Raw genomic sequence first — 56,980 nt, 5'->3', positions numbered from 1 at the left:
GAAGATGTTCAAGCGCCGTGGCTTCAACGTTTTCCTCGATCTGAAGTTCCACGACATCCCGCATCAGGTGCAGGGCGCGGCCCGCTCGGCGGCTGCGAGCGGCGCCGACATGCTCACCATGCACACCGTGGGCGGCGTGGCCATGATGGAGGCCGGCCAGCGGGGCGCGGTGGAGGGCGCGGGCGAGTACGGGGGAGAAGTGCCCGCCACCCTGGGCATCACGGTGCTCACTTCCATGAGCCCCGAGGCCCTGGCGGCCACGGGCGTGGCGCGCCCCTTGCCCGAGCAGGTGGTGGCGCTCGCGGCCCAAACGGCCGAGGCCGGGATCTCGGGCGTGGTGGCCTCGCCCCAGGAGGCGGCCGCCCTGCGCGAGCTTCTGGGACCCGACGCCTACATCGTCACCCCCGGCGTGCGCCCGGCCGGCGCAGCGCTCGGCGACCAGAGCCGCGTAGCCACGCCTGCCCAGGCATTTGAGGCCGGAGCGTCCCACATCGTCGTGGGTCGGCCGATCACCGAGGCTGCCGATCCGGTGGCCGCCTTCGACGCCATCGCGGCCGAACTGGAGTCGGCTTCAAGGTAAAACGCCCCGCGTAGATGAAGGATTTGAAGGAATTTCCCTCAATTGCTGATTCGGCGTAAATTACGTGTTGTTTTGTCATCAATGCATGGTACTATTTCGGCAGCCCTAACCGGAAGGAGAACAGAACCATGGCTATCCCCGAACTCAGCCCCGAAGCCCGCGCCGAGGCTCTGGAGAAGGCGAAGGCAGCGCGCATCAAGCGGGCGCAGATTCGAGAAGAACTGAAGACCGGCAAGCTCACCGTCGCCCAGGTGCTCGATATGCGCGACGATCATGTGGTGGGCCGTATGAAGATCTCGACGCTCATCGAGACGCTGCCCGGCTATGGCAAGGCCAAGGCCGAGCGCATCATGAAGGAGCTGCAGATCGCCGAGAGCCGTCGCATCAAGGGCATCGGCGAGCGCCAGCGTGAGGCTCTGCTGGCTCGTTTGACCAAGTAACCACGACCGAAAAGGATTTCATGCGCACCGGAAACCTCTTTGTCATCAGCGGTCCCTCGGGGACCGGCAAGGGAACGATCATCGCCCGTCTCGTCAAGGAGGTGCCGGATGCATGGGTTTCCGTCTCGGCAACGACGAGGCGCCCTCGACCCGGTGAGGTCGAGGGCGTTTCCTATTACTTCCTTTCCAAAGACGACTTCCTGGCCCTGGCCGATGAGGGGGGCTTTTTGGAGTGGGCCCAGTATTCCGATAACTGCTACGGCACTCCGCTTGCCTCGGTGCAGCGCGAGATGGCGGCCGGCAAGCAGGTGATCCTCGAGATCGAGGTGCAGGGCGCCCTGCAGGTAAAGGAGAAGATGCCCGAGGCGCATCTGGTGTTCATCGAGCCGCCGTCGCTGGAGGAGCTGGAGCGGCGCCTGCGCGGCCGCGGTACTGAGACCGATGATGTGGTGAGAAAGCGCATGGACACGGCTTTGGTGGAGCTTTCCCGCAAAATGGAGTATGATATACGGCTTGTGAACGACGATTTGGACGAGGCCGTCGCCCAGCTGGTCGCTTACGTGAACGAAACTGCCGAGCAGAAGTAAGAGGACATTCATTCTATGAGCATCATTGAACCGAAGATCGACGTCCTGCTGGACGAAACCGATAACGACCGTTTTCTGCTGTGCGCCCTGGCCTCCAAGCGCGCCCACGACATCAACGACATGATGCGCGGCCAGCGTGATCGCGCCATTCAGCTGCAGACGGCAGTGGAGATCGCCCGCGCCGCCGACACGAAGCCCCTGTCCATGGCCTTCAACGAGATCGCCCGCGGCGAGGTTTCCTACGACCCCGAGTCTATCGATGTTAAAAACCATTAGATCGTTTCGAATTTGCTAACGCAAATTCGAACTGCTCGATGCTGCGAGGCCGACAGGCACCTGGCTTTGCCCCTTGTTTCGGGCGCGGCGTGACCGAAGGTCACTTGGCCCGAAGGCGGGGCAATTCCAGGCACCTGTCGGCCTCTCGCTGTCTTCCTTAGGCGAACAGGTGAGTTATGATTGAATTTCAGAGAATCATTCTCGTGCATTACCATGAGATCGGGCTCAAGGGGCGCAATCGCTCGGTGTTCGAGAAGCGCCTTCAGAAGAACCTGGAATCGCTTCTTTCCGAGTTTCCGGTGGTGACCATCCACCGCATCTCGGGGCGTATTCTGGTGTTTCTGCGTGAGGGAACCACCCTGGAAGTGGCCAACGAGTGCACCGATGCCATTTTGGGCGTGCCCGGCGTGGCGCGCGTTTCCTGCGGCTTCAAGTGCGAGCAGGAGATGGATGCCATGGGCCGGGCAGCCTGCATCGCGTTGGCCGAGGCGGAGCCGTTCGGGAGCTTCAAGGTGTCGGCGCGGCGCAACCACACCGCGTTCCCCATCGATTCCATGCAGCTGAACCGCGATATCGGGGCGATGCTGTGCGAGGCGTTTCCCGCCAAGCGCGTGCAGATGAAGGATCCCGACGTTACCGTGGGCGTGGAGGTGGTGGAGGGCTCCACCTACGTGTACGCTCGCAGCGAGCGCGGCGTGGGGGGCTTGCCGGTGGGCAGCTCGGGCACCGTGGTGGGCCTGCTGTCATCGGGCATCGACTCGCCAGTGGCGCTGTGGCGCATGGCCCGGCGCGGGGCGGTGTGCGTGGGCGTGCATTTCTCGGGGCGGCCGCAGACGTCGGATGCCTCGGAGTTTCTGGTGGACGACATCGCGCGGGTGCTCCAGCGCACCGGCTGCATCGCGCGGGTGTATGTGGTGCCCTTTGGCGACTACCAGCGCGAGATATCCATCGCTTGCCCGCCGGGCCTGCGCGTCATCCTGTATCGGCGCCTCATGTTCCGCGTGGCCGAAGAGCTGGCGCGACGCGAGCGGGCCGGCGCTCTGGTGACCGGCGAGAGCCTGGGACAGGTGGCCTCTCAGACGCTGGACAACATCCGCGCGACGGATGCCGCGGTGGAGATGCCGGTGTTCCGCCCGCTCATCGGCTCGGACAAGCTGGAGATTATCGACGCGGCCCAGCAGCTCGGCACCTTCGAGATTTCCTCGCAGGATGCGCCGGACTGCTGCACGCTGTTCATGCCGCGCAATCCCGAGACCCACGCGAAGCTTGCCGATGTGGAGGCTGCCGAGGAGGCGTTTCCCTGGCAGGAGTGGGTGACGGCGCTGGCCGACGCGGCCGAGGCGCACGACTATGCATGTCCTGCCTACCGGCCGCCGCGGGTGCGGGCATCCTAGACGCGAGATTCCGATACGGGGAGGACCCCGGCCGCCGCAAGGCGCCGGGGTCCTCTTGCGTTGGGGGGCGAGGTTGCGGGGTTGCGTGCGGTTCGCTTCGGGGGACGGTGTCACGATAGCCTCACCAGGGTTTTGTCGCGCATCGACGGCTCCAGCGCGACATCGGCGCGGCAGCAGGGCGGATGCGGCGGCGACGAGCGGGCGGCTGAAAGGCGAACTGTATGCGGTGGCGCGGCGAACGGAGGGCGGTGGTTCCCGAGACGGAACTGCGACAGCAGTCGGCTAAGCTTGCCGTATCCCGTTCTAAGGAGCTGCCATGGCCTTTCAAGATCAAGCGGAGCGCCTGTCGTCCAAGCTGCATTTGTCCGCCGTGCCGCGCCCGGTGTTCCTGGCCCTGGCGGTGCTGCTCGCAGTTCTGATAGCTGCGGGGGCGGTCCTGGCGGGGCTGCCGGGCGCGCCGGCGGCCTTCGAGGTGCAGGCGTCTGCGGAGCCGGCGAGCGATGCCGACGGGGCGACGGAGGGGACGGCCGCCGTGCAGGAGGCAGCCGATGCGCCGACGGCCGACGTCGTGCTGCCTGAGAGTGCCGCCGCAGCACCGCAGCTGTGCGTGCATGTGGACGGGGCGGTGCGGGTGCCGGGCGTGTACTACTTGGATGCGGGCAGCCGCATTGTCGATGCCGTGGCTGCGGCGGGCGGTCTGACCGAGGCGGCGCAGACGGCGGCGGTGAACTTGGCGCGCGTGCTGCAAGACGGCGAGCAGGTGGTCATACCCGATGGGACGGCCGGCGAAGCGGTTTCCGTCGCTGCGACCGATGGGACGCCGGGGGCATCGGCATCGGGTGGTCTCGTCGATATCAATCGGGCAAGCGAGTCCGAGCTGACGGCGCTGCCGGGCGTGGGGGAGGCCACGGCCGCTAAGATCGTCGCCGATCGCGAGGCGAACGGCCCCTTCAAGACCGTGGAGGACCTGAAGCGGGTCTCGGGCATCGGCGAGAAGAAGTTCGAGGCCCTGAGGGATCTGATATGCGTGTGAGCGAGCACTGTGCACCGCCGCGGCCGCACCTGCCCCCTTTGCTGCTGGCGGGGCTGGCCTTGTGGGGAGGCGTGGCCCTGGTGTTCCCGTTGCTGCGCCACGGGGGCGCCGTGGCCTGCGTCGCCGCCGGCATCGGCGGAGTCGCGGCGATGGGGGCGCTGGCCGTCTTCTGCTTTCGAAGGCGTGCGATGCCGGTGCGCGCGGTACTGGCCCTGGGGCTGGCGGCCTCCTTGGCGGCGAGCGCCGCGGCCGGCGTCTCCCTCGTTGGCGGCGGCGTGTTGGCCGGTCGGGAAGCCGTCTGGACGTGCACCTTGACAACTGATGCGCGCGCCTCGTCGTTTGGCGCCTGGGCCGAGGCGCGCGCGGAGAGCTCCCTCGGCGCCGTACCGGTGCGTTTGAACCTTCCCGCGGAGGGGACGTCGTTGATGCAGGGCGAGCGCCTGACGGTGAGGGGCGCGCTTGCGCCGCCGCCGGAGGAGGCCGCCGACTACTACTGGAATGCCGGTCTGGCGGGTTCGCTGAGCTTGGGGGAGCTGTCCGACGAGGCAGAACGCGCGGATGCGGCTCCGCTTCTCGGCCTGCGGCGGCGCGCCGTGGAGCTGCTCGGCGCTCACGGGGGCGCGGAGGCGCCTTTGCTGCAGGCGCTGGTGTGCGGCTGGCGGGGGCCCTTGGACGAGACGGGTGCTTACGAGCAGTTCAAACGGGTGGGCCTGGCGCATCTGGTGGCGGTGTCGGGAGCGCATCTGTCCATCGTCACGCTCTTCGTTACCGCAGGGCTTCGCCTGATAGGTTTGGGTCGGCGGCCCCAGGTGGTGGTTATCGGCTTGTTCCTCATGGGCTACGTGGGCTTCACGGGCATGCCGGTGTCGGCTGTGCGGGCGGCGCTGATGGCCGCCACGGGTCTGTTGTCGCTGGTGGTCGATCGGCGTTCATCGGCCTTAAGCGCCCTGGGGTTGTGTCTCGTGCTGTTCGGCGGTGTTGACGCATCGGGGCTGTTGGCGCCGTCGTTCGTTCTGTCGGCCGGCTCGACGCTGGGCATCGTGCTGTTGGCGCCCTTGTTTCAGGGACGTGCACTCCGCGGCGGTTGCAGCCGGCGTCTGCGGGGTGCCGTGGCGGGCCCCCTGGCGTTGACGGGAGCCTCGGCGGCAGCTACCCAGCCTTATGCGGCGGCGCTGTTCTCCCAAGTGCCGTTGCTGGCGCCTCTGGCGAACATCGCGGCCGCGCCGCTGTTCGCATTGGCCTGCGTCGTGGGATTCGCGGCGGCGGCCTTCTCCTGCATCGTTCCTTGTGCGGCGCCGGCGGCAGTGGGGGCGGCCGCTCTGGCCACGGTCCCGCTTTCTGGAGCGGTGCAGCTGCTGGCATCGTGGCCCGGCACCTGTTTGGCCGTGGATGCCGCCGCGGCTCCGATGGTCTGCCTGTCGGTGCTGCTCGTGGGCGCCTTGTGGGCGTGGTGGCCCGCGCAGGCGCGGCAGTGGGCTGCCGCTGCCGGTGTTGCCGCCGTTGTCGTGCTGGCGGTGGTGCTGGTGCGTCCCGCTCCGGGCGACGAGATCGTCATGCTGGATGTGGGCCAGGGCGATGCCTTCCTGGTGCGCAGCCAGGGGGCGGCCGTTCTGGTGGACACGGGAAACCGCGATGCACTCCTGAAGGAGGCGTGCGCGCGCCAGGAGGTGCGCACGCTGGACCGTGTGGCCATCACCCATCCCGACGACGACCACTGCGGATCGCTTTCGGCCTTGGCCGATGTGGCGGCGGTCGGCGGCGTGCTGGTGGCCGACGACCTGCTGTCGTGTTCATGCTCCTCGTGCATCGACCTGCTGGGCGATGCGCGGCAGGCCGGCTATCCCGATGGCGTGCAGGGCTTGCGCGTGGGCGATGCGGTGCGCTGCGGACGGTTCACGCTTACCGTGGTGTGGCCGGCCTCGTTCGCCGACGAGGGCGGCAACGCCGACAGCCTCACTTTCCTCTGTGCCTACGACGGCGATGGCGACGGCGATGTGGAATGGACGGCGCTCTTGTGCGGGGATGCCGAGGCCGAGCAGCTGGACGCCATGGAGGGGCTCTTGCCCGCTGCAGGGGTGGATGTGCTGAAGGTGGGCCATCACGGCTCGCGAAAGAGCCTCGACGGGCACCTGGTCGACCGCCTTGATCCGGAAATCGCCCTGGTGAGCGTCGGCAAGGGCAACCGCTACGGGCATCCGGCACCAGAGGTGTGCGCCCTGTTGGAGGAAGGAGGCGCTCGGGTGCTGCGCACCGACCAGGCGGGGGACGTGACCGTTGCATTCTCGATGGAGAAGCTCGAGGTGCGCACGCAGCGCGACGCGGCGGCAGCCTAATCGGGTACAATGGGCCTATGAGCAACGGAAACGAACAGAGCAGTCTGCTGGGCGCCTATCTCGCTGTGGGCGAGGACAGCCTCAAACGTGCGGCCGTCATCGAGCGGTTGCGCACCCGCCTGTCGAAGATGGGCGATCTGTCCTTCAACTCCGACGACTTCGACGGCGAGGTGTGCGAAGGGGCGGCTGTTGTGTCCGCCTGCAACACCATTCCCTTCGCCAGCCCCGTGCGGCTGGTGCACGTGCGCAACGCCGACAAGTTGAAGAAAGCCGATTCCGAGGAGCTGGTCGCTTATCTAGGCGCGCCCAACGAGTCCACCGTGCTGTTCCTGGAAGCCGACAAGCTGGCGAAGAACACGCGCCTGTACAAGGCGGTGGCGGCGGTGGGGCCGAAGGCGGTTATCGATTGCGCGCCTCCGGCGGCCCGCGACTTGCCGCGCCAAGTGCGCGCCATGGCCACCGGCCACGGCATCGTGCTCAGCGAGGGCGCGGCGGCGGCTCTGGTGGAGCTGGTGGGCGAGAGCACGGTGCACCTCGATAACGAGCTGAAGAAGATCGCCCTGGCCCACGGCGGCGGCGAGCCGGTGGGCGAGCGGGAGGTGCGCCAGCTGGTGGCCCGCACCGCCGAGGTGAAGCCGTGGTTTCTCACCGATGCCCTGGCCGAGCGCAACCTGGCCAAGTGCCTGGGACTGCTGGCTAAGATGGACTCGGCCTCGCCCCATGCGCTCATCGCCATGTGCACCGGGCGCATCCGCGATCTCATGGGCGTGCAGTGCCTGCGCGCCCGCGGCAATGCGGGTGCCATCGCGCGCACCTTGAAGGTGCCCGATTGGAAGGTGAAAAACATGACGGCCTGGGCGCGCAACTACACGCCGGCCGAGTTGCGCCGGGCGCTCGTTTCCTCCCGCGATGCCGAGCGCGCTATGAAAAGCGGCGCCGACGCGGACGAGGTGTTCTACCGCTGGCTCGTCGACACTCTGAAGCGGCCCTCCTAGGCGGGCGGGGTCGTCGTGGCCAGGGCGGTGTTCTTGCGGTCGTAGGGCATGCGGAAGTAGTACTCGTAGCCGCAGATACCCTGCAGGATGCGGCCCTCGCGCACCAGGTAGGTGAGATGCGCCAGCGTTTCCCCCATCGAGAAGTACTTCTGATCCAAAGGCCAGCTCTTCCAGTCGGGATAGCGCCAGGTGGCGTGTTGGGATATCTGCACGATGTCGTCGTGGCCGGAAGCCACCAGCTCGTAGATTTCCTCGAGGCGCTTCTGATGGTGGCTGATCAGGAAATCGACCCGCTCGTGCAGGCCGGTGAAGGGCTTGCCATGGGCCGGCAGCACCAGGTCGACGTCGTAGGCGCCCACTTTCTCAAGGCTGTCGAGGAAGGCCGCCAGGGCGTTGTAGGCGGGGAACCACGACGACACCGAGGGCGTGATACGCTCCAGCACGTGGTCGCCCACGATCATGAAGCGGTGGTGCGGCTCGTACAGGCAGATGTGCCACGGGTCGTGGCCCGGGGTCTCGATCACCTCGAAGTTGAAGTCGCCCAGGTGCAGCCGGTCGCCGTCGGCCAGATACGTCATGACGGGATAGGTGGAAAGAGGCAGCAACTCGGCCGACACGTGCAGGCGCGGGCCGTTGTCGGTAAAGGTCATGTCCTTCTGCTGGTCCAGCGTGGCGGCTTGCAAGAGCAGCGGGCCGTACACGTTGTCCTCCATCTCCATCAGGTTCTTCACCTCTTGGAAGGAGTGCAAGTTCGCGAGCACGGGCATGCCCGGGCGCCAGATGCGGTCGAGGTTGCCGGTGTGGTCGGGGTGCGAATGGGTGAGCAGCACCTGCACCTTGTCCCACGACCGTCCCAGATCGCGTAGGGCGTCGTCGATGGCGCGCTCGCAGTCGGGGTGGTTGAAGCCCACGTCCACGATGGTGGTGGTGCCGTCGTCATCCAAGATGAAGTAGGAGTTCAGGGCCTTCAGGGGGTTGTGGGGCAGCGGCAGCCGCACTAGGTACAGGTTGGGGTACAGGCGCACCGGCTTGCCGAAGGGCGCATCTGCTGCCGTCTCGGCGGCCAGCATCGCCCCCTCGTCGGGCGTGATGCGCGGCAGCTCGCGCCGATCCTCCGTCTGTGCTCCCATGGTCGTCTCCTGTCCTTTGCTCGCAGCGCGCCCGGCGGCGCGGTAGGTGCCGAAGATCATTCTAGGGGAAATCCGCCGCAGTGCGGGCGCCGGAGGGCGCCCGTAAGCAGAATGACGGATTGGGCCGCCTTCGGGGCTCTTGCGGCGGCCGGCTCTAGTCGTCCACCTTCAGGATGGCCATGAAGGCCTCCTGGGGCACCTCCACATTCCCGATGGCCTTCATGCGCTTCTTGCCGGCCTTCTGCTTCTCCAGAAGCTTGCGCTTGCGCGTAATGTCGCCGCCGTAGCACTTGGCCAGCACGTCCTTGCGCTTGGCCTTCACCGTCTGGCGCGCGAGCACGCGCCCGCCGATAGCCGCCTGGATGGGCACCTCGAACATCTGGCGCGGGATGATCTCCTTCAGCTTGTCGCAGAGCACGCGCCCGCGGTCGTAGGCCTTGTCCTTGTGCACGATGAACGACAGCGCGTCGATGGGCTTGCCCGACAAGAGGATGTCCAGCTTCACGAGCTGCGAGGGCTTGTAGCCGTCCATCTCGTAGTCGAGGCTCGCGTAGCCCTTCGTGTTCGACTTCAGCTTGTCGAAGAAGTCCAGGATGAGCTCGGAAAGCGGAATCTCCCAGAGCATCTCGACCGTGGTCTGGGACAGGTAGTTCATGGTGACGAAGTTGCCGCGCCGCGCCACGGCCAGATCCATCACAGCGCCCACGTAGTCGGGCGGGATGAGGATCTTCGCCTTCAGGTAGGGCTCTTCCACATGGTCGATGGAGCCAGGGTCGGGCATCTCCTGGGGCGAGTGCAAAGACACCATCTCGCCGCCCTTCAGGTACACGTGGTACTCCACCGAGGGTGCCGTGGCCAGAAGGTCGAGCCCGAACTCGCGCTCGAGGCGCTCCTTGATGACCTCCATATGCAGAAGGCCCAAAAAGCCCACGCGGAAGCCGAAGCCGAGGGCGTGGGAGGTCTCAGGCTCCCACACGAGCGCCGGATCGTTCAGCGAGAGCTTCTCCAGCGCCTCCTTCAAAGGCTCGTACTGGTCGCCGTCGATGGGGAACAGGCCCGTGAACACCATGGGCTTTGCCTCGCGGTAGCCGGGAAGGGGATCGTTCACGCCGCCGTCGGCCAAGGTGATGGTGTCGCCCACCTTCACCTGGCTCACGTCCTTGAGGCCCGTGACCAGGTAGCCCACCTCGCCCACGTAGAGCGCCTCCTCGGCCACCTCCTGCGGGTGGCGTGCGCCCACCTCTTCCACGAGGGTCTCGGTGCCCGTGGCCATCATGCGAATCTTGTCGCCCTTCTTGATGCGGCCGTCCACCACGCGGATGAGGGCCACCACACCGCGGTAGGCATCGAAGTAGCTGTCGAAGATAAGCGCACGCAGGGGCGCCTCTCCGTCGCCAACGGGTGCGGGAATGTTGTAGACCACGGCTTCCAACAGGTCGTGAACGCCCTCGCCGGTCTTGCCGGAGGCGAGCACCGCGTCGTCGGCGGGGATGGCCAGGCCGTCCTCGATCTCGGCCTTCACGCGCTCGGGCTCGGCGGCCGGCAGGTCGATCTTGTTGATGAGCGGGATGATCTCAAGATCGGCGTTCATAGCGAGCATTGCGTTGGCCACGGTCTGGGCCTCCACGCCCTGGGTGGCGTCCACCACGAGCACTGCGCCGTCGCAGGCCGCGAGGCTGCGGCTCACCTCGTAGGTGAAGTCCACGTGCCCGGGGGTGTCGATGAGGTTCAGCTGGTAGGTCTCGCCGTCGTCGGCGGTGTAGGCCACGCGCACGGCCTGGCTCTTGATGGTGATGCCGCGCTCGCGCTCGATGTCCATGGAGTCGAGCAGCTGGGCCTGCATGTCGCGCTTGGCCACCGTGCCGGTCAGCTCCAAGATGCGGTCGGACAAGGTGGACTTGCCGTGGTCGATGTGGGCGATGATCGAGAAGTTGCGGATATGGGAGATATCGTGGGTCATGATGTCTTTCTTATCGCGTCTGTCGGGTGCCCCCGGGCTGCCAATGTGTGCGTCTCGCGAAGATTCGCCCCTCTCGGGCCGATTTCCTCGCCACGCCGCAGTGAATCTTTGGTATTCTACCGCATTGTGTATCCAGCGATACGGACGCGCGGTGATTCCACCGCCAAATCTGCAGACGTGGCTGCGTTGATAAGATTGCTATTGCTGGCGGCCAACCGAGCCGGGTGCTCGGGGCCGAGAAAGCGGAGAAATCCCGCCCGCTTTCCATCTCGCACGTTTGGGCCCGGCGGACATGCCGCGCGCGTTCGTGTCGTTGGATACCAAGGGATTGGAAACGACCGAACCAGAAAGGGCTATCATCCATGGCTAACATCAAGTCCCAGAAGAAGCGCATCCTCACCAACGAGAAGAGCCGCATGCGCAACCGCGCCGTGAAGAGCGAGCTGAAGACCGCCACCCGCCGCGTGAAGGACGCCGTGGCCGCCGGCGACGGCAAGGCCGCCTACGCCTTCGCCTGCGAGGCCTGCCGCCTGATGGACAAGGCCGCCTCCAAGGGCGTCATCCACAAGAACCAGGCCGCCAACCGTAAGAGCGGCATCATGCGCCTGGCCAACACCGTGGTGACCGCCGAGGACATCGCCGCCTACGAGAAGGCTGCCCCCAAGGCCCAGAAGACCGGCTCCAAGAAGGCCGAGGCGAAGGCCGCCCGCAAGGCCGCTATGGCCGAGGCTTCCGCTGAGAAGGCCAAGCGCCGCGAGAAGCAGCTGAAGGAGGAGAAGAAGGCCGCCGAGCGCAAGGCCAAGGAGGCCGAGGAGGCTGCCAAGGCCGAGGCTGAGGCCGCCGCGGCCGAGGCTGCCGAGGAGGCCGCCGCTGACGAGGCTCCGGCCGAGGGGGCTGCCGAGTAGGCTTCTCAATTCACTCGAGACATGAAGCGGGCCGTCATTGCGACGGCCCGCTCTGCTTTTGCCGTGCTCTCGCTGCGGGCGGGCTGAAGCCCGCCCCTACAGGGAAACGAGAAGCGCGGATAGCTCACGCCAAGAGGCGAGGACGGCGCGCAAGCCCCGGCGGCGTCGGCGCGCGGAGAGAGTGAGGGCGACATGCCGGGGGGGCAAGGGCGGTGCGCCCGCGAACAAGGACGGTGAGGCTCCGCGCAAGCCCCGCCGGCGTCGGCGCGCGAAACCTCGTAGGGGGCGGCTTCAGCCGCCCCGTTTTGCGCGGACCTAGCTTTCCTGCAGATCCCCTCGTACGAAGTTGGTCATTGCCTTGGGCTCCAGGGTCGGCGGCTCGGTGCCGGCGGCACGGCCCGCCTCGATGCACTTCAGCATCCACGCCATGTTGCGCCCCAGGGTGCGCATGGTCTGCAGCCCCTCGGCGTCGCCCGCCGCCTCGCCGGGGGTGCGGCCGAAGGCGATGGCCCAGTAGTTGCTCGGCACGACGGGCATTCCGTTGATCTGGAAGTACTTGTTGATCTGATCGGCCGTCTCGATGGCCCCGGCGCGCCGCGCCACGCCCACGCCGGCTGCCGGCTTGAAGCGCAGCAGGCTGCCGCCGGCGTAGAACATGCGGTCGAGCAGCGAGATGAGCGAGCCGGCCGCCCCGGCGTAGTACACCGGCGAGCCCACGATGAGGCCGTCGGCCGCAGCGGCCTTCTGGATAAGCTCGTTGCACACGTCGTTCGCGAATACGCAGCGGTTATCGCCGTTCTTTCCGCAGATGCCGCAGGCGATGCACCCGCGGATCTCCTTATTGCCCGCCCAGACGATCTCGGTCTCAATGCCCTCGACCTGAAGAGCCTCCGCGGCCTCTTCCAGGGCGCGGCGGGTGTTACCCTGCATGCGCGGGCTTCCGTTGATAAGCAGTACCTTCACGATTGTCTCCTCTTCTCTTGGATTTTGCTCGGGCTGATTGTAGCATCGGCTACACTGTTCGATCGAGCAAACGAGTTGCCGGAAAACGGTGAGGAAGGCGCGATGGCGAAGCACGAAGACGAGACATACGACTGGATTGACGACCCGTTCAACGAGAAGAAGGCCGCCGAGGAGCAGGAGCGCGCCGGCATGACCGGCACGTCGAAAACGCTGGTGGGTGTGGGTTGCCTGCTGTTCGTCGTGGGCTTCATCGCGCTCATCGGCCTGCTGATCTTCGGGATCCTGTAGCCCATGGAGCGGGGATTCCCTGGGCGCGGGGCGGCTTTCGCCGCTGTTTCCCGTGTGGCGGCCGCGGCCGCCTCGATTGGTTGTTTGGCGTCGCGTGCCACGGGAGCCTGCTAAATGGAGGGGCTCTTCGGGAAATACCGGGTGCTGCTGGCGCCCATGGCCGGCGTGAGCGACATCGCGTTTCGTTCCTTGTGCCGCGAGGCCGGCGCCGACATGGCCTTTACGGAAATGGTGTCGGCTAAGGGGCTGTCCTTCGCCAACGAGAAGACGCGCCACTTACTGGTCCTGGCCGATGGCGAGCGCCAGGTGGCCGTGCAGCTGTTCGGCCACGAGCCCGCGGTGATGGCCTCCCAAGCCGCCTGGATCGAGCAGGAGATGGGGGAGAGCCTGGCCTATCTGGACATCAACATGGGCTGCCCGGCCCGCAAGATCGTGTCGAAGGGCGACGGGTCGGCGCTCATGAAGGAGCCGAAACTCGCCGCTTCCATCGTGAGTGCCGTGAAGGGGGCAGTGGCGCATCCCGTGACGGTGAAGTTCCGCCGCGGCTGGGCCGAGGGCGACGAGACGGCACCTGTCTTCGCCCGGTTGATGGAAGAGGCGGGAGCCGATGCCGTGACGGTGCACGGGCGCTATGCCGAGCAGCTGTACCGCGGAAGTGCCGATTGGGGCGTCATCGGGCGCGTGCGCGAGGCGGTGGCGGTGCCCGTGGTGGGCAATGGCGACATCCGCTGCGGGGCCGACGCCGTGGCCATGGCCGCGCAGACGGGTTGCGACGCGGTGATGATCGCCCGGGGCGCCGAGGGCAACCCGTGGCTGTTCTCCCAGGTGCAGGCCGCGCTGGCGGGCGAGCCCGAGCCGGCGCCGCCCACGGTGGGCGAGCGCATTGCCATGGCGCGCCGCCACGCCGAGCTGCTCACCCACCGCGAGGGCCGCAACATCGTGCGCATGCGCAAGCACGCCATGTGGTACATGGCCGGCCTGCCCGGAGCCGCCGCTGCACGCGGCCGCATCAACTACTGCACGACGCTGGAGGATTTCAACCAGGTATTCGATGACTTGCTCGCGATCGCGTGGGAGCATTCGTGATGTGTCCATCGCGCACTATCGAGCGTTTTGATTCGGCTCTGTCCGTCTGGCGCTAGGAGGCATTGCAATTCGCTCAGACAGTCCTCGCTCTGCAGAACAGTCCATTGGACTGCTCTGTTCGCTGCGGAACTCGCTCGGTTGCAACGCCCCCTATCGTCAGACTGCTCGCTCGGAAGGAAAGGTACCTCATGACCTACGATCCCTATAAGGCGCTCTACCTGCATGTTCCGTTCTGCGTGGGGCGGTGCGGGTATTGCGATTTCGCCACTTCGGCGGTGGAACGGGACTCGCCGGTCATCGACGAGTACGTGGAGTCGCTCGTGATGGATGTCCGCCGGGCCTCCAAGGAGGAGAAGCTGGGGGCGCTGGAGACGGTCTACATCGGCGGTGGCACGCCCAGTTTCATTGGCATGGGGCGGCTTTCCATGCTGCTGTACGCGCTTTCGACGTCTGTGCACCTCACGCCTGAGGTGGAGTGCACCATGGAGGCGAACCCCGAGAGCCTGACCGCGTCCATGGTGCGCGACATCTGGGCCCTCGGCGTGAACCGGCTGTCCTTGGGCGTGCAATCCTTCGACGACGAGGTGCTGCGCATTCTCGGCCGCGCCCACGACGCCGAGGCCGCCCGCACGGCGGTGCGTGCGGCTCAGGAGCGGTTCGAGAACGTGTCGGTGGACCTGATGTGCGGCATTCCCGGGCAAAGTGAGAAGTCTTTCGCGGAGAGCGTGCGCGAGGCCGTGGGCCTCGGTGTTTCCCACGTGTCGGTGTACCCGCTGACCATCGAGCCTCACACCCCCTTCGATGCCGCCGTGATGAGCGGGGCCATGGCCGAGCCCGATGAAGATGTGGAAGCGGCCTGCATGGAGGCTGCCGCGCGCATTCTTGAATCTGCGGGATTTCATCGCTACGAGGTGGCAAGCTACGCCAAGCCCGGTTTCGAGAGCCGGCACAACACCGCCTATTGGACGGGGAAGCCCTATATGGGAATCGGGCGCTCGGCCGTCACTATGACCCAGAACGAGTGTCGTCGCATGCGCGTGCAGGACGGGCGCGTGGTGGACGATCTGGATGCGAGGCAGATGGCGTCCGAGGACCTCATGCTGGGCATGCGCATGGCCCAGGGGGTTTCCGACGAGCAGGTTGCGCGGGCGGCCGCGGTTATCGACGGTGAGAACGGTGCGAACGGAACCGCCTTCCCGTCGGCGGGAAGCGCGGTGCTCGCCGCGTTCGACGAGCTTGCCTCCCTCGGTCTTGCCGAGCACCGCGACGGGCGCTGGCGCCCCACCGAGACCGGCTGGCTCTGCGGCAACGAGCTCTACGGCCGCTTGTTGGACTTGGCCCCCTAGCCTGATTCGCGCGCGTCGGAGGCCGGGGGTGCCTGCGCGGTTCGCGATGGCGATATGGCTCTGGTCTGTCTCACGCGCGTCCCGTGGCAACTTCGTAGGGGGCGGCTTTAGCCGTCCCGTTTTTGCCATGTGGCCCCGCGTCTCTCCCGGGAGGGCGGCCTGAAGGCCGCCCCTACGTGGGGGACGGGGCGGCCAGGGCGGCCCCTGCGGGGCTTCGGATGTTCCTTGCGAGGGGGCTCTCCTCTTTTTCGCAGACGCCTTCCACCTGCCTTCTTGTGTCGCTTACGTTGAAAGTTAGCACTCCTTCGGCTCGGTTGCTAAAATAGCGCCACAAGGTTGCAGTTTCCGCAGGGAAAGGAGAGGCGATGCTGTCGGAGAGGCGACAGAGGGTGCTGCGCGCGCTCATCGAGGACTACATCGAGTACGCGCTGCCCGTGGGCTCGCGCACGCTGACCGAGCGCCACCATTTGGGCGTGAGCCCGGCCACGGTGCGCAACGACCTCTCCGCCCTGGAAGACGCCGGCTTTATCCAACAGCCGCACACCTCTGCGGGCCGTGTGCCCACCGACGCCGGCTACCGCAGCTTCGTGGACGAGCTGCTGCTGTCGGGGCTGGCCGAGGAGGAGCGGCCGCACCGCGCCATCGTGGACGAGCTGCGTGCCTCCGCCTCCGAGCTTGATGCCCTCATGGAGCGCACCGGCGCCGCCCTTGCGCGGCTGACCAACTGCCTTTCCATCGTTATGGCCCCCTCGGTGTTCGCCGGTCGCATCCGCCAGATCACCCTGGTGTCGCTGTCGCCGTGGCAGGCCATCATCATCGTGGTGGCCGAGGACGGCCAGGTGGTCAACCGCACCGTCGCCTTCACCGAGGAGGTGTCCGCCGACGAGCTGGCCGACGCCCAGAACCTGCTGAACCGCGTACTGGTGGGCCGGTCGGCTCGCGACGTGCGCCGCCAGATGGACGCAAGCACGGTGGAGGCCCTAAGCGACCCGCTCGTGCAGCGTATCATCGACGAGGTGGTGGAATGCCTGGGCGAGTCCGATACGGCGCGCGCCCACAGCCTGGGTATTTCGGCTCTGCTGCGCCAGCCCGAGTTCAGCGACGCCAAGGCGCTGCTGCCGGTGATGGAGGTGCTGGAGGACGATCGCGTGCTGATGCACACCTTCGACGACGCCACCCAGGAGGGCGGTCCGGTGATGGTGCGCATCGGGCACGAGAACCCCGCCTCCGAGCTGGCCGGCGTGTCCATCGTTGCCTGCCCCTACGGGCGCGGCGAGAGCGAGGGCATGGTGGCTGTCATCGGGCCCACGCGCATGGACTACGGCAACGCCATCCGCGCCGTGCGAGCCGCCCAGTGCGTGCTGCACGACCAATAGCGACGTCTTCCGCTCTGAACCTTCCGCTATCGACGAAGAAAGGCAAGAGGCTTCCCCATGGCCGCAAACAAGGATCTGTACGAAATACTCGGCGTCTCCCGCGATGCATCGGAGGCCGAGATCAAGAAGGCGTTCCGCCACAAGGCCCGCGAGCTGCATCCCGACGTGAACAAGGCGCCCGAGGCCGAAGACCAGTTCAAGGAGCTGAACGAGGCCTACGATGTGCTGAGCGACCCCCAGAAGAAGGCCGCTTACGACCGCTTCGGCACCATTCCGGGCGCTGCGGGCGGCGGTGGCCCCTACGGCGGCGTGAACATCGATTTCGAGGATCTGTTCGGCGGCGGCTTCGGCGGCATGGGCGACATCTTCTCCACCTTCTTCGGGGGTGCTGCTGCGGCCGGAGCGGGACGTGCGGTGCGCAAGGACGGCCGCGATATGGGCGTGGGCATCCGCATCACGCTGGCCGAGGCGGCCACGGGCGAGAAGAAGGAGATCGTCTACGACCGCTTGGCGCCGTGCTCCGACTGCGACGGCAGCGGGCTGGGCCCCGACGGCAAGGAGGTCACCTGCCCCGAATGCGACGGCCGCGGCCGGGTGGTCACCGTGCAACACACTTTCCTGGGCGACATGCAGTCGGCCACCACCTGCCCGAACTGCCATGGCACCGGCACCATCATCGAGAACCCGTGCCCCGAGTGCGAGGGGCAGGGCCGTGTGCCCGACCGCCAGCGCGTGTCGGTGGAGATTCCCAAGGGCATCCGCGACGGCCAGCAGCTGCGCATCCACGATTTTGGCGAGGCCGGCATGCAGGGAGCGCCGGCGGGCGACCTCATCGTCACGGTGCGCATCGCCCCCGACGAGTTCTTCGAGCGCGACGGCGACAACCTGCACTGCAAGCTGGTGGTGTCCATGGTGCAGGCGGCCCTGGGCGCCGAGGTGGAGATCGACGGCATCTACGAGGACGAGAAGGTGACCATCAAAGTGCCCGAGGGCTGTCAGAACGACCAGGTGGTGCGCTGCAAGGGCTTCGGCATGCCGCGCCTGAAGAGCGACGCCCGCGGAGACCTGTTCGCCCACATCGACGTGGAGATTCCCAAGAAGCTGTCCAAGCGCGAGCGCGAGCTTCTGGAGGAGCTGGCCGCCGAGATGGGCGAGAACGTGAACGAGGGTCGCAGTCCGCTGCAGAAGCTGCGCGACATCTTCGAGTAATCGTTCCGTTCGCCCTGACGGGACGGGCGGACACGCCGACGCTGCGGTTCCGACTGCACCTGCCCTGGCCTCCTGTTTTCGCCTCGGCGCGTACCGAAGTACGCTTGGACGAAAGGCGGGGCGCGTCCAGGCGCAGTCGGAACCTCGCTGACGTTCCCAATTAAGTGAGAGATGAATTTGCAATGTCTTTACCGCGCTTCTTTTTGGAAAACCAGGTGCTTTCCGCCGAGACGGAGGCGGTGTTTCCGCTGCGGCTTTCGCCCGACGATGCCAAGCACGCCAAGGTGCTGCGGCTGGCGCGCGGCGAGCATGTGGCGGTGATCGACGCGGCGAGCGATTACTTCGAGTGCGAGATCGTCGATTTCTCCGACAGCCTGCCGATGGTATCCGTCGCGCGCCATGAGGAAGCGGACGCGGCGGGCCCGCAGGTAATGCTCCTGCAGGGCTTGGCCAAGGGCGACAAGATGGAGACGGTCATCCGCCATGCCACCGAGGTGGGCGTGGTCGCCTTCGTGCCCGTGTCCTGCAAGCGTTCGGTGGTGAAGCTGGACGGGAAGAAGGCCGCGGCCAAGACCGAGCGCTGGCGCGCCATCGCGAAGAGCGCCGCCATGCAGTCGGGCCAGCCGCGCATCCCCGAGGTGAGCGAGCCGATGTCAGTGCGCGAGGCCGCCGCACTTTTGGTCGGTGCCACGGCGGTGCTCGTGTGCTGGGAGGAGGCGCCGGGAAGCGCGCGGCTGCGCGATGCGGTGCAGGGAGCGCTCGCCGTCACCCGCACGCCCGCGGCCGACGCGCGCATCGCGGTGGTGGTGGGGCCCGAGGGCGGCCTGGCCTCCGAAGAGGTGGACACGCTTCTGGCCTGCAACCCCCAGGCGAGCCTCGTGACGCTGGGGCCTTCCATCCTGCGTACCGAGACTGCCGGTATCGTGGCCCCGGCGCTCGTGCTCTACGAGCTGGGCGGCATGGGGAATACCCCTGCGCACGACGATGCCTCCGCCTCTGCCTTCGAAGACGGGATCATCGAGGCTCCGCTCGCTGCCGCGTCGTTTGCCGGCATGTTCGCCGACGTGGGTGCGGACAATGAGTAAGCCTGCCTTCCGCTTCGCCGTGGTCAACCTCGGCTGTAAGGTGAATCGCGTGGAGGCTGACGGCTTCGAGCGGCTGCTGGTGGGGCGTGGGGGAGCGCCGTCAGGCGAGGCCGATGCCGACCTTGTCATCGTGAACACGTGCACCGTCACCGGTGAGGCTGAGAAGAAAACGCGCAAGGCCGTACGCCACGCGCTTTCCGCTGGCGATGGTGCCGAGGTTATCGTCACGGGCTGCGCAACGGAGATCGACGCTGCGACTTACGAGGCCTTGGACGATCGCGTGACCGTGGTCCCAAAAGCTGGTATGGCGCTGTATCTGGAAGAGGGCACGCTCCTGTCACAGCTACCCAAGTTCGGCACCGGTCCGTCCTCCCGATGCCGTCCTGAGCAGAGCGCTCAAGAAGCAGAGTCGAAGGATCTCGCGGCCTTCCGCCCGTCGGATGGGCGTACTCGCATCGGCATCAAAGTCCAGGACGGCTGCGACAACGCCTGTACCTACTGCATCGTGCACGTGGCGCGCGGGCGTGCGGTGAGCCGCCCGGCTGACGGGGTGGTGGCCGAGGCCGTCGCTCTTGCGCGGGCGGGCGTGCGCGAGATCGTGCTGACGGGCATCAATTTGGGCTCCTACGACCATGGCGGCCACGATTTGGCTGATCTCTGCCGACGCTTGCTCGCTGAGACCGCGGATCTGCATGGTCCGGACGAGGCCCCGTGCCGCTTCCGTATCGGCTCCATCGAGCCCATGGACGTTTCCATGGATTTCATCGGCCTCCTGGCCGAGGCAGAGGGGCGCATCTGCCGGCATCTGCACCTGCCCCTGCAATCGGGCAGCTCCCGTGTCCTGCGCGAGATGGCGCGTCCTTACGATGCCGAGGAGTATCGCCAGCTCGTGGACTACCTGCGCGCCATGGTTCCCGAAATCGCGCTCACCACCGACATCATCGTGGGCTTCCCTGGCGAGACCGAGGACGATTTCGCCGACACCTGCGCACTCGCGCGCCACGCCGCGTTCGGCAAAATTCATGTGTTCCCGTACTCGAAGCGCGAGGGAACTCCGGCCGCCGCCCGCATCGATCAGGTGGCACCCGACGTGAAGGCCTCCCGCGCCGCTCGTTTGCGTGCCCTCTCCGACGAGCTGGGCGCCGCCGACCGCGCCGCCCGTGCGGGCACGACCGAGTTCGCTCTCGTAGAGCGCCCCGGCCATGCCACCACCGAGAGCTACCATGAGGTGCCCGTGCCCGTGGATGCCCCCGTGGGCCGCCTGGTGCCCGCTGTGATGTAGGCCGCAGCGCCCTTCTGCCCGTGACCGACTCTGACTGGGAATTTCGATCTTCGTTCTCGAGGTGATGGCCTGAAAAATGCAGATGTCTATGCGCTTTGCGGTCTTCGGGCAGGTTTTTGGTCGAAAAGGCTAGGATGTATAAGGGCGGTGAGGGTGCTCGGTGCCTCGCGTATCGTTTCTTGTCCCCAAACACGAGGATGTATAAACCATATGCGCGCTGCGTGCGTTACTTTCCATAGACATCTTATTGTTTCAGGCCAAAACTCTTGTATCGGTTGCAAACCCCTGAGACATCCTCCTTTTTTGGCCACTTTGGGCTAAGCCGGCCACTGAAGCACGCTTCCGAGTTGCCGTCGCTCCCTCTAGGGGGCTCTTGTGATGTGCTCGTCATCGTGGCGTTGCGGGCCGCTTCGCGCAGGGAGGGCTCTCCAGGCACTTTCAAACGTTTCTATGGCAGGCGCACAAGATAGGGTACAATAGCGGGCATGACTGATTTGACGCAGACAACCCTCACAGCGCCGTCCTCGGTGGACATGGCGCTGGTGGTGGGCGAGGCCGACGAGATACTCCACCAGATGGAGGAGGCCTTCGATGCTCGCATTACGGTGCGCGGCAACGAGGTGACGCTGGCGGGCGACGCCATCGAGGTACAGCAGTTGACCGCGCTCATCACCGATTTGTTTCGCACGGTGGAGGGGGGAGAGGTGCCCGATGCGGCGTCGGTTCGCCATGCCATCGAGCTTTTGCGGCGTGCCGAGTTCGCGCCCTCGGCCCTGCGCGACGACGTGCTGCTCAGCTACCGCGGCCGGGCAATTCGCCCGAAAACCGCTGGTCAAAAGCACTATGTGGATGCCATCCGCGACCACACGGTCACCTTTGCCATCGGGCCCGCGGGCACGGGCAAGACCTACCTGGCCATGGCCATGGCGGTGGCGGCCTTAAAGCGCAAGGAGGTCGGCCGCATCGTGCTGTCGCGCCCCATCGTGGAGGCCGGCGAGAACCTGGGCTTTCTGCCCGGCACTCTCTTCGAGAAGGTTGACCCCTATATCCGGCCGCTCTACGACGCGCTGTACTCCATGTTCGACATGGAGAAAGCCGCGTCGCTCATCGAGGCCGGCGTCATTGAGATCGCGCCTCTGGCTTTTATGCGCGGCCGCACCTTGAACGACGCCTTCATCATCTTGGACGAGGCCCAGAACACCACCCCCGAGCAGATGAAGATGGCCCTGACGCGTCTTGGCGACGGGTCGAAGATCGTCGTGACCGGCGACGTCTCCCAAATCGACCTCCCGCGGGGCGAGAGCGGGCTGGTGCAGGTGCGCTCCGTGCTGGAGGGCATCGACGACATCGCGTTCTGCGATCTGAACGGAAAGGACGTCGTGCGCCATTCTCTGGTGGCAACCATCGTGGCTGCCTACGAGCGCGCGGCGAGAAAGGCCTGATTGACATGGACATCTTGATCACCTTCACCCACGGAGAAGACGAGCTGGCCGAGCTGCCCCTGGCCTCGCTTGCGCAGTTCGTGCTGAAGAACGAGGGGAAGCCGGCGAACACGGAGGTGTCCATCAGCTTCGTGGACAACGCCACCATCGCCGAGCTGAACGAGCGCTTCCGCGGCATCGAGGGGCCCACCGACGTGCTGTCTTTCGAGTGCGACAACATCGCCGACGACATGACCGCCGCCGACGGCCCGGGTTGCCCCGTGTACGAGCTGGGCGACATCATCATCGCGCCCGACGTGGCCGCCACCCAGGCCGATGAGTACGGCAATTCCTTCGAGCAGGAGATCAGCCTGCTTCTGGTGCACGGCCTTCTGCACCTGTGCGGCTACGACCACATCCGCGATGACGAGGCCGAGGTGATGGAGGCTCGTGAAAAGGAGCTGCTGACGGCTTGGTCCGAGCGGGACATGCCCGCTATCGACGAGAACCGCTAGGGCCTCATGCCCACAGGCCGCGAACAGCGTCCCGCCGCGCTCGATTCCGCCCGCGGCGTTAGTTGCGGGTGCTCCGACCACTTCGTGCGCCGGGCGGCCGACAGCCGCGCCTGCGGTGCGGGCCGCTTTCCTCTGGCCTGCGCCTTCCGCTGCGCCGCTCGCGGCATCGGGTACGCATTTTCCTCCCAGCGCAATCTGAAGATTCAGCTGGTCATTGCCGCGGCGGCCGTGGCCGCTGGGTTCGCCCTGGGCATATCGCGGGCCGAGTGGCTGGCCATTGTGCTGGCCATCGTGGTGGTGGCGGTGGCCGAAGTGGTGAACACCGCTGTGGAGTCGGTGGTGGATTTGGCCAGCCCCCAGTGGCACGAGCTGGCTCGGGCCGCCAAGGATGCCGGTGCGGGCGCCGTGCTCATCGCGAGCGCGGGCTCGGTGGTGGTGGGACTCGTGGTGTTTCTGCCTCGCCTCGCGGCATTGCTCGCAGGTTGAGGCCGTCGCTCCCAACCAAGAACTGCGGCCGCGTGGCCGCCCTGATCGAAAGGATGATCGTGGATCTGGATGCCTACTTCGCCGAGAACCCCATGGGGGGCTCGTTTCCCACCAACCCCGACTTCAAGAGCGGCTTCGTCACGCTGGTGGGCCGTCCCAACGCGGGCAAGTCGACGCTTCTGAACGCCATTATGGGCAAGAAGATCGCCATCACCTCGAACACCGCCCAAACCACCCGCCATCGCTTCCGCGCCGTGCACACCACCGACGAGGCCCAGATGATCATCGTTGACACGCCCGGCCTGCACAAGCCCAAGGACGCCCTGGGCGAGGAGCTGAACACGAGCGCCATCAAGGCCCTGGAGGACGTGGACGTAGTGGCCATGCTCATCGACGCCTCCCAGCCTATCGGGCGGGGCGACGAGTGGGTGGCCGAGCAGGTGCGCGCCGCGAAGGGGTCGGCGAAGATCTGCGTGCTCTCGAAGACCGATCTGGCAAGCGATGCCCAGATCAGCGCCCAGCGCGAGGCGGCCGAGCGGCTCTGCGCCTGGGACGCCATGGTGGGTCTGTCGTCGGCCACGGGCCGCAATGTGGACGCCTTCGTGGAAGAAGTGGAGTTCCTGCTGCCGCAGGGGCCGGCGTGGTTCCCGGCCGATATGGAGACCGACCAGCCTTTGGAAGTGATGGTGGCCGAGTTCATCCGCGAGAAGGTGCTGCGCAACTTCTTCGATGAGATTCCGCATGCCATCGGCGTGGGCGTGGAGGAGATGGAGTTCGAGGAGCCGAACCTGTACCGCATCTACGCCGTCATCTACGTGGAGCGCGACAGCCAGAAGGGCATCATCATCGGCAAGCGCGGCGCGGCCATCAAGCGCATCGGCACCGAGGCCCGCAAGGACCTGGAGCTGCTTTTGGGCGCGAAAGTGTTTCTGGACCTGTCGGTGAAGGTGAAGAAGAACTGGCGCCGCGACGCGAACCAGATCCGTCGCTTCGGCTACGGCGAGGGGGCGTAGCCGCTTTGCCGCTCCGCTTGCGCAAGTGCGCTCCGGGCTCCCTGCGGCGCGCGTGCGGGTGCTCGCGGAGCCTCGCTGGCTTCCTCGCGCGAACCAGTAATGTTTCTGTTGCTTGATATGGACGTCGCGACTGAAAAAATCGGGTACAATTTCTCTCATCTGTGCAATCAATGAGGAGAACCGTAGATGAAATGCCCCCACTGCTCATTCGACAATAACGACGATGCCGCCTTCTGCGAGAAGTGCGGACACGTGTTTCTCTCGAGCGACCGGGTGCCGCAGGTGCCCACGCCGGCCGAGCGGGAGCGCCAGCGCGACGCGGCGCTTACCGGCGTGCCCCCGGTGCTGAAGGTGCCCGACGTGGTGCCCCCGGCACCGCCTGCCCACCCTTCGGTGGCCGATATGGTGGAGCCTCTGCCCGATCTGCCGCGCGAACCTGATTTCTCGGGCTTCGAGCGCCTGGTCGATTCCAGCTACGTGCCCCCTGCGGCCGATGCCCACGCGGGTGATACCGCCGAGATTCCCGTTATCCGCGACGAGTACGTGCCCCGGGCACGCAGCTACACCGTGGGTCCCTCCGAGCGCGAGCTGCGCCGCCGCGAGCGGGCTCAGCGCCGTCTGGCGAAGAAATTCGAGAAACAGCAGGCCAAGGAAGAGAAACGGGCCGCCAAGCGGGCGGCGAAGGAGGCCGCCGCGGCGGCCCGCGCCGAGGCGAAGGCGGCCAAGGGCGCGACGGGGGCTGCGGGGGATGCGGATGCCGCCTTGGAGGAAGCCGCGACCGCAACGGCCGCGGCGGTAACGGTTGCGACGGTTGTGCCCGAGCGGCCCGCCGAGACGAGCGCGCTGTCGCCCTCGTCCACCGGAACCATGCTCACCGAGGACGAGGTGCGCGCTTGGAAGCAGGGGCTCGGCGAGGGGCCGCTGGCGTTGGGTGCCCCCGGTCTGGACGCGGTGATGCTGACCGGCGACGACGTGGTCAGCCTTTTCGAGAAGTCCCAGCAGCGCCTGGCCCACCGCGCCCGCCCTGCCGAGGCCGCGGGCGCTGCCACTGCCGCCTTGGAGCTGCCCGGCGTGGAGCAGGGCATCGTCGTGGCGGGCGAGCGCGGCATCGATGTGGCTGGTACCACCGATGCAGCGACCGGCGAAGATGCCGGCGCCACCTCGGCCCTCGCGCCGCTGGAGGGCGGCGAGATGGCCGTGCGGAACGAGCCTGCGGCGGCGTCGGGCACAAGCGAGCTGCCTTTGGTGCGCGACACTGCCCCGAGTGCCGCGGCCGCCCCGAGCGCTTCCGAGAAGAAGGACGCCGCCGCGTCGAAGGGAACGCCGATTGCGTCCGATCGTGTGACGGACGGCCCGGCGGCGGCTGCGAAGGCGTCTTCCAGTCCCGTGGCTGCCACGGCGGCGGCTCGCGCGAACAGCCGCGCCCGCCGCACCAAGATCATCATCGTCGCGGCCGCTGTGGCCGCGGTGCTGCTGGCCGGTGCCGGCACGGCGGCGGGCACCTATGCCGCCGAGCTGTGGGGCGGTAAGACCATTCCCGACGTGGTGGGTCGCGCCCAGGCCGAGGCCGAGGCGATGCTGGCCGAGAAGGGCTTCGGCTGCGAGGCGGCCGAGGTGGTCTCCGACGAGCCGGCGGGAACAGTGCTGTCGGCCGTCCCTGAGGCCGGCCAGCGTGCCGATGAGGGCACGGTCATCACGCTGGACGTGGCGGTGCCGCGCACGGTGCCCGCCGTGGCCGGCATGACGCAACAGGAGGCCCAGGACGCCCTGGCCGCCGCAGGCTACACGGCGGTGGAGGTGGCCCAGCAGAAGTCGAACGAGGCCGAGGGCACGGTGCTGGCCGTCAGCCCCGAGGCCGGCGCCGTCGCCCGGGCCGGCGATCCCATCACGCTGACCGTGGCCGTGCCCTTCACGGTGCCCGACGTGGCCGGCATGGGGCAATCCGACGCCCGGGCGGCCCTGGAGGCCGAGGGCTACGAGGTGGACGTGAAGCAGGTGTACACCGAAGATGTGGACGAGGGCACGGCCGTGGGCACCGATCCCGAGGCCGGCACCCAGCTGAATTCGGGCGAGGTTGTTACGCTGCGCATCGCCAAGTCCCGCGCGGCCGAGGTGCGCGAGCTGACCGCCTCCATTCTGCCGGACGCCGTTCTGAAGACCGACGACGGCAGCTACAAGGTGGAGGAAGTGGTCAGCACCTCGTGGCGCGGCTACACCGACGACGGCGATGGCGCCGAGGTGGGCTACAAGGTGAAGGCCCGCAAGTTCGAGGTGGTCGATCTGCCCTTCGGCCTGGGCCAGAAGACCTACTACGACCCCGAGCTGACCGAGCTCGAGGGCGGCCTGGTGTGGAATGACGACGACAAGGTCAGCTACGCCGACCCGGCCATCACCTATTAGCTGTCATGGCCCAGCCCACCTACCGCCAGCGGGCGCTGGTGCTGCGCCGCACGAAACTGGGGGAGAGCGACCTCATCCTCACCATGCTGGCCGTCGACGGCAGCCAGCTGCGCGCCGTGGCCAAGGGCGCCCGCAAGCCGAAGAGCCCGTTCGCGGCCCGCACCGAGCCCCTCTGCGTGGTCGATTTGCTGTGCGCCCGCGGCCGCAGCCTCGACATCGTGAAGGAGGCGCGGCTGGCGGCCCCCCACGACGCGCTGCGCCAGGACATCGAGGCCTCGGCGGCGGCCCTGCCGATGCTGGAGCTTCTGGGGCGCCTGTCGCAGACCGGGCTCGAGAACCCGCGCCTGTTCCAGGCGGCCGAGCGCGCGCTGGATGCCATGGACGGTGCCGACGATGTTCACCGCGTGGCCCTGGCGGCGGCCCATCTGCTGAAGACCCTGGCGTTTTCCGGCCTGCGCCCCAGTTTGGAGGTGTGCGTGGGCTGCGGCGAGCCGGTGGCCCTCGTCGACGGCGCGCGACTGCCCTTCTCGGCCATCGAGGGTGGGGTGGCCTGCGACGTCTGCCGCCCTTCCCTGGAAACCGAGCTGGTGGATGCGGCCACGTTGTGCTGGGGCCAGTACTTCCTCGCCAGCACCTTCGACGCCATCGCCGCGGGGCCGGCCGACCTTTCGGCCTCCTTCGCCGTGCTGCACCTCGTGCAGTCCCTCGTGCGGGCCCATGTGGGCAGCCCCCTGAAATCGCTGGAATTCTTATTTACCAGCGGCCTGTTCTGACCGTCTGTGCAGAAACGGTGTCGGTGGCGGAAACGTCGGCGGCGCGCTGCGCAACGTGCCCTATACTGGGCAGGCTGCCAATTCGGCAGCGCAATTCGCCTTTGGTTTCCACGGACCACTTCCATGGCTACTCAAGGTGGATGGCAACGATCGGGGCCGCAGAAGGCGGCGAAGAAGCAGGCGCGTACGCGCCCGCAAAGGAAAGGTGGCAAACATGGCCAATCGCGACAGCATCTCCCGCGAGCGCACCGCCGAGCTCATCAAGGAGTTCGGCAAGAACGACCAGGACTCCGGCTCCGCCGAGGTTCAGGTTGCGATTCTCTCCGAGCGCATCCGCAACCTTACCGAGCACCTGAAGGTGCACAAGAAGGACAACCACACCCGTCGTGGCCTGATGATGCTCATCGGTAAGCGCCGCGGTATGCTGAAGTACATCAAGAACCGCAACATCGACGAGTACCGCGAGCTCATCAAGAAGCTCGGTATCCGCGACAACATCTAGTTCGAGCAGGTTCGGGGCCCCGCGGGGCCCCGTTTGCTGTATAGAGCGGTCGCGACGCGCATGAGGCGCGCGCGGTCGCGGGGGCGGGGGAATATAAGTAGCCCGCCGCCGAAGGAAGCTTCCGCGCAATGAGGCGCGGGAGGCGAAGAGAAAGAAAGCACTATGACCAAGATTGTCGAAGAATTCGAGCTGTACGGCAAGCAGTACCGCCTGGAGACGGGCGAGCTGGCCAAGCAGGCCACGGGCGCGGTGCTCGTCACCTGCGGCGAGACCAGCGTGCTGGTGACCGCCGTCGTCTCCAACCAGGAGAAGGACTACGACTTCTTCCCGCTTACGGTGGACTACATCGAGAAGATGTACGCCGTGGGCCGCATCCCCGGCGGCTACCTGAAGCGCGAGGCGAAGCCCTCCGACCACGGCACGCTCGTGGCCCGCATGGTGGACCGCCCCATTCGCCCCGGTTTCCCCGACGGCTACAAGAACGAGGTCCACATCGTGGCCACCCCGCTCGTCATCGACGGCGAGAACCTGCCCGACACCATCTGCGTGGCCGGCGCGAGCGCCGCGCTCCTCGTGGGCGGCGCGCCTTTCGACGGCCCGGCCGCGGCGGTGCGCATCGGCCGCGACAAGGAGACCGGCGAGTTCATCGTGAACCCCACCAACACCGAGATGGAGAACTCCGACCTGGAGCTGACCATCGCCGGCACCGCCGACTACATCTCCATGGTGGAGGCCGGCGCCGAGGAGATCTCCGAGGACGACATGCTGGCCGCCATGACCTTCGGCCAGGAGGCCATCGCCGCCTTCTGCGAGAAGCAGTCCGCCTTCCTCGCCCGCGTGAACCCCACCCCCATGGACTACACCATCCACGTCGCCGACCCGTCGGTGGCCGAGCGGGTTGACGCGCACCTTGCCGAGATGTCCGCGGCCCTGAAGGACGCCGACAAGGCCTCCCGCATGCAGAAGGTGGAGGAGCTCAAAGCCTCCATCATGGAGAACGACTTCACCGAGGAGGAGCGCACGGCCTGGGGCAGCGACATCAAGGCAGCGCTGAAGTCCCTCGAGAAGCGCGCCATGCGCGCCATGATCATCGAGACGGGCGAGCGCGTCGACGGCCGTACCCCCGATGAGATCCGCCCGCTGCACATCGTGCCGGGGTACCTGCCCCGCGTGCACGGCTCGGGCCTGTTCCAGCGCGGCCAGACCCAGGTTCTGTCGGTGTGCACCTTAGGGATGCTGAACGAGTGGCAGCGCCTCGACACCATCTGGCCCGAAGAGGGCAAGCGTTACATGCACCAGTACAACTTCCCGCCCTACTGCACCGGCGAGACCGGCCGCATGGGCGCTCCGAAGCGCCGCGAGGTGGGCCATGGCGCCCTGGCCGAGCGCGCCATTCTGCCGGTGCTGCCCGATACCGACACCTTCCCCTATGCCATCCGCGTGGTGAGCGAGGTGCTGGAGTCCAACGGCTCGTCGTCCATGGCCTCCACCTGCGGCAGCTGCCTGGCCCTCATGGACGCCGGCGTGCCCATCTCGGCTCCCGTGTCCGGCGTGGCCATGGGCCTCATTAAGGAGGGCGACGATGTGGTCGTGCTCTCCGACATCCAGGGCATCGAGGACTTCCTCGGCGACATGGACTTCAAGGTGTGCGGCACGCCCGCCGGCATCACCGCCCTGCAGATGGACAACAAGGCGAAGGGCCTTTCCGTCGAGATTCTGGCCCGCGCCCTCAAGCAGGCCCACGAGGGCCGCGCGTTCATCCTGGACGCCATGCTCCAGACCATCGACGGCCCGCGCGCCGAGATGAAGGAGACCGCGCCGCGCATCGAGACCATCAAGATCCCGGTGGACAAGATCCGCGACGTCATCGGCTCCGGCGGCAAAGTCGTCCGCGGCATCCAGGAGGAGACCGGCGCCTCCATCGACATTCAGGAGGACGGCACCATCCACGTGGGCGCCGTGTCCGGCACCGCCATGGAGGCCGCCAAGGCCATGATCCTCGGCATCGTGAAAGAGCCCGAGGTGGGCGAGGAGTTCGAGGGCGAGGTCGTGGGTATCAAGGACTTCGGCGCCTTCGTGAAGCTCACCCCCGGCAAGGACGGCCTGCTCCACATCTCGCGCGTGGCCAACGGACGTGTGGGCAAGGTGGAGGACGTGCTGAACCTGGGCGACGTCATCAAGGTCGTCGTGCTGGAAGTGGATCCGAAAACCGGCAAGATCTCGCTGGACCGCCTGGACAAGCCCGACGCTCCCGAGGGAAGCGCCCCGGCCCGCCGCGAGGATCGCGGTGAGCGCGGCCACGGCGAGCGTCGCGAGCGCCGCGGCGAGGACAACCGTCCCGGTCGCGCCGGCCGCACCCCGCGCCGTCGCCACGAGAGCAACTAGCGCACCTGGAAGAGCCGCCTTCAACTGCGGCTCTTCTTCTTTGGCTTCTCGTTGCGAGTTGTCGCTGGTCGGAGCTGCGGGGTACTCTGATTCGCTCAGACAGTCCTCGCTTTGGAGAACAGGACATTTAGTCCTGTTCTCGTCGCTGTGGAACTCGCTCGGTCAGAGCACCCCGCAGCTCCTCTACGCTCTCACATTGCTGTATTCTTTTATCACTTACTTTGTTGTAGCTCTTGTTCTATGAGGAGATTTGAGATGATTCGAGTTGCTGTTGCGGGGTATGCGGGTCGGATGGGGTCTGCGGTGGTGGACGCCGTCACGACGGCTGACGACATGGAAGTGGTCTGCGGCATCGACCCGCACGGCACGGAGTCCGCGGGCACCTTCCCGGTGTTCGCCTCGGTGGCCGAGGCGCTGGACGCCGTGGACGCCGACGTGCTTGTGGACTTCACCCAGCCTTCCGTGGTGGCCGGCAACCTGGCCATGGCGCTGCCGGCCGGAGTGGATTGCGTCGTGGGCACCACGGGGCTTTCCAATGAGACGCTCGCGCAGCTGGCCGCCGACGCGGCACCGGGCACGTGCCTGTTCTACGCGCCGAACTTCACCACGGGCGCCGTGCTCATGATGGAGTTCGCGAAGGCCGCCGCGCCCTATTTCCCCGAGGCCGAGGTCATCGAGTTCCACCACTGCAACAAGAAGGATGCGCCCTCGGGCACTGCGGTGCGCACGGCGCAGCTCATCGCCGAGGCCCGCAGCCCCCGCGTCAGCGAGGCCCCCGGCCGCGAGACGGAGATGCCCGGAGCGGAAGGCGCGCGCGGGGCGCTCGTCGACGGCGTGCCGGTGCATGCGGTGCGCTCCATGGGCTATGTGGCCAGCCAGGAGGTTATCTTCGGCTCCCTGGGTCAGACGCTCACCATCCGTCACGACTCGTGGGATCGAAACTCCTACATGCCCGGTGTGCTTTTGGGCATCCGCAGCGTAGGGGAGCGCGAGGGCCTCATCGTCGGCCTGGAATCCTTCATGGGCTAACGGCACTTCGGGGCGGTTGGTTGTGCGTTTGGCGAACTTCCGTCCGTTGCTGTTCACGGGGGCGAACATCGGTGGCATAATAGCCAGCAGTGCTGTTGTGCCGGTTCGCTGCGCGACCGGGTGCGTAAGTAAGGAGATCGTCAATGCAGTTCAAGAAAGAGCCCCGTTTTGGACGCTTGATTCCCGCCATGGTCACGCCCTTCAACCGTGATCTGGAGCTCGATCTCGATCGCGCCCAGGAGCTGGCCGACCGCCTCGTGCGCGGCGGTTCCGATGCGCTCATCATCAACGGCACCACCGGCGAGAGCCCCACGGTGTTCTACCCTCAGAAGCTTGAGCTGTTTCGCGCCGTGGTGCGCGCCGTGAACGGGCGGGTGCCGGTCATCGCGAACGTGGGCGACAACTGCACCGCCGACACGGTGTACTTCGCCCAGGACGCGGCGAAGCTCGGCGTTGACGGCTTCATGTGCGTGGTGCCCTACTACAACAAGCCTCCGCAGGAGGGCCTCTACCAGCATTTCAAGACCATTGCGAATGCGGTGGACATGCCCATCATCCTGTACAACATCCCCGGTCGCTGCTCCATCAACATGGAGGGCGAGACCACCCTGCGCCTGGCCCACAACTGCGACAACATCGTGGCCATCAAGGAGGCCTCGGGCAATTTGGACCAGGTGAAGTTCATCATCGACAACGCCCCGGCGGGCTTCGACGTGTACTCGGGCGACGACTCGGCCACCCTCGACATCATGAAGCTGGGCGGGGTGGGCGTCATCTCCACCATCGGCAACGTGGCGCCCGAGCGCATGAAGGAGATCATCAACCTGGCCGCCCGCGAGGAGTGGGAGGCCGCCGAGGCCGCCAACGAGGCCCTGCTTCCCCTGATGAACGGCTTGTTCGAAACCTCGAACCCCATTTTGGTGAAGGAGGCGCTGAACCTCGCCGGCTTCCCCGTGGGCGGCGTGCGCCTGCCCTTGGTGGATGCCACGCCCGAGCAGTCGCGGCGCCTGGCCGCCATCATGCGCGAGGTGGGCGTGCTGGATTAGGGGAGTCCCGTCAAACGGTAGACGCCGGCGCGCCACGGGCGGGTCGGCGTTTTTTGCAAGAAAGACCCAGATACAGAAGGATTTACATGACTAAGGAACAACAAGGAAAGCAAGACAAGGCCACGGCCGCCCGCGAGGGCTCGCAGGGCCGCTCGTCCAGGGGCTCCGCAAAGGCGTCCCAGGGCGATAAGGGCGCCGCGAGCAACGGCAACGGCAGCGGCGGCCGCTCGCGCGGCAACCGCAAGAACAACACCTCCTTCAAGCGCGTGAACCTGGAGCGCAAGCGTCCGCAGCTCTCGCGCGGCGAGGGGGCCGACGGCACCCAGCGCGCCGATGCCCGCAAGTCGCGCCGCGGCTCGAAGGCGTCGAAGGACCCGAACGCCAAGCTGCGCATCATCCCGCTGGGCGGCCTGGACGCCATCGGCAAGAACATGACCGCCTTCGAGTGCGGCGGCGACATGATTCTGGACGACGCGGGGCTGATGTTTCCCGACGACGACCATCCGGGCGTCGATCTCATCCTGCCCGACTACACCTATGTGCTGGAGAACGCCGACAAGCTGCGCGGCATCATCATCACCCACGGCCACGAGGACCACACCGGCACGCTGCCCTATCTGCTGAAGGACCTCGACCGCACGGTGAACATCTACGCCACCAAGCTCACGCTGGGCCTTATCGAGGGCAAGTTCGCCGAGCACAAGATCAAGAATGCGAAGCTCATCGAGATCAAGTCGGGCGAGGAGATCAAGCTCGGCTGCTTCAAGGTGGACTTCTTCGCCGTGAACCACTCCATCCCGGGCGCTGTGGGCCTGTTCATCCAGAGCCCGGCCGGCAACGTGCTGCACACCGGCGACTTCAAGCTGGACCAGACGCCCATCGACGGCGTGACCACCGACTTCGCCGCCATCGCGCGCTTTTCCGAGCAGGGCGTCGATCTCATGATGAGCGACTCCACCAACGCCATGAACCCCAACTTCACGCCCAGCGAGGCCGAGGTGGGCAAGACTCTCGACCAGATCATCTCCCAGGCCCGCGGCCGCGTCATCATCGCCAGCTTCGCAAGCCACATCCACCGCATGCAGCAGATCTGCGACGCGGCGGTGAAGAACGGCCGCAAGGTGGTTGTCACCGGGCGCTCCATGATCCAGAACACCGACATCGCACGCCGTCTGGGCTATCTGAAGATCTCCGATGACAACCTCATCGACGCCTACGACTTGAAGGGCATCCCCTCCGACCAGGTGGTCATCATGTGCACGGGCAGTCAGGGCGAGCCGTTGAGCGCGCTCGGCCGCATCGCCAACGGCGAGCACAAAACCATCGAGATCGAGGAGGGCGACACCGTCATCATCTCGGCCACGCCGGTGCCCGGCAACGAGAAGGCCGTGACCCGCGTCATCAACTCGCTGGCGAAGATCGGCGCCGATGTGTACGACAAGAGCCGCGGCAAGGTGCACGTGTCGGGCCACGCGGGCGCCGAGGAACTGAAGATCATGCTCACCCTCGTGAAGCCCAAGGCCTTCATGCCGGTGCACGGCGAGGCCACGCACCTGCGGGCCCACGCGAAGCTGGCCGAGGCCACGGGCGTGGATGCCGACAACATCTACATCCTGGAGAACGGCGATTCGCTGGAGCTGTCGGCCATGGGCATCGCGCGCGGCGAGGGCGTGCCCTCGGGTATCGTCTACGTGGATGGCCTGTCGGTGGGCGACACCTCCCAGGACGTGCTGGACGAGCGCAACACCCTGGGCAACCAGGGCTTTGCCAGCGTGGCCGCCGCCGTGGACCTGAAGGGCCGCCGTGTTGTGGGCGACATCCAGGTTTCCATGCACGGCATCACCGGCGGCGACGATTACTATCTGGCCGACGAGGCGGCCTCTACCGTGGCCGGCGCTCTGCGCAAGTGCCTCGGCAAGGACGGCGGCGTGAAGGAGCTGCGCAAAGCGGCCCGCGATGCGCTGCTGTCGCTGTTGTGGGAGCGCACCAAGCAGCGCCCCATGGTCGTCGTGAACATCTTGGAGGTTTAGATTCCCCGTGGCCCGAAACCCGCAGCAAGCAAAAAACGCAGCTCAATCGAAGAAGAACGCAAGCGGCAGTGTTTCCAAGAGCGGGACGAGGCGCCCCAGCGCAGCGCGCAGCCGCCAGGTCGAACCGGCGCCCCGCATCCTCGACGACCGCACGCGGCGCGATATGGTGGGCGTGGGCTTCGTCCTGCTCGGCATCGTGCTGTTCATCGCGGCCGTGGCACCCACGGGGGCCATCGTCACCTCGTTTCTTTCGGAGTCGCTGCACCTCGTGTTCGGCGTGGGCTGCTACATTATGCCCTTTTTCCTGGTGGCCGTGGGCGGCACGGTGCTCTACCGTCAGCAGTCGGAGCGCATGTCGCTGCGCATCACCGTGGGCCTGGGGCTCATCCTGGTGGCGCTTCTGGGGCTTATCGCCCTGTTCACGCCCGTGTCCGGTTCGAACGCCGACTACCTGTTCGTCCGCGAGGCCCTCGTCGGCCACGGCGGCTACGTGGGCGCGGCTCTGGCCTGGGTGGGGCTCACCCTGTTCGGAGGCATCATCTCGGCTATCCTGCTTTTGGGTGTGGCCTTGGGCGGCGTCATCGTCATCGGGTTTTCCGTATCGGCCTTCATCGAGAAGGTGCGCGCCCGTCACGAGGCGGAGCTGGCGGCCCGGGCGCCCTATCTGCCCGAGGGGCTGCTGTTCGGCTCCATGCGCCGCGGCCGTGGATCGTCGGCGCCCCTGAACAGCGCCGAGGGCGACGACGCGCCCCCGGCGATGTTCAGGCCCGGAGCGGTCACCTCGCGCCTGGGCATGGAGGAGGAGCCCCGCCGGCGCAGTCGCGCGGCTCCCCCGGCCGCGACCGGCGCGCTCACCCAGCGCCTCGATGACGTTCCCGTGCCTGCCGGGGTGACCCAGCGCATCGATCCGGCTTCCGTGCCCGCGCCGGCGCCCGATCCGCGCCAGACCGCGGCTGTCGAGGACATCTCGGCCGCCGAGCCGGCCCGCCCCATGACCCGCAAGCTGGGGCGCAAGCATGCCGAGCCGGCTGTCTCCGAGGAGCCGGCCCCGCGCAAGAAGCAGCCGAAGGCCGCCCCGCGGCCCAAGCCGAGCGCTCCGGCTCCCTCGCGCGACGGCTTCCAGCTGCCCTCCATGGATCTTCTGGCCACGGGCGCCGGTCAGCGCCGCGGCTCCACCGAGGAGGAGCTGCGCCAGGTGGCCGCCGAGCTGCAGGGCACCCTCGAGGACTTCGGCGTGCTGGCCAGCGTGGTAGGCTGGGTGGAAGGTCCCACGGTCACGCTGTTCAAGGTGGATCTGCCCTCGGGCGTGCGCGTGAGCAAAGTCACCAACCTCACCGATGACATCGCGCTGGCCCTCGCCGCCCCCGGCGTGCGCATTTTCGCGCCCATTCCCGGTACGAACTACGTGGGCATCGAGGTGCCCAATCGCAAGCGCCAGATGGTGTACCTGCCCGAGGTGCTCGCCTCGGCGGGGGAGGGGCCCCTGCAGGTGGCCATCGGCGAGGACGTGGAGGGCCACGCCATCGTGCACGACCTGGCCAAGATGCCCCATGTGCTCATCGCCGGCACCACCGGCTCGGGCAAGTCCGTCGAGGTGAACGGCATGATCATGTCCATTCTCATGCGGGCGACCCCGGCCGAGGTGCGCTTCATCATGGTGGATCCCAAGCGCGTGGAGTTCGCTCCCTATGAGGGCATCCCGCACCTCTACGTGCCCGTGGTCACCGAGTGCCGCGAGGCCTCCAGCGCCCTTTCCTGGGCCGTGGCCGAGATGGAGCGGCGCCTGAAGATGTTCTCGAAGTGTGGCGTGCGCAACATCATCTCCTTCAACGAGAAGGCGAAGGCTGCCGTGGCCGCAGCCGTTGCGGCCGAGAAGGCAGGCCAGGAGGCGCCCGAGAACCCCTACGGCGAGCCCATTCCCTACATCGTCATCGTCATCGACGAGCTTGCCGACCTCATGATGAACGTCGGCAAGGAGGTGGAGTTCTCCATCAGCCGCATCGCCCAGCTGGCGCGCGCGGCGGGCATCCACCTCATCATCGCCACCCAGCGCCCCTCCACCAACGTGGTCACAGGCCTCATCAAGGCGAACATCACCTGCCGCATCGGACTTACCGTGGCCAGCGGCATCGATTCCCGCGTCATTCTGGATTCCACGGGCGCTGAGAACCTCATCGGCCACGGAGATCTGCTCATCGGCATGCCCGAGTACCCCAAGCCCGTGCGCGTGCAGGGGCCCTACGTGTCCGACGACGAGATAGCCGCGGTGGTCGCGCACCTGAAGAGCCAGGGCGAGCCCGATTACCATTCCGAGATCCTGAAGACCAACGTGGTCACCCTGGGCGATTCCTCGCCAGCCGGCGACGGAGGCTCCGAGGACGACGACCCGCTGCTGTGGGAGGCAGCCGATGTGGTGGTTTCAAGCGATTTGGGGTCAACATCTAATCTTCAGCGTCGCCTGAAGGTCGGATATGCCCGTGCCGGGCGTATAATGGATCAGCTGGAAGAAAAGGGCATCGTGGGGCCGGCTAACGGCAGCCGTCCGCGCGAGGTCCTCGTCGATGCGATGGAACTCGAGACCTTGAAGGCCTTCGAGGCCAACGACGAATAGGCACCTTCGCCGGTCGTGCGACGACGCGACCGGCCGATGATATAGAGGAGTAGCAACCGTGGCGAGACAGACATCCTTCGGGGACACGCTCAGAATGGCGCGCGAGCGCAAGGGCATCGACCTTGCGAGCGCCGCCCGCAAGCTGCGCATCCGCCCGGATATCCTGCGCGCCATCGAGGATGGCGACTTCGCGCGCATGCCGCCGCGGGGCTACACGTCGAACATGGTGGGCGCTTATGCGCGGCTGGTGGGCGTGAACCCCACCGAGGCCACGCGGGCCTACCGCGACGAGGCCTATCAGTTTGAAACGGGCCGTCGTCCCGTGAGCTCCCGGTCGGAGCGCGGACGGCTCTCCGACCGGGAGGACGACTTCGCCGGCAGCCGCCGCAGCTCATCCCGTGCGAGCCGCGACGCCGGACTGGCGTCGTCCCGCGTGCGCGGCGGCCGTCCCTCGCGTTCCGAGGAGCGCTCGCGCCGGGCGGCGGCCTCCCAGCCCCAGTACACCAACTTGGTGCAGGGGCGCCAGGCACCGGGCTTCGCGGCCAATTTCGGCTCCATGCTGCCGCTTATCGGCATAGGGGCCCTTATTCTCATCCTGCTCATCGTCGTGCTGTTCTTCGCCTTCGGGGGCAATAAGACCGCCCCGGCCGAGGACACGCCCACCATCCACATCTCCGGCATGCCCAGCCCGGCCGGCACCGAAACCGGCTCCACGAGCGGCGATGCCGCCGACACGGCGACGCCCGCCGTGCAGCCCGTGGCGCCCACCAGCGCCAAGTTCACCTACAAGGTGGCCGACGGGAAGTCGGTGTACATTGAGATCAGCATGGACGGCAAGACCAAGAAGGCCGACACCGTGACCGGTCCCGACGAGGGCTCCTACGACGTGACCGATACTCTGAAGTTCGTGGTGTCGGGCGATCTGGCCGATGTGGAGATCGCGGTGGACGGCAAGACGGTCGAGCCGACCGTGACCAAGTCGGGCGTGTACTCCTACACCGTCGATTTCGACGAGGTGCTGGAGGAGTGGCGCCGGGACAACGGGGTAGGCGGCGGCACCGATGACGGGGCGGCATCCTCCAAAGACGGCGATGATTCGTCGAAGGACAGCTCCTCTGACGATGGCGATGCGGAGGACCCGTCCTCCTCGAGCGACAACTGATCTCGCGGCCCCATAACGCGGCTGCAAACGGCATACGACACGGAAAGGGAGTTCCCATGGCCAAAGAGTCCAGCTTCGATGTGGTTTCCACGGTTGACATCCAGGAGGTCGACAACGCCTTTCAGCAGGCGAAGAAGGAGATTGCCCAGCGTTACGATTTGAAGGACTCGGGGGCTGAGATCGCTTTGGACAAGAGTTCCGGCACCCTGACTGTCAGCGCTCCGGCCGACTTCGTGGCCGGCCAGGTGATCGACGTTATCGGCAGCAAGCTCATCAAGCGTGGCATCGATCTGGCGGCGGTGCAGTGGGGCGATGTGCAGGCCGCGTCCGGCGGCACGGTGCGCCGCGTGGCGACCATCGTCGACGGCATCGACAAGGAGACGGCGGGCAAGATCAACAAGGACATCAAGGCCCAGAAGCTGAAGTGCAAGGTGACCATCGAGGGTGACAAGCTGCGCGTCAGCTCTCCCTCGCGCGACACCCTGCAAGAGGTCATCGCCTTCCTGAAAGGGCAGGACTACGGTCAGCCCCTCCAGTACGTGAACTACCGCTAGAGGCTCGCATGCCGATGGAGTTTACTGCCTCCGGCGCGCCCGCCGCCACCGGGTGCGCCCCGCGTATCTGCCTTGTGACCATGGGCTGTGCGAAAAACGAAGTCGATTCGGCGGCTATGGCGCGTCGTCTCGCCGCGGCGGGCTACCGCATCGTCGAGGCACCCGATGGGGCCGACGTCATCGTTGTCAATACGTGCTCGTTCATTCAGGCTGCCACCGAGGAGAGCCTCGAGGCCATCTTCGAGGCGGCCTCCCTGCCGCGGGTGGCCGCCGGCGACGCCTCTATCGTGGTGGCCGGCTGCATGCCGGCCCGCTACGGCGACGATCTGGCCGATGAGCTGGTGGAGGCGCGGGCCTTCGTTCCCTGCAGCAAAGAGGATGACATCGTCGAGGTGGTGGCCTCCTTGGCGGGACCGGCATCCGGCGACGCGCCGTCCGATGCGGCGGACGCGGCAGGCCCTGTTTTCTCCTATGTGAAGATATCTGACGGCTGCGACCGCTTCTGCTCCTATTGCACCATCCCCCTCATTCGGGGCCGCTACCGCAGCTTCGGCTACGAGGACATTCGGGCCGATGCGGCCCGGGCGGTGGAAGAGGGCGCCCGCGAGATCGTGCTCATCGCCCAGGATACGGGCCGCTGGGGCCAAGACCTGCCCGGCAACCGCGATCTGGCATGGCTCGTCGACCAGCTGGCCGTCGAGCTTCCCGACACGTGGCTGCGTGTGATGTACGTGCAGCCCGAGGGCGTCACCGACGCGCTGCTGGCCGTTATGGCCCAGCGCGAGAATGTGTGCTCCTATCTGGATATACCTCTCCAGCATGTGAGCGCGCGGCTTCTGCGTGCCATGAACCGCGCCGGCTCGGCCGAGAAGTTCGCGGCGTTGATCGACCATATTCGCGCACTCGTGCCCGATGTCACCCTGCGCACCACGCTCATCGCAGGTTTTCCCGGCGAGACCGAAGACGATTTCGAGGCGCTGTGCGATTTCGTGGCGGAGGCGCCCTTCGACTACGTGGGAGTGTTTCCCTATTCGCGGGAAGAGGGCACGAAGGCCTTCGACCTGCCCGACCAGCTGGACGAGGACGAGAAGCTCGAGCGCGCCCAGGTGCTGCGCGACGTGGCCGATACGGTCTGCGGGGCACGGGTGGCCGCGCGCATCGGACGCGCCATGCCGGTGCTGGTGGAGGGGGCAGAGGAGGACGGCCAGCTGTACGGCCGCGCTCAGTGCCAGGCTCCCGAGGTAGACGGCGTGACCTATGTTGATGGCGGCAACCCCGGCGAGGTCGTGCAGACCGTCATCGCCGATACGCTGCTCTACGAGATGGAAGGGGAGTGCCGATGAGCACTATCCAGCCCACCGCGCCCGAGAAGCTGTGGACGCCGGCCAACATCGTCACGCTGATCCGCATCTGCCTGGTGCCCGTGTTCGTGCTGGCCATCGTCAGCCCCTGGCCGGAGTGGATGGGCCTACCCGACATCACCATGGAGGCCAAGCGGCTCATCGCCGCGGGCATCTTCATCCTCATTTCCTGCACCGACTGGATCGACGGGTATCTCGCCCGCAGCCGGGGCGAGGTGACCGATTTCGGCAAGTTCATGGATCCGCTGGCCGACAAGATCCTCGTGGCGGCGGCTCTTATCGCCCTGGTGGAGCTGGGCACGCTGCCCGGTTGGCCTGTGCTCATCATCCTGGCCCGCGAGTTCATTGTGTCGGGCATTCGCATGGTGGCGGCCAGCAAGGGCGAGGTCATTGCCGCCAGCTGGTACGGCAAGGCCAAGACCGTGTTCCAGATGATCGCCATCGTGTTGTTCCTGGCCAAGGACGCCCTGCGGTTCCCCACGGCCGCCGCGGCCTTCACCAACCCGCTGTTCGTGCTGTCGTGGGTCGTTATGGGCATTGCGCTCATCCTCACCATCATGTCGATGCTCGACTACCTGGTGAAGGCGCGCCACCTGCTGAGGGGCTCGGGGCAGCCCCGGGAGGCCGTCGCGCCCGCCGAGGAGCGCCCGACCGAGATCGCGGCCCTGCAGCAGGCCATCGACGCCCAGGCTCGCACTGTGGTGGAGAAGGCCACGGCGGCCGGTGCTACGCTGGCCACGGCGGAGAGCCTCACGGGCGGCCTTATCGCGGCCATGCTCACTTCGGTGCCGGGCAGCTCGGCCGCGGTGCGCGGAGGCGTGGTCAGCTATGTGAACGAGGTGAAGGAATCGCTTTTGGGCGTGTCCGGCGATGTGCTGTCCTCGCAGGGAGCGGTGGACGAGCTGGTGGCACTGCAGATGGCCCGCGGCGCCCTGCGCGATGTGGGCAGCGATGTGGCCGTGTCGGTCACGGGCATCGCCGGTCCTGCGGGCGCCGAACCCGGCAAGCCGGTGGGCACGGTGTGGGTTGGCTGCGCCACCACCCGGGAGACCAGGGCGACGCGCTACCAGTTCGACGGCGGCCGGGAAGCGGTGCGCCTGCAGACGGTGCTGGCGGCCCTGCGCGAGCTGGAGGCGGCATTGGAGGCTCCCGAGCGCGCTTGAGGCTGCCCGTCGGGCAGCCGCCGGTTCGGAAACGGGGGAGGGCCGCGCTTTGCGCGGCTTTCCTGCGATTCGGGGACGGTTGCCGAGCGAACTTTCTGCGGCGGGGCGGCGGCTGCGCGCCGACAGTCCTGCGACGGAACTGCGGTTTTCGCCTGCTATGATCGGATCGCGCCGTTGGGATGCTCTCAATCTGTGAAAATGTCTTGACGTGCATACGTTTGTTCGTATAATAGAGAGAAATAGGCCACTTGTTCGTATTGTGCGCCCGAAGAAGGAGACTCCATGAACGAAGATAAAGAGAAGATGCTCAAGCTGACGACCGATCAGATCGAGTCGAAGTTCGGTAAGGGCGCCATCATGACCTTGGGCGAGGGCGGCGCCGATCTGAATATCGGCGTCATCCCCACGGGCGCGTTGCCCCTGGACGCGGCGCTCGGCATCGGCGGGGTGCCGCGCGGCCGCATCATCGAGATCTACGGTCCCGAGTCCAGCGGCAAGACGACGCTCGCCCTGCAGATCTTGGCCGAGGCCCAGGCCATGGGCGGCATCGTCGCGTTCATCGATGCCGAGCACGCGCTCGATCCGGTATACGCGGCCCGCATCGGCGTCGACATCGACGAGGTGCTCATCTCCCAGCCTGATACCGGCGAGCAGGCACTGGAGATCTGCGACATGCTCGTGCGCAGCGGCGCCATCGACTGCGTCATCGTCGACTCGGTGGCGGCTCTCGTGCCCCGCGCCGAGATCGAGGGCGAGATGGGCGACACGACGGTGGGCTTGCAGGCGCGCCTCATGTCCCAGGCGCTGCGCAAGCTGGCCGGCTCGCTTTCCAAGTCGAATACCACCTGCATCTTCATCAACCAGCTGCGCGAGAAGATCGGCGTGATGTTCGGCAACCCCGAGACCACCACCGGCGGTCGCGCCCTGAAGTTCTTCTCGTCGGTGCGCATCGATATCCGCCGCATTGACTCCATCAAGCAGAACGGCGACGTGGTGGGCAACCGCGTGCGGGCCAAGGTGGTGAAGAACAAGGTGGCCCCGCCGTTCCGCCAGGCTGAGTTCGACCTCATGTACGGCGAGGGCATCTCGCGCGAGGGCTGTATCGTGGATATGGCCGTCGAGGCCGGCGTGGCGAAGAAGTCGGGCGCATGGTACACCTACGGCGAGGAACGCCTCGGCCAGGGTCGTGAAGCTGCCAAGCAGACGCTGAGAGAGAACCCCGATCTGCGCGACGAGCTGGAGTTGAAGGTGCGCGAGGCCTACGACATTCCCGTCATCGAGCGTCCGGCCGAGGACGACTCGTTCAGTCCCGCCCCGAAGGCCACGGGCAAGAAGAAATAGCCATGGCGTCCAAAGCCGACATCCTCGTCGATTTGCGCGCGTCCGTGGCGGCTATCGAGCGCGGGGAGGCGGTCGACGACGCGTTTCGAAAGAGCGCCCGTCCCCGTGCCGCCTCCTCCGCTGCCGACGATGGAGGGAGCGTCCCCTGTGCCGATCGCGGTTCCGGGAAGTCGGCCGACGCTCCTTTCCCCGAGGTCGCCGCGGGCGGCGACGACGACGGGAAGGATGCCGATTCCGCGTTTCGGAAGATCCTCCGATGGGTCTCGGTGCGCGAGCGCTCCAGCGCCTATGTGCGCGACCGGCTCGCCCGCGACGATTTTCCCGTCTCGGCCATCGAGGAGGCCCTCGAACGCGCCGTTCGCGTTCACGCCGTGGACGACCGGCGCTATGGCGACGCGCTCATCCGCATGAAGCTGGCGGCAGGGAAGGGCCTGCGGGACGTCGAGGCCGAGCTGGGCGCCCTGGGCATCGATCCCACCACGTTGGAGGCGTGGCAGGAGCACGATGCCCACGGACGCGACGCCGAGGTGGCTCGGGCCGTGGCGCTGCTGCAGCGCCGGCCGCCCCGGGCCAAGCGGGCCCGCGAGGCCGCCTTCCGCAAGCTGGTGGGGCAGGGCTTCTCCACCGATGTGGCCGCCTCGGCATCGCGGCAGTGGTCGGAAGGGCTTTCTTCCCCCAATGATGTCTTCTGACCCCTTTGGGGGTTCTTTTCTCACGCACATCGGCTATACTGTATTTCGTGGCTTTTATGAGCAATGTACCCTCTGGGTATTCGATATAGACAACGGTATAGCATCACTACCCTTGGTTGCATACGCTCGTGCCCGTGCCACGGGCTTTTTTTATGACTATGATTGGGCGTGAAGGCCCAGATGAAAGGAGGAATCGCGATGGATCCCGTGATGATCGTCGTCGTTGTCGTCGTGGCCATCGTCGGTATCGTCCTCGGTTTCATCGTCAACCGCTCCATGACCGCCGCATCGAACCAGAAGGCCGCCGGCGAGGCAGCCAGCCTGGTCGAGGATGCGCGCAAGCAGGCGGAGACGATGCGACGCGAGGCCGAGATCGAGGCGAAGGACCAGGCCCTGCGCTATCGCCAGGAGCTGGAGGACGAGAAGAAGGAGCGCATGCGCGAGGTGCGCTCGGCCGAGAGCCGCGTGGCCCAGCGCGAGGAGACCCTTGCCCAGCGCGAGGAGTCCCTCGACCGCCGCGTCGAATCGCTGGACGCCCGCGAGCACCAGCTCTCGTCGCTGCAGGGGCAGGTGGAGCGCCGCGAGCGCGATGTGAACGAGGCTGAGAACGCCATCGAGCGCCATCGTGAGGAGGCTCAGATCGAGATCAACCAAGCCCTGGAGCGCGCCGCCGGCATGAGCCCCGAGGAGGCCAAGGTCGAGCTGCTCGACACCATTCGCGACGAGGTGACCCGCGAATCGGCCGTCATTATCCGCGATGCGGAGACGCGGGCCAAGGCCGAGGCCGACAAAAAGGCCCGCGAGATTCTGAGCCTGGCCATCCAGCGCGTGGCCGCCGACCATTCCGCCGAGTCCACGGTGTCCACCATCCATATTCCGTCCGATGATCTGAAGGGCCGCATCATCGGCCGCGAGGGGCGTAACATCCGCTCCTTCGAGCAGCTCACCGGCACGAATCTCATCATCGACGACACGCCCGAGTGCGTGACCATTTCCTGCTTCGATCCGGTGCGTCGCGAGATCGGCCGCGTCACCATGGAAAATCTCATCGCCGACGGCCGCATTCACCCGGCCCGCATCGAGGAGATGTACGACAAGGCCGTGAAGCTCGTGAACCAGCGTGTGCAGGAGGCCGGCGAGCAGGCAACCTTCGATGCCGGTATCCACGATCTGCATCCCGAGCTGGTGAACACCCTCGGCCGGCTGCGCTACCGCACTTCCTTCGGTCAGAACGTGCTGAACCATTCCCTGGAAGTGGCCTACCTGGCCTCGGTCATGGCATCCGAGTTGGGCCTCGATCCCATTCCGGTGAAGCGCGCGGGCCTTCTGCACGATCTGGGCAAGGCCGTCGATCACGAGGTGGAGGGCAGCCATGCCGTCATCGGCGCCGATCTGGCCCGCCGCTTCGGCGAGCGCCCCGAGATCGTGCACGCCATCGAGGCGCACCACAACGACATCGAGCCGAACTCGGTCATCGACGTGCTCATCCAGGCCGCCGATGCCGTTTCCGCCGCGCGCCCCGGTGCCCGCAAGGAGACGCTCGACGCTTACATCAAGCGTCTCGAGAAGCTGGAGGAGATTGCGAACTCCCATAAGGGCGTCGAGCGTACCTATGCCATCCAGGCCGGTCGCGAGGTGCGTGTCATGGTGGAGCCCGAAGTGGTCGACGAGTCGGCTTCGGTGGTGCTCGCCCACGACATCGCCCAGCAGATCGAAAACGAGATGCAGTATCCGGGCCAGGTGAAGGTCGTGGTCATCCGCGAGAGCCGTGCGGTGGACTACGCGAAATAGTCCATGGACGACCAATCTCTCGCCACGTTCATAGATTCCGTTTGCGGTGAGAGCCATCTCCGAGTCGAAGCCGATCTCGGAGATGGCTTCGTTCGTCTGCGCAGCTCGGAGGCCGAGCGCCGCCAGGCGGCCCAGGATATTCGTTCCAGCGAGGACATCGTCATCGAGCTTTTGCGCAACGCCCGCGATGCGGGTGCGCGGCATATCTTCCTCGCTTCCCAGAAAAACGGCGATCAGCGCCTCATGACCGTCATCGACGACGGGGCGGGCGTTCCCGTCTCCCAGCACCGCCGCATCTTCGAGCCGCGCGTCACTTCGAAGCTGGATACCGCCCATATGGACAAATGGGGCATGCACGGGCGCGGTATGGCGCTCTACTCCATCGCAGCGAACGCCGTTGCGGCCGAGGTGCGCCAGTCAGCCCCCGATCGGGGGACCAGCCTGTTTGTGCAAACGGATACCGCGGTGCTGGGGGAGAAGGCGGACCAATCAACCTTTCCCCGTTTCGAGCGCGGAGCCGACGGGGCGCTCTGCATGCGCGGCCCGAAGAACATCGTGCGTACCACGGCGGAATTCGCCTTGGAGCATCGCGACCTCTGCACTGTGTACGAGGGCACGGCCACCGAGATTGCCGCCACGCTGTATGCCTACGGGGCCGCCACCCTCTCGCCGGCCCTGCGTGCTTTTCCCGGTGATATATCCGACATCCCCCTGGTAAAGCGTCTGGCGCTGGCCGTCGACGATGCGCATTTGAGTGCCCTGGCCGATGAGATGGGGCTCTTCCTGTCGCCCCGATCGGCACGGCGCATTCTGGACGGAGCGATTCGTCCCGTTCCCTCGCTGATGGAGCGCCTGCAGCGCGATGCGTTCCCGGCGCCTCCGGCCTCCAAGCGCCCTCGTCCTGCGAGGGGCGATGCCCGCGGCCTGAAGCTAGCCGACGAGGACGTGGCGCTGATCCGCGAGCGGGTGGGTGCTGTGTTCGACGACATCGCCGAGCGCTATTTTCTGGCGGGGGTGGGAGCGCCGGAGGTGTCTGTCGGCGCTGATGCCGTGCGCATTACCATTCCCATCGACAAGATGCGCTAGTGCCGGGTTGCCAGTTGCGCCCCCTCGGGTGAACGGATAAAATGATAACGTTTGCATCGGGGGCTCGTTGCCTGCGATTCATTACCAAACACACGATAACCGGAACAAAAAAACCAAGCCAGAAACGACAAGGATCAGCGACGTGTCCAGCATCACAGAATCGAAGCCGACCATCGGCTGCCTCAAGGTTTCCTCGAAGTCCTCTCCGGCCTCGGTAGCCGGAGCCATCGCCGGTATGATCAAGGACGGGGCTTCCGTCGAGATCCAGGCTGTGGGCGCGGGCGCCGTCAACCAGGCGGTGAAGGCCATCGCCATCTCGCGCGGCTTCCTCTCGCCGGTCGGCATCGAGATCTGCTGCATCCCCTCGTTCGCCGATATCGTCATCGACGGCGAGTACCGCACGGCCATTCGCTTCGCCGTGGAGCCCCGCTCCGGCGTCGTGGCCGTGGAAGCTGCCAGCTTGGCGTAGCGAAGGGTATGTCATGACGACTTGCTTCGAAGGAACCACCTTCTGCATTCACACGTTCGGCTGCCAGATGAACAAGCACGATTCCGAACGCGTGGCCGGTATGCTCGAGGGCCTGGGGGCGCTTCCCGTGGCCACGATCGAGGAAGCCGACATCGTGGTGTTCATGACCTGCTGCGTGCGCGAGGCCGCCGATACGCGCTTGTACGGCCAGGTCGCCTCGATGAAGAACATCCCCGTGCGTGAGGGATCGCCCCTCGACAAGCGCTATATCGCCGTGGGCGGATGCATCGGGCAGCGCGATGGCGAGAAGCTGGTGCAGCAGCTGCCGCACCTGGACGTGGTCTTCGGCACGCACAACCTTGCCTCTCTGCCGGCGCTCCTGTCGGGTGCCATCGAGCGATCCGGCCATGCGGTCGAAGTGCTCGACGGCGGCGCCGATTTCTCCTCGGCGCTGCCGACGACCCGCGAGCATGCCTGGGCGGCATGGCTTCCCATTACCGTGGGCTGCAACAACTTCTGCTCCTACTGCATCGTGCCCTATGTGCGCGGACGCGAGAAATCGCGCCCTCTGGAAGATATCGCGGAGGAGGCGCGGCGCTATGTGGAGGCAGGTGTGAAGGAGATCACGCTGCTCGGCCAGAACGTGAACTCCTACGGCCGCGATTTGTACGGTGAGCCCCGCTTCGCCGAGGTGCTGGATGCGCTGGATGCGACGGGCGTTGAGCGTTTGAGGTTCGCGACGAGCCATCCCAAAGATCTCACCGATGAGGTGATCGAGCGCTTCGGCACCTTGCGCTCGCTGATGCCGGCGCTGCACCTGCCCGTGCAGTCGGGGTCGGATCGCATTCTGTCGGCCATGAATCGGCGCTATACCCGCGAGCACTACCTCGGCCTCATCAAGAAGCTGCGGGCCGTGGTGCCCGATATCGCGCTTTCCACCGATATCATCGTCGGCTTCCCCGGCGAGACTGAAGAGGACTTCATGGAGACCTATCGCTTAGTGGAGGAAGTGGGCTACAGCCAGGTGTTCACCTTCATCTACTCGAAGCGAGAGGGCACGCCGGCTGCGAAGCTGCAGGACGACACGCCCCGCGAGGTCATCCAGGAGCGCTTCGACCGTTTGGTCGATCTGGTTCAGCGTAAAGCCTACGAGGCGAACCAAGGGGAGCGCGGCGCCACGGTTCCCGTGCTCATCGAGGGCACGTCGAAGCGGGACGGCTCCATCTTGGCGGGCAAGAGCCCCAAGAACCAGACGGTGCACGGGCCGCTGCCCGCGGGACTTACGGCCGAAGAGCTGGTGGGCACCATCGTTCCCATGCATATCGACGAGGCGCGCACCTGGTATTTGTCCGGCACGGTCGTCGATGGCTGATTCGCGTTCGCCCGTCATCTGCATCGTCGGTCCCACGGCCTCGGGCAAGACCGACGCGGCCCAGCTGGTGGCTGCTGCGGTGGGCGGGGAAGTGGTGAGCGCCGATTCCATGCAGATCTACCGCGGCATGGATATCGGCACTGGCAAACTGCCGGCTGATGAGCGTATCGTGCCCCATCATGGCTTCGATCTCGTTGATCCGGGCGAGCCCTACTCGGCGGCCCTCTTCCAAACCTTCGCGCGGTCGGCGTTTCGCGATATCGCCGACCGCGACGGGCGGCCGGTGCTCTGCGGCGGCACGGGCCTGTATGTGCGGGCGGCTATCGACGACTATGCATTTCCCGCCGGCGAGCAAACGGACAATCCGGTGCGTGCGCAGTGGACGGCCTTCGCCGAGCAGCACGGCGCCCAGGCGCTGTGGGACGAGCTCGAGCGCCGCGATCCCGCGAGCGCGGCGGTGGTTCATCCCAACAACGTCCGTCGCGTGGTGCGGGCCTTTGAGCTTCTGGCCGAGGGGCGCAGCTACGCCGAGCAGAAGCGCAACCTGGCAGCTATCGGCGCGGCGGTGCCGACGGTGCAGTTCGGCCTGGCGGTCGACCCCGCCGTGCTCGCCGCGCGCATAAACGCCCGGGTGGATGCTATGGTGGCCGCGGGGTTGGTGGAAGAGGTGCGAGACCTGATGGCCGCGGGCTTCCGCGAGGGTATCACCGCACCCCAGGCTATCGGCTACAAGGAAATTGTCGAGGCGCTCGAGGGACGTTGCACGTTGGATGAGGCGGTGGCCGCCATCAAGCAGGCCACGAGGCGCTACGCCAAGCGCCAGCGCACCTGGTTCCGGCGCGACGAGCGCATTCGCTGGGTGGACGCCAATGCGGGAGATGCACGCCGCGTGGCCGACCAGATCCTCTCCCAACTATCGAAGGAGCCCACTCCATGACCGAATATCAATCCGTAATCCAAAAAGGGCCGGCGACGCAGTGCGAGGAGCGCCGCGAGCGGGCCGTCATCGTCGGTGTGGACCGTCCCGGGTTGGAATGGCCCCTGGAGTCGTCTTTGGCCGAGCTGGAGCGGTTGGCCGACACTGCCGGAGCCGATGTCGTCGCATCCACGACGCAGCGTTTGGACGCCCCCAATCCGCGCACCTTCGTGGGCTCGGGCAAAGCCGAGGAAATCGCCGAGCTGGCCCGCACTTGCGAGGCCGATCTGGTTATCTTCGACGACGAGCTGACCCCCTCCCAGCAGGCGAATCTGGAAAAGGTCGTGGACAAAGCCGTGAAGGTGATCGATCGCACGGCGCTCATCCTCGACATCTTCGCCCTGCATGCCACCTCGAAGGAGGGGCGCCTTCAGGTGCGCTTGGCCCAGAACCAGTACTTGTACCCGCGTCTGCGCGGCATGTGGGCCCATTTGGCCTCGAACCGCATGGGCGGCGGCGTGGGCTCGCGCTTCGGCGAGGGCGAGAGCCAGCTGGAGGTCGACCGCCGCATGGTGCGCAAGCGCATCACCTCCATTCGTCGCGAGCTGGCCCATCTGTCCGATGTGCGCCAGCTGCAGCGCGAGAGCCGCTATGGCAGCGGCATGTTCAAAGTCGCCCTGGCTGGCTACACCAACGCGGGGAAGAGTTCGCTCATCAATCGCCTGACGGGTTCCGATGTGCTCAGCTACGATAAGCTGTTCGCCACGCTGGATTCCACCACGCGCAAGTTCGAGCTGCCCGAGGGCCGTGAGATCACGGTGACCGATACGGTCGGTTTCATCCAGAAGCTGCCGACGACGCTTGTGGAGGCGTTCAAATCCACCCTTGACGAGATCACAGGTGCCGATCTCATCCTGCATGTGGTGGATGCCTCATCGTCCGAGTTCGAATCGCAGATCGAGGCTGTGCGCGGTGTGCTTGATCAGATCGGTGCCGCCTCCATTGGCACGATCGAGGTGTTCAACAAATGCGACCTTCTCGAAGACGATGTGCTTGAAGGGTTGCGCCGGCGCTTTCCCCACGCTCAGTTTCTCTCGGCGCGCACCGGGTTCGGTATCGACGACATGGTGGGAGCCATCGCCCATGCGGCGAGTGCGGCCGACACCAAGCTCGACGTGGTGATTCCCTATCAGCGGGGCGATCTGGTGTCGTTGGCCCACGAACGGTGCCATATCATCTCGGAGGACCACGAGGCCGACGGCACCCATATCCAGATGCTCGCGGGGCCGGCCCAAGTGGCGGCGTTTCTGCCGTTTGCCCACTCGTAGGCAGGCGCGTTTCCAGGACGGCAAGAACCGAGAAGACGAAACGGAGCCGCGGCAGATTCTGCCACGGCTCCGCTGCTTGTTTCGAGCCGGCGCGGCTCAGAGGCGGCGGAACACGGCCACCACCTTGCCGGCTATGGAACAATCGCTGACAATGATGGGCTCCATGGACGAGTTCTCGGGTTGCAGGCGGATGTGGTCGGCCTCCTTGTAGAATCGCTTCACTGTGGCACCGTCATCGACAATGGCCACGACGATATCGCCGTTATTGGCCACCGGCTGCTCCTTCACCACGACGTAATCGCCGTCGTTGATGCCGGCCTCGATCATGGACTCGCCGCGTACCGACAGCATGAAGGAGGGGGCATCGCCCACGATGTCGGTGGGCAGGGTGATGGTGTCGGTGATGTTCTCCTCGGCCAGAATGGGGGAGCCGGCCGCCACATCGCCCACAAGGGGCACGTTGACGAGCTTGCTGTAGCTGTCGGCGAGGGCTCCGGCGCAAGGCACTTCCTCAATGGGATAGGTGAGCGCGATGGAGCGCGACTTCAGGGGATCGCGTTTGATGTAGCCCTTGTCCTCCAGGGCCTTGAGGTGCACATGGACGGTGGAAGGGGAGGACAGCCCCAGGGTTTGGCAGACCTCGCGCACGGTGGGGCCGTAGCCTTTCTGCCGGATGCAGGCCTCGATGCAGTCCAGTACCGCCTGCTGTCGCTTGGTCACCTTCTGCGCCATTTCCGCGTCCTTTCAAAAGAGACGTACATTTGTTTGAAAAAATATTGACATGAACCTTTGTTCGCTCTATTATAACTGCGAACAAAGGTTCTACGCAAGAGGTCAGGAGAGAAAAATGAGCAGAATCGAATTTTCCATCGCCTTCCTTCTCAGCACCGTTGCCTCCTTTGTGGCCTTCTTCGCCTAAGCCTCGCCGTCGCTTGTCGCGATGGTAGCAATGTTTTGAAGTATGGGGCGCGGAGGCCTGTCGTAGGGTATCATGGGTTATCAACTCACGGTTAGGAGAACTCATGCGCTGTCCATCCTGCGGCTACCCCGAATCGAAGGTGGTCGATTCACGTTCGGCGGACGAAGGAGCGTCCATTCGCCGACGTCGGGAATGCCTCGAATGCGGCAACCGGTTCACTACCTACGAGCGTTTGGCCGAGCATCCCATCCTGGTGATAAAGACCGACGGCTCTTCCGAGGTGTTCGATCGCCAGAAGCTTATGCGCGGCCTGCTGATCGCCTGTGCCAAGCGTCCGATTACACCCGAGAAGATCGACGGACTCATCACGAGTTTGGAAACCGAGTTGCGTGCGACCCAACGCACCGAGATCAAGTCGAAGGATTTGGGCGACATGGTGCTCGCGCGCCTGGTGAAGATGGACGAGGTCGCCTATATCCGCTTTGCGAGCGTCTACAAAGATTTCCAGAGTGTGGAGGAGTTCTCCCAGGCACTCGGCGATCTGGGGTAGGGGGCATATCGTGGATGTTGCCATCACCTTGCTCGACGAGACATTGGAACTGCCGTGCTACGCCCACGGGGGAGATGCGGGCCTCGATCTTCGCGCCGCCGTCGACGGAGTGCTCGGGCCTTTCGAGCGCATGACCGTGCCGTGCGGTTTCGCCTTGGCCATTCCCGAGGGGCACGCCGGTCTGGTCATTCCGCGCAGCGGTTTGGCCGCCCGTCACGGCGTATCGATCGTGAACGCCCCCGGGCTCGTCGATGCCGGTTACCGGGGCGAGATCAAGGTGGTGCTGATCAATCTTGATCCCCACGAGGCGTTTTCGTTCTCCCGGGGAGACCGCATCGCGCAGTTGATGATAGTGGCCGTTCCCCCTATTACTTTACATAACACCGATGCTCTTCCGGAAAGCGACCGCGGCGACCGCGGCTTCGGAAGCAGCGGGGTCTGCTAGGAGCGAGGAATTTCATGGAACACCGAACACCGCCCGATGATTCCGGGTCAACACAGCCGGGAAATTCTCTGCCCGCGCCACCCGAGAACCAGGGACCGCAGCCGCCTCAGGGCGATGCGCGCGATCAGCTCGATCTGATGGATTTGAACTCGGCGCGCACATTGAGCACCGTGGCCACCATCGCGGGTCCCGTGTCGTTCATTATCGGCGGCGTGGCCCTCAGCTCTGTGGCGCTGGTATGCGCCATACTGGCTCTGGTGAAGGTTCGTCGCGTGTTGAGCCGACCGGAGGGCCCTCATCGGAACTTCGCCACGGTGGTGCGGCAGACGGCCATCATGGGTGTCGTCATCAGCTCCATTGCGCTTGCGCTGAATATCATCGGACTGGTCACGATGATCCCCATACTGATGGAGGCCATGCAGACCGGCGACTACAGCGCCATTCTCGGCGAAGGTGCCGCAGACCTGCAAGGCGGCATCTCCGGCTCGCCCGACGGCAGCGGGAACGGCAACCCCTGGGGTTAAGGCTCAAGAAAGGTTGAACTATGAAAATGTCTGATAATGCGGATTATGTAAAATTGAATAGTCGATTCCTTACTCAGGGGATTCTAATGTCTCTCCTGCTTGTGGGGGCGTTGTTGGGGGCTGTAGTGTCCCTTTCGGGATGCTCAGGCGAGAAAAGCGATGACGAGATCATTCGCGCGTCGCTAACGTCGGAGTTGGACAGCATCAAGAATCTTGACGACAACTTCGTGAACGAGTTGTCCGAGAGCATCGATATGAGCCAGCTGTCGGTGTACGGCATCGATGGCGTGGAGTTCATGAAGGCCTATTTGGGCGGGTTTGATTACGCCATCGACTCTGTGACGGTGGACGGTGATACGGCCGAGGCCCAGATTACGCTTACCTGCAAGAGCTACACCGGCTATCAGCAGGCACTGCAGAACGCCGTGAACCAGAAGATCGCCAATCCCGACGAGTTGGCGGGCAAGTCGAACGATGACATCAACCAGGAAATCGGCGAGATCGTGATTGGTTCGCTCGATGGCGTGGAGTTGGCGGCTACCCAGCCGATTACCATTAAGTACACTCGTGATGGAGAGGAATGGAAGCCGGCTTCGTCCACTTCGGGCGATATCGCCGCAGCGCTGATCACTAATTAACGCCCGTTGATGTCACGCGCGTTCCCCGAGGGTGCCCGCAACCGGGCACCCTCTTTTATAATGGATGAAGCTATGACAACGGGTTCTCCAGGTTGAGGAAAAACGAACATGTGTACAGAACAGAAAATCACCGAGAGGGGAGACTTCGCCCCCCTCTCCCCGCGTTTGGCATGGCAGCTGGCCGCGATCCACACCTGGCCCGCTTCCATTATGCCCGTGCTCGTCGCCGTCGCTTGCGCGGCGAATGTAACAGGGCGCCTCTCCCCGCTTCTCACTCTGGTACTGCTGCTCATCTGCATTCTCATGCAGGCCTCGGTGAACACGTTCAACGATTACTTCGACTACGTGAAGGGTGCTGATTCCGCCGATGACAACGTGGAGGCGAGCGATGCAGTGCTGGTGTACAACCAGGTGAATCCGCGGTCGGCGTTGGCGCTGGCCATAGGGTTTCTGATCGCGGCTTTCTGCGCGGGGCTGTACGTCATCTGGTGCGCCGGTTTCACTCCCCTCGTCATCGCCGCCGTGGGTGCCGTTATCGTTGTGGCCTATTCCGGCGGTAAGACCCCCCTCTCCTATCTGCCGGTGGGCGAGGCGGTCAGCGGCATCGTCATGGGAGGGCTCATTCCCCTGGCATGCTATCAGGTGCTGACAGGGCGCCTCGACTTTATCGCGCTCGTATGGGCCGTGCCCACCATCATCGGCGTGGGGCTCATCATGATGACCAACAACACCTGCGACATCGAGAAGGACATCGAGGCCGGCCGGCGCACGCTGCCCGTGTTGCTGGGGCGCTCTCGGGCGCGGGCCGTCTACCGTGGGCTCATGGTCACCTGGGTCGCGGCTATCGTCGCCGTTGTGACCATCTGGTTCCCGCGAGGGGCTATCGTGCTCCCCTTCATGCTGCTGGCCGCCTATCCCCTGATGGCCGCGCTGTGGAAGAACCCCCTTGCGCCGCCCACGCGCATTGGCGCCATGGGCCAGATCGGCAGCGTGAATGTGGCGCTCGGCGCCTTCTACGCCGCCGCCTTGTTCGTGTAGCATGCGGAACCGGCTGTCTAGCGCCAGAGAATCTGCACCTTGTCGGGGAACAGCGCGGGCAGCTTGTCCAGATCGAAATCGCGCAGCAGCTCCTCGGGCGTGGCGGGATCAGTTGTCGGTGCGAGCCCGGTGATGCCGGCGATGTGGCCGATAACTCCTGCGGGTGTCTTGAAGCGCATCAGCAGCTCATCGAGAGCCGCATCGCGGTCGCGTTTCGACAGGCGCCGGTTGAGCTCCCCCACTACCAGGGGCACATGGGCGTAGGTCGCGTGGGGCAGCTTCAGTAACTCCTGCAAGTACATCTGCTGGGGCGTGGAACACAGCAGATCCATGCCCCGCACCACCGAGTTCACACCCTGGGCCGCGTCGTCTACCACCACGGCCAGCTGGTAGGCGAAGGCCTCGTCGGCGCGGCGCACGAGGAAGTCGCCGCATTCCGTGGCGAGATTCTGCTGGTAGTCTCCCTGAATGAGGTCGTGCAGGGCGTAGGTGCGATCCGGCACCATCAGACGCGTCGCAGGTGCACGGCCGCTTGCGGCCCGCTCGGCGCGCTCGCGCTCGCTCAGATGGCGGCAGGTGCCCGCGTACACCGGTTTCTCGCCCCGATGGGGTGCCGAGGCGGCGTGCAGATCGGCCCGCGTGCACCAGCAAGGGTACAGAAGGCCCTGTGCATCCAGAGCGTCTAAGGCGCTTTGATAGACTTCGTCGCGATCATGCTGGAAGAAGGGACCCGCGTCCCAGGTCAGGCCCAGGGCTTCGAAATCGCGCTGCACCTCGTCGGCAAAATGCGGTTTGGAGCGCTCCCGATCCAAATCCTCGACGCGCAGCACCATACGCCCTCCCTGGGACTTCGCCACGAGCCACGCTACCAGGGCGCAGAAGATGTTCCCCGCGTGCATACGGCCCGTGGGCGACGGGGCGAAGCGGCCCGTAACGGGCGCGACGGTATGGGCGGCGGCTTCCATAGGCTCTCCCAAAGGAAACAAAGGGGAGCGCGCCTGCGTCGGTGCGCTCCCCTTCTGTTGCGATCTACTTCTCGCGCTGGTCGTCGACGTGCTTGGCCTTGCCGATGGCGCGCTCGATGCCGCCGGGCTCCACGAGGCGCACCGTGGGCGCCACGAGCAGCGTGCCCTTCAGCTTCTCGGCGATGCGGCCGCGCAGGGCGTCCATCGACTCGAAGGAGTCGGAGAAGGCCTCGGGACGAAGCTCGGTCTCCACCACGAGCTCGTCCATGCCGCCCTTGGTGCGCACCACGATGTGGTAGTGGGGCGTCACCTCGGGAATGCCCGAGAGCACGTCCTCGATCTGCGAGGGGAACACGTTGGTTCCGCGGATGATGAGCATATCGTCGGAACGCGAGCGCACCTTGTCCATGCGCGCCAGGGTGCGGCCGCAGGCGCAGGGCCCGGTGTGCACGGCCGTCAGATCGTGAGTACGGTAGCGCAGCACGGGGATGCCCTGCTTGCACAGCGGCGTGAGCACAAGCTCGCCCACCTCGCCCTCGCCCACCGGCTCGCCGGTAGCGGGGTCCACCACCTCCCATAGGAAGTGGTCCTCGGCGATGTGCTGCTGGTAGCGCTCGGCCAGACACTCGCCCGATACGCCCGGCCCCATCACCTCGGTGAGCCCGTAGTTGTCGGTGCACACGATGTGCATGCGGCGCTCGATCTCGGCCTTGAGTCCTGGCGGGCACGGCTCGCCGCCGAAAAGGCCCACGCGCAGGGGCGACGCCTCCCAATCGTAGCCCATGGCCTCCCCCACCTCGCAGATGTGCATGGCGTAGGAGGGCGTGGCCACGAGCACGGTGGTGCCGTAGTCCTCGATCATCTGGATGTGGCGCTCGGTGTTGCCCGAGCCGGCGGGGATCATGGCGCATCCCAGGCGCTGCAGGCCGTAGTGCAGCCCGAAGCCGCCGGTGAACATACCGTAGCCGAAGGCCATCTGGGCCATATCGCCCGGCACCACGCCGGCCATCTGCACGAGCCGCGCGATGCACTCGCTCCACATGGCCATGTCGTCGTCGGTGTATCCCACCACCACGGGCTTTCCCGTGGTGCCCGACGAGGAGTGCAACTCGCGAATCTCGTCCATGGGCACGGCGAACAGGCCGAAGGGGAAGGTGTCGCGCAGCACCGCCTTGTCGGTGAAGGGCAGCTTGCGCACGTCCTCCAGCGTCTGGATATCGGCGGGCGCCACGCCCATCTCGTCCATCTTCTGGCGGTAGTAGGGCACGCGGTCGTAGGCGTAGGCCACGGTCTTTTTGAGCTTTTCAAGCTGCACGGCGCGAATCTGATCGCGCGGGGCGCACTCGATCTCAGGCTTGTAGACGGGGAGCAGGTCGAAGCGGCCCGCGGCGGCGGCCGCGAGGGCCCCGCCCTTGGCGGTCACGTCGATGGATGCGGCATCGGTCACGGCTTAAGCCTCCTTCCCGTCGCGGGCGGCGACGTAGCGGGCGATATCGGCCTGACAGATCATCTCCACAGGCTCCTCGGCCAGAAGGGCGCGCGCCTGCTCGATATCGGTGGTGGCCAGCACGATGTAGGTGGATATCATAGAGTAGCAGTACACCACGTTGATGCCGCAGCGGCCGAGCACGCCCACCACGCGGGAGAGCTCGCCGGGGGTGTCCTCCAGCTTCAGGCACAGCACCGGGGTCTCGGTGCAGGCGCAGCCGGCGTCCTTGAGCGCCGCAAGCGCCACATCGGGCTTATCCACCACGAAGCGCAAGATGCCGTACTCTCCCGTATCGGAGGCGGAGAACCCGCGCACGCTCACGCCGGCCTCCTCGAAAAGCGCCAGCACGCGGCCCAAATGACCCGGGCGGCTGTTGGCGAATACGCTGATCTGCGAAACGGTCATGGCCTACTTCCCTTCTTGATCCAAGGCGAATGCCCGGCCCGCGGCCAGCGCCGCCAGGTTCGCCTCCACGGTAGCCGCCGGTACCCGCGCCGCTACGGCATGCTCCCACACCTCGGCGGGAATATCCAGGCGGGCGGTGAAGGCGCCCACCAGCACGACATTGGCGCACTTGGGGTTGCCCACCGAGCGTGCGATGGCGTCTGCGGGCACCAGCAGCGCGCCCGCTTCGGCCAAGGTCTCGTGGGCGTGGGCGGGCATGGACGCCGCCCCGGTCAGCACCGGAAGCGGCTTGA

General features: G+C 66.1%; 53 protein-coding genes (2 of these 53 only partly in view). 45 read left to right on the top strand and 8 right to left on the bottom strand.

Features of this window, described 5'->3' with window-relative positions:
* The 8 genes from pyrF to holA form a co-directional block, all read left to right on the top strand.
* Window positions 1-580 carry the 3' portion of an orotidine-5'-phosphate decarboxylase gene (pyrF, locus tag VIN30_RS05790; protein ID WP_338210014.1) on the top strand. 161 nt of this gene lie to the left of the window's left edge, so 580 of the gene's 741 nt are visible here — the last part of the coding sequence; its start codon lies off the left edge, out of view; the stop codon is at window positions 578-580.
* A gap of 128 nt (window positions 581-708) precedes the next feature.
* Window positions 709-1,020, top strand: coding sequence for an integration host factor, actinobacterial type (gene mihF / locus VIN30_RS05785; RefSeq protein WP_028026281.1), 312 nt, complete (start codon window positions 709-711; stop codon window positions 1,018-1,020).
* A gap of 20 nt (window positions 1,021-1,040) precedes the next feature.
* Entirely contained in the window at window positions 1,041-1,607 is a 567-nt protein-coding gene (gene gmk / locus VIN30_RS05780; protein ID WP_338210012.1) for a guanylate kinase, read from the top strand.
* Between the two features lie 15 nt (window positions 1,608-1,622).
* Complete coding sequence (locus tag VIN30_RS05775; protein WP_028026283.1) at window positions 1,623-1,883, top strand: DNA-directed RNA polymerase subunit omega; 261 nt, start codon at window positions 1,623-1,625, stop codon at window positions 1,881-1,883.
* 176 nt (window positions 1,884-2,059) lie between these two features.
* Entirely contained in the window at window positions 2,060-3,277 is a 1,218-nt protein-coding gene (gene thiI / locus VIN30_RS05770; protein ID WP_338210009.1) for a tRNA uracil 4-sulfurtransferase ThiI, read from the top strand.
* 316 nt (window positions 3,278-3,593) lie between these two features.
* A complete protein-coding gene (locus VIN30_RS05765; RefSeq protein WP_326424592.1) occupies window positions 3,594-4,310 on the top strand; it encodes a ComEA family DNA-binding protein in 717 nt (238 codons plus the stop codon).
* Complete coding sequence (locus VIN30_RS05760; protein ID WP_326424593.1) at window positions 4,301-6,643, top strand: ComEC/Rec2 family competence protein; 2,343 nt, start codon at window positions 4,301-4,303, stop codon at window positions 6,641-6,643. The genes VIN30_RS05765 and VIN30_RS05760 overlap by 10 nt, the downstream gene beginning before the upstream one ends.
* Before the next feature lie 17 nt (window positions 6,644-6,660).
* Window positions 6,661-7,638, top strand: a complete 978-nt coding sequence (gene holA / locus VIN30_RS05755) for a DNA polymerase III subunit delta (RefSeq protein ID WP_326424594.1) — start codon at window positions 6,661-6,663, stop codon at window positions 7,636-7,638.
* Here holA and VIN30_RS05750 read toward each other — a convergent pair.
* The gene (locus VIN30_RS05750) at window positions 7,635-8,768 is read right to left on the bottom strand and encodes an MBL fold metallo-hydrolase (RefSeq protein ID WP_326424595.1); all 1,134 of its coding nucleotides are present in this window, start codon (window positions 8,766-8,768) and stop codon (window positions 7,635-7,637) included. The two genes, holA and VIN30_RS05750, sit on opposite strands and share 4 nt — an antisense overlap.
* A gap of 154 nt (window positions 8,769-8,922) precedes the next feature.
* Window positions 8,923-10,728, bottom strand: coding sequence for a translation elongation factor 4 (gene lepA / locus VIN30_RS05745; RefSeq protein ID WP_326424596.1), 1,806 nt, complete (start codon window positions 10,726-10,728; stop codon window positions 8,923-8,925).
* Between the two features lie 362 nt (window positions 10,729-11,090).
* Between lepA and rpsT the strand changes: the two genes are divergently transcribed.
* A complete protein-coding gene (gene rpsT, locus VIN30_RS05740) occupies window positions 11,091-11,633 on the top strand; it encodes a 30S ribosomal protein S20 (protein ID WP_326424597.1) in 543 nt (180 codons plus the stop codon).
* Between the two features lie 315 nt (window positions 11,634-11,948).
* Here rpsT and VIN30_RS05735 read toward each other — a convergent pair whose 3' ends face one another.
* Window positions 11,949-12,596 carry a flavodoxin family protein gene (locus VIN30_RS05735; protein WP_326424598.1) on the bottom strand — a complete coding sequence of 216 codons (648 nt, stop codon included), beginning with the start codon at window positions 12,594-12,596 and terminating at the stop codon, window positions 11,949-11,951.
* Between the two features lie 102 nt (window positions 12,597-12,698).
* On the opposite strand from VIN30_RS05735, the gene VIN30_RS05730 reads away from it, so the two are divergent.
* From VIN30_RS05730 to hflX, 31 genes are all read left to right on the top strand, one after another.
* Window positions 12,699-12,884, top strand: coding sequence for a hypothetical protein (locus VIN30_RS05730; RefSeq protein ID WP_326424599.1), 186 nt, complete (start codon window positions 12,699-12,701; stop codon window positions 12,882-12,884).
* A gap of 114 nt (window positions 12,885-12,998) precedes the next feature.
* Window positions 12,999-13,970 (top strand): tRNA dihydrouridine synthase DusB, encoded by a 972-nt coding sequence (dusB, locus tag VIN30_RS05725; protein ID WP_338210004.1) that lies wholly within the window; start codon window positions 12,999-13,001, stop codon window positions 13,968-13,970.
* A 188-nt stretch (window positions 13,971-14,158) separates the two neighbouring features.
* Complete coding sequence (gene hemW, locus VIN30_RS05720) at window positions 14,159-15,316, top strand: radical SAM family heme chaperone HemW (protein WP_338210002.1); 1,158 nt, start codon at window positions 14,159-14,161, stop codon at window positions 15,314-15,316.
* A 365-nt stretch (window positions 15,317-15,681) separates the two neighbouring features.
* A complete protein-coding gene (gene hrcA, locus VIN30_RS05715) occupies window positions 15,682-16,692 on the top strand; it encodes a heat-inducible transcriptional repressor HrcA (RefSeq protein WP_338210001.1) in 1,011 nt (336 codons plus the stop codon).
* A 57-nt stretch (window positions 16,693-16,749) separates the two neighbouring features.
* Window positions 16,750-17,901, top strand: a complete 1,152-nt coding sequence (dnaJ, locus tag VIN30_RS05710; protein WP_338210000.1) for a molecular chaperone DnaJ — start codon at window positions 16,750-16,752, stop codon at window positions 17,899-17,901.
* 182 nt (window positions 17,902-18,083) lie between these two features.
* Window positions 18,084-18,986, top strand: coding sequence for an RsmE family RNA methyltransferase (locus VIN30_RS05705; RefSeq protein ID WP_326424604.1), 903 nt, complete (start codon window positions 18,084-18,086; stop codon window positions 18,984-18,986).
* Window positions 18,979-20,268 carry a MiaB/RimO family radical SAM methylthiotransferase gene (locus tag VIN30_RS05700; protein ID WP_338209998.1) on the top strand — a complete coding sequence of 430 codons (1,290 nt, stop codon included), beginning with the start codon at window positions 18,979-18,981 and terminating at the stop codon, window positions 20,266-20,268. The genes VIN30_RS05705 and VIN30_RS05700 overlap by 8 nt, the downstream gene beginning before the upstream one ends.
* A 485-nt stretch (window positions 20,269-20,753) precedes the next feature.
* Window positions 20,754-21,710 (top strand): PhoH family protein, encoded by a 957-nt coding sequence (locus VIN30_RS05695; protein WP_326424606.1) that lies wholly within the window; start codon window positions 20,754-20,756, stop codon window positions 21,708-21,710.
* Between the two features lie 5 nt (window positions 21,711-21,715).
* A complete protein-coding gene (ybeY, locus tag VIN30_RS05690; protein WP_326424607.1) occupies window positions 21,716-22,204 on the top strand; it encodes an rRNA maturation RNase YbeY in 489 nt (162 codons plus the stop codon).
* Window positions 22,205-22,210: 6 nt separating this feature from the next.
* Entirely contained in the window at window positions 22,211-22,690 is a 480-nt protein-coding gene (locus VIN30_RS05685) for a diacylglycerol kinase family protein (protein WP_338209995.1), read from the top strand.
* 92 nt (window positions 22,691-22,782) lie between these two features.
* Entirely contained in the window at window positions 22,783-23,703 is a 921-nt protein-coding gene (era, locus tag VIN30_RS05680; RefSeq protein ID WP_326424677.1) for a GTPase Era, read from the top strand.
* A gap of 186 nt (window positions 23,704-23,889) precedes the next feature.
* Window positions 23,890-26,103 (top strand): PASTA domain-containing protein, encoded by a 2,214-nt coding sequence (locus VIN30_RS05675; protein ID WP_338209993.1) that lies wholly within the window; start codon window positions 23,890-23,892, stop codon window positions 26,101-26,103.
* Window positions 26,104-26,108: 5 nt separating this feature from the next.
* The gene (gene recO, locus VIN30_RS05670) at window positions 26,109-26,876 is read left to right on the top strand and encodes a DNA repair protein RecO (RefSeq protein ID WP_338209991.1); all 768 of its coding nucleotides are present in this window, start codon (window positions 26,109-26,111) and stop codon (window positions 26,874-26,876) included.
* A 214-nt stretch (window positions 26,877-27,090) separates the two neighbouring features.
* Complete coding sequence (gene rpsO / locus VIN30_RS05665) at window positions 27,091-27,378, top strand: 30S ribosomal protein S15 (RefSeq protein WP_326424611.1); 288 nt, start codon at window positions 27,091-27,093, stop codon at window positions 27,376-27,378.
* 162 nt (window positions 27,379-27,540) lie between these two features.
* Window positions 27,541-29,763: a polyribonucleotide nucleotidyltransferase gene (locus VIN30_RS05660; protein ID WP_326424612.1), complete on the top strand. Its 2,223-nt coding sequence runs from the start codon at window positions 27,541-27,543 to the stop codon at window positions 29,761-29,763.
* Between the two features lie 255 nt (window positions 29,764-30,018).
* Window positions 30,019-30,792 carry a 4-hydroxy-tetrahydrodipicolinate reductase gene (dapB, locus tag VIN30_RS05655; protein WP_326424613.1) on the top strand — a complete coding sequence of 258 codons (774 nt, stop codon included), beginning with the start codon at window positions 30,019-30,021 and terminating at the stop codon, window positions 30,790-30,792.
* 143 nt (window positions 30,793-30,935) lie between these two features.
* Window positions 30,936-31,838 (top strand): 4-hydroxy-tetrahydrodipicolinate synthase, encoded by a 903-nt coding sequence (gene dapA, locus VIN30_RS05650; protein WP_338209988.1) that lies wholly within the window; start codon window positions 30,936-30,938, stop codon window positions 31,836-31,838.
* Window positions 31,839-31,924: 86 nt separating this feature from the next.
* Window positions 31,925-33,868, top strand: a complete 1,944-nt coding sequence (locus tag VIN30_RS05645) for a ribonuclease J (RefSeq protein WP_338209986.1) — start codon at window positions 31,925-31,927, stop codon at window positions 33,866-33,868.
* A gap of 163 nt (window positions 33,869-34,031) precedes the next feature.
* Window positions 34,032-36,479 carry a DNA translocase FtsK gene (locus tag VIN30_RS05640; protein ID WP_338209985.1) on the top strand — a complete coding sequence of 816 codons (2,448 nt, stop codon included), beginning with the start codon at window positions 34,032-34,034 and terminating at the stop codon, window positions 36,477-36,479.
* A gap of 58 nt (window positions 36,480-36,537) precedes the next feature.
* Entirely contained in the window at window positions 36,538-37,641 is a 1,104-nt protein-coding gene (locus tag VIN30_RS05635) for a helix-turn-helix domain-containing protein (protein WP_338209984.1), read from the top strand.
* 56 nt (window positions 37,642-37,697) lie between these two features.
* Window positions 37,698-38,195, top strand: a complete 498-nt coding sequence (locus VIN30_RS05630; RefSeq protein WP_326424618.1) for a YajQ family cyclic di-GMP-binding protein — start codon at window positions 37,698-37,700, stop codon at window positions 38,193-38,195.
* A 14-nt stretch (window positions 38,196-38,209) separates the two neighbouring features.
* Window positions 38,210-39,538, top strand: a complete 1,329-nt coding sequence (gene rimO / locus VIN30_RS05625; RefSeq protein ID WP_338209981.1) for a 30S ribosomal protein S12 methylthiotransferase RimO — start codon at window positions 38,210-38,212, stop codon at window positions 39,536-39,538.
* Entirely contained in the window at window positions 39,535-40,719 is a 1,185-nt protein-coding gene (gene pgsA, locus VIN30_RS05620; RefSeq protein ID WP_338209979.1) for a CDP-diacylglycerol--glycerol-3-phosphate 3-phosphatidyltransferase, read from the top strand. The genes rimO and pgsA overlap by 4 nt, the downstream gene beginning before the upstream one ends.
* Before the next feature lie 282 nt (window positions 40,720-41,001).
* Window positions 41,002-42,060 carry a recombinase RecA gene (recA, locus tag VIN30_RS05615; protein ID WP_338209977.1) on the top strand — a complete coding sequence of 353 codons (1,059 nt, stop codon included), beginning with the start codon at window positions 41,002-41,004 and terminating at the stop codon, window positions 42,058-42,060.
* Between the two features lie 2 nt (window positions 42,061-42,062).
* Window positions 42,063-42,752 carry a regulatory protein RecX gene (locus tag VIN30_RS05610; RefSeq protein ID WP_338209975.1) on the top strand — a complete coding sequence of 230 codons (690 nt, stop codon included), beginning with the start codon at window positions 42,063-42,065 and terminating at the stop codon, window positions 42,750-42,752.
* Between the two features lie 198 nt (window positions 42,753-42,950).
* Window positions 42,951-44,543 (top strand): ribonuclease Y, encoded by a 1,593-nt coding sequence (rny, locus tag VIN30_RS05605; RefSeq protein WP_326424623.1) that lies wholly within the window; start codon window positions 42,951-42,953, stop codon window positions 44,541-44,543.
* 3 nt (window positions 44,544-44,546) lie between these two features.
* On the top strand, window positions 44,547-45,629 hold the full coding sequence (locus VIN30_RS05600; protein WP_338209973.1) for an ATP-binding protein: 1,083 nt from the start codon (window positions 44,547-44,549) through the stop codon (window positions 45,627-45,629).
* A gap of 142 nt (window positions 45,630-45,771) precedes the next feature.
* The gene (locus VIN30_RS05595; protein ID WP_455423834.1) at window positions 45,772-46,098 is read left to right on the top strand and encodes a stage V sporulation protein S; all 327 of its coding nucleotides are present in this window, start codon (window positions 45,772-45,774) and stop codon (window positions 46,096-46,098) included.
* A 13-nt stretch (window positions 46,099-46,111) separates the two neighbouring features.
* A complete protein-coding gene (miaB, locus tag VIN30_RS05590; RefSeq protein ID WP_338209971.1) occupies window positions 46,112-47,470 on the top strand; it encodes a tRNA (N6-isopentenyl adenosine(37)-C2)-methylthiotransferase MiaB in 1,359 nt (452 codons plus the stop codon).
* Window positions 47,463-48,407, top strand: coding sequence for a tRNA (adenosine(37)-N6)-dimethylallyltransferase MiaA (miaA, locus tag VIN30_RS05585; RefSeq protein ID WP_326424626.1), 945 nt, complete (start codon window positions 47,463-47,465; stop codon window positions 48,405-48,407). The genes miaB and miaA overlap by 8 nt, the downstream gene beginning before the upstream one ends.
* Window positions 48,404-49,714 carry a GTPase HflX gene (hflX, locus tag VIN30_RS05580; protein WP_338209969.1) on the top strand — a complete coding sequence of 437 codons (1,311 nt, stop codon included), beginning with the start codon at window positions 48,404-48,406 and terminating at the stop codon, window positions 49,712-49,714. Before miaA ends, hflX begins: the two co-directional genes overlap by 4 nt.
* A 96-nt stretch (window positions 49,715-49,810) precedes the next feature.
* Here the strand turns inward: hflX and lexA are convergent, their stop codons facing one another.
* A complete protein-coding gene (gene lexA, locus VIN30_RS05575; protein ID WP_338209968.1) occupies window positions 49,811-50,446 on the bottom strand; it encodes a transcriptional repressor LexA in 636 nt (211 codons plus the stop codon).
* A gap of 290 nt (window positions 50,447-50,736) precedes the next feature.
* Between lexA and nrdR the strand changes: the two genes are divergently transcribed.
* The 5 genes from nrdR to VIN30_RS05550 all read left to right on the top strand — a co-directional run bounded on the left by nrdR (window position 50,737) and on the right by VIN30_RS05550 (window position 53,828).
* A complete protein-coding gene (nrdR, locus tag VIN30_RS05570; protein ID WP_326424629.1) occupies window positions 50,737-51,183 on the top strand; it encodes a transcriptional regulator NrdR in 447 nt (148 codons plus the stop codon).
* Between the two features lie 10 nt (window positions 51,184-51,193).
* Window positions 51,194-51,628: a dUTP diphosphatase gene (dut, locus tag VIN30_RS05565; RefSeq protein WP_338209966.1), complete on the top strand. Its 435-nt coding sequence runs from the start codon at window positions 51,194-51,196 to the stop codon at window positions 51,626-51,628.
* A 14-nt stretch (window positions 51,629-51,642) separates the two neighbouring features.
* Window positions 51,643-52,152, top strand: coding sequence for a hypothetical protein (locus tag VIN30_RS05560; protein ID WP_326424631.1), 510 nt, complete (start codon window positions 51,643-51,645; stop codon window positions 52,150-52,152).
* A gap of 86 nt (window positions 52,153-52,238) precedes the next feature.
* Complete coding sequence (locus VIN30_RS05555; protein WP_338209963.1) at window positions 52,239-52,790, top strand: hypothetical protein; 552 nt, start codon at window positions 52,239-52,241, stop codon at window positions 52,788-52,790.
* 108 nt (window positions 52,791-52,898) lie between these two features.
* A complete protein-coding gene (locus tag VIN30_RS05550) occupies window positions 52,899-53,828 on the top strand; it encodes a prenyltransferase (RefSeq protein ID WP_338209961.1) in 930 nt (309 codons plus the stop codon).
* A gap of 17 nt (window positions 53,829-53,845) precedes the next feature.
* Here VIN30_RS05550 and gluQRS read toward each other — a convergent pair whose 3' ends face one another.
* The 4 genes from gluQRS to VIN30_RS05530 form a co-directional block, all read right to left on the bottom strand.
* Complete coding sequence (gene gluQRS, locus VIN30_RS05545; RefSeq protein ID WP_338209959.1) at window positions 53,846-54,793, bottom strand: tRNA glutamyl-Q(34) synthetase GluQRS; 948 nt, start codon at window positions 54,791-54,793, stop codon at window positions 53,846-53,848.
* A gap of 64 nt (window positions 54,794-54,857) precedes the next feature.
* Window positions 54,858-56,240 (bottom strand): phenylacetate--CoA ligase family protein, encoded by a 1,383-nt coding sequence (locus VIN30_RS05540; protein ID WP_338209957.1) that lies wholly within the window; start codon window positions 56,238-56,240, stop codon window positions 54,858-54,860.
* 3 nt (window positions 56,241-56,243) lie between these two features.
* Window positions 56,244-56,687: an ACT domain-containing protein gene (locus VIN30_RS05535; protein WP_326424647.1), complete on the bottom strand. Its 444-nt coding sequence runs from the start codon at window positions 56,685-56,687 to the stop codon at window positions 56,244-56,246.
* A 3-nt stretch (window positions 56,688-56,690) separates the two neighbouring features.
* Window positions 56,691-56,980: the 3' end of an indolepyruvate oxidoreductase subunit beta gene (locus tag VIN30_RS05530; protein WP_326424648.1), read on the bottom strand. 304 nt of this gene lie beyond the right edge of the window; the window shows 290 of its 594 coding nt (coding positions 305-594); its start codon lies beyond the right edge, outside the window; its stop codon occupies window positions 56,691-56,693.

The organism is Adlercreutzia wanghongyangiae (assembly GCF_035989245.1).
Taxonomy (GTDB): domain Bacteria; phylum Actinomycetota; class Coriobacteriia; order Coriobacteriales; family Eggerthellaceae; genus Adlercreutzia; species Adlercreutzia wanghongyangiae.
Note: the sequence above shows the minus strand (reverse complement) of the source record. Positions and strands in the feature narration are given on the sequence as shown.

Coding starts and splice junctions, on each gene's coding strand:
- lepA (WP_326424596.1), bottom strand. CDS start 10,728: ATGACCCACGATATCTCCCATATCCGCAACTTCTCGATCATCGCCCAC.
- VIN30_RS05750 (WP_326424595.1), bottom strand. CDS start 8,768: ATGGGAGCACAGACGGAGGATCGGCGCGAGCTGCCGCGCATCACGCCC.
- gluQRS (WP_338209959.1), bottom strand. CDS start 54,793: ATGGAAGCCGCCGCCCATACCGTCGCGCCCGTTACGGGCCGCTTCGCC.
- VIN30_RS05675 (WP_338209993.1), top strand. CDS start 23,890: ATGAAATGCCCCCACTGCTCATTCGACAATAACGACGATGCCGCCTTC.
- VIN30_RS05700 (WP_338209998.1), top strand. CDS start 18,979: ATGAGTAAGCCTGCCTTCCGCTTCGCCGTGGTCAACCTCGGCTGTAAG.
- VIN30_RS05775 (WP_028026283.1), top strand. CDS start 1,623: ATGAGCATCATTGAACCGAAGATCGACGTCCTGCTGGACGAAACCGAT.
- rimO (WP_338209981.1), top strand. CDS start 38,210: ATGGAGTTTACTGCCTCCGGCGCGCCCGCCGCCACCGGGTGCGCCCCG.
- mihF (WP_028026281.1), top strand. CDS start 709: ATGGCTATCCCCGAACTCAGCCCCGAAGCCCGCGCCGAGGCTCTGGAG.
- VIN30_RS05535 (WP_326424647.1), bottom strand. CDS start 56,687: ATGACCGTTTCGCAGATCAGCGTATTCGCCAACAGCCGCCCGGGTCAT.
- VIN30_RS05560 (WP_326424631.1), top strand. CDS start 51,643: ATGGAACACCGAACACCGCCCGATGATTCCGGGTCAACACAGCCGGGA.
- dnaJ (WP_338210000.1), top strand. CDS start 16,750: ATGGCCGCAAACAAGGATCTGTACGAAATACTCGGCGTCTCCCGCGAT.
- lexA (WP_338209968.1), bottom strand. CDS start 50,446: ATGGCGCAGAAGGTGACCAAGCGACAGCAGGCGGTACTGGACTGCATC.
- VIN30_RS05730 (WP_326424599.1), top strand. CDS start 12,699: ATGGCGAAGCACGAAGACGAGACATACGACTGGATTGACGACCCGTTC.
- VIN30_RS05760 (WP_326424593.1), top strand. CDS start 4,301: ATGCGTGTGAGCGAGCACTGTGCACCGCCGCGGCCGCACCTGCCCCCT.
- VIN30_RS05660 (WP_326424612.1), top strand. CDS start 27,541: ATGACCAAGATTGTCGAAGAATTCGAGCTGTACGGCAAGCAGTACCGC.
- era (WP_326424677.1), top strand. CDS start 22,783: ATGGGGGGCTCGTTTCCCACCAACCCCGACTTCAAGAGCGGCTTCGTC.
- rny (WP_326424623.1), top strand. CDS start 42,951: ATGGATCCCGTGATGATCGTCGTCGTTGTCGTCGTGGCCATCGTCGGT.
- pgsA (WP_338209979.1), top strand. CDS start 39,535: ATGAGCACTATCCAGCCCACCGCGCCCGAGAAGCTGTGGACGCCGGCC.
- VIN30_RS05765 (WP_326424592.1), top strand. CDS start 3,594: ATGGCCTTTCAAGATCAAGCGGAGCGCCTGTCGTCCAAGCTGCATTTG.
- gmk (WP_338210012.1), top strand. CDS start 1,041: ATGCGCACCGGAAACCTCTTTGTCATCAGCGGTCCCTCGGGGACCGGC.
- recA (WP_338209977.1), top strand. CDS start 41,002: ATGAACGAAGATAAAGAGAAGATGCTCAAGCTGACGACCGATCAGATC.
- VIN30_RS05685 (WP_338209995.1), top strand. CDS start 22,211: ATGCCCACAGGCCGCGAACAGCGTCCCGCCGCGCTCGATTCCGCCCGC.
- VIN30_RS05610 (WP_338209975.1), top strand. CDS start 42,063: ATGGCGTCCAAAGCCGACATCCTCGTCGATTTGCGCGCGTCCGTGGCG.
- rpsT (WP_326424597.1), top strand. CDS start 11,091: ATGGCTAACATCAAGTCCCAGAAGAAGCGCATCCTCACCAACGAGAAG.
- VIN30_RS05550 (WP_338209961.1), top strand. CDS start 52,899: ATGTGTACAGAACAGAAAATCACCGAGAGGGGAGACTTCGCCCCCCTC.
- miaB (WP_338209971.1), top strand. CDS start 46,112: ATGACGACTTGCTTCGAAGGAACCACCTTCTGCATTCACACGTTCGGC.
- holA (WP_326424594.1), top strand. CDS start 6,661: ATGAGCAACGGAAACGAACAGAGCAGTCTGCTGGGCGCCTATCTCGCT.
- dusB (WP_338210004.1), top strand. CDS start 12,999: ATGGAGGGGCTCTTCGGGAAATACCGGGTGCTGCTGGCGCCCATGGCC.
- hemW (WP_338210002.1), top strand. CDS start 14,159: ATGACCTACGATCCCTATAAGGCGCTCTACCTGCATGTTCCGTTCTGC.
- VIN30_RS05645 (WP_338209986.1), top strand. CDS start 31,925: ATGACTAAGGAACAACAAGGAAAGCAAGACAAGGCCACGGCCGCCCGC.
- ybeY (WP_326424607.1), top strand. CDS start 21,716: ATGGACATCTTGATCACCTTCACCCACGGAGAAGACGAGCTGGCCGAG.
- VIN30_RS05555 (WP_338209963.1), top strand. CDS start 52,239: ATGTCTCTCCTGCTTGTGGGGGCGTTGTTGGGGGCTGTAGTGTCCCTT.
- VIN30_RS05705 (WP_326424604.1), top strand. CDS start 18,084: ATGTCTTTACCGCGCTTCTTTTTGGAAAACCAGGTGCTTTCCGCCGAG.
- nrdR (WP_326424629.1), top strand. CDS start 50,737: ATGCGCTGTCCATCCTGCGGCTACCCCGAATCGAAGGTGGTCGATTCA.
- VIN30_RS05630 (WP_326424618.1), top strand. CDS start 37,698: ATGGCCAAAGAGTCCAGCTTCGATGTGGTTTCCACGGTTGACATCCAG.
- dapB (WP_326424613.1), top strand. CDS start 30,019: ATGATTCGAGTTGCTGTTGCGGGGTATGCGGGTCGGATGGGGTCTGCG.
- hflX (WP_338209969.1), top strand. CDS start 48,404: ATGACCGAATATCAATCCGTAATCCAAAAAGGGCCGGCGACGCAGTGC.
- VIN30_RS05695 (WP_326424606.1), top strand. CDS start 20,754: ATGACTGATTTGACGCAGACAACCCTCACAGCGCCGTCCTCGGTGGAC.
- VIN30_RS05600 (WP_338209973.1), top strand. CDS start 44,547: ATGGACGACCAATCTCTCGCCACGTTCATAGATTCCGTTTGCGGTGAG.
- hrcA (WP_338210001.1), top strand. CDS start 15,682: ATGCTGTCGGAGAGGCGACAGAGGGTGCTGCGCGCGCTCATCGAGGAC.
- recO (WP_338209991.1), top strand. CDS start 26,109: ATGGCCCAGCCCACCTACCGCCAGCGGGCGCTGGTGCTGCGCCGCACG.
- miaA (WP_326424626.1), top strand. CDS start 47,463: ATGGCTGATTCGCGTTCGCCCGTCATCTGCATCGTCGGTCCCACGGCC.
- dapA (WP_338209988.1), top strand. CDS start 30,936: ATGCAGTTCAAGAAAGAGCCCCGTTTTGGACGCTTGATTCCCGCCATG.
- rpsO (WP_326424611.1), top strand. CDS start 27,091: ATGGCCAATCGCGACAGCATCTCCCGCGAGCGCACCGCCGAGCTCATC.
- VIN30_RS05640 (WP_338209985.1), top strand. CDS start 34,032: ATGGTGGGCGTGGGCTTCGTCCTGCTCGGCATCGTGCTGTTCATCGCG.
- thiI (WP_338210009.1), top strand. CDS start 2,060: ATGATTGAATTTCAGAGAATCATTCTCGTGCATTACCATGAGATCGGG.